This window comes from Pseudarthrobacter sp. 01T43, from assembly GCF_056398665.1.
This window is the reverse complement of record NZ_JBFTPV010000001.1, coordinates 225792-283320: the sequence shown is the minus strand read 5'-3', so window position 1 is coordinate 283320 and position 57529 is coordinate 225792. Positions and strand designations below refer to the sequence as shown.

The following is a 57529-nucleotide window of genomic DNA, read 5'->3' as shown; positions in this document are numbered from 1 at the left end:
TGAAAGACCTCCCGCCGTTTCCCGATGCCGACCTTATGTACATAGTGGACCTCCTGCCGGCCGCGGAACGCGAGCGGTACCTGGATACCAGGGCGTTTCTCCAGTCCACGGTACGGCCTGCGTCCATCGATTACTGGAACCGCGAGGAATTTCCCTTCGGGCTGGTGGCTGAATTGGGCAAGCGCGGGCTGGGGCAACTGCAGACGGACGGCACCTCGAAGCTCTTCAAGGGCCTCATGTACGTCGAAGTGGCACGGGCGGACGTTTCACTCTCCGCCCTGGTAGGAATCCACAACGAGCTGATCGTGGGCATGATCGACGCACTGGGCTCCGACGAGCAGAAGCAGCGGTGGCTGCCCGGCCTGGCAGCGTTCACCCAGCTGGGTGGGTTCGCCCTGACCGAGCCGGAGCATGGCTCAGACATTGCCGGCGGGCTCGAAACGTCCGCGCGGTTGGAGGGCGACGAATGGGTCATTAACGGCGCCAAACGCTGGATCGGCTCGGGCACCATCGCGGACTTTGCGCTGGTCTGGGCCCGGGATCAGGCGGACGGCCAGATCAAGGGCTTCATTGTGGAGACTGACCGTCCCGGCTACCGGGCCACCAAGATTGCCAACAAGATCGGCCTGCGGATCATGCAGAATGCCGACATCGTGCTGGACAACGTCAGGATTCCCGAGTCCAACATGCTGCCGGGCGCCACGGACTTCGCCAAAGCCAACGATCTCCTGCGGGACTCCCGGGCGTGGGTGGGGTGGCAAGGTGCGGGTATTCAGCTGGCAGCGTTCGACATCGCCCGCGCGTACGCCCTGGAACGCCGGCAATTCGGCAAGGAGTTGGCGGGCTTCCAGCTGGTCCAGCAGCAGTTGGCGGAAATCCTGGGCAACGCGTCCGCCTCACTGGCCCTAATGGCCCAGCTCGCCCGGATCCAAACGGACGGAAAACTGGAGATGGCGCAGGCGGCGATGGCGAAATCCACCTGCACCCGGCTGGCCCGCTCCTCAGTTGCCATGGGAAGGTCGCTCCTGGGCGGCAACGGCATTAGCACCGACTATGAAATGGGCAAGCTTTTTGGTGACGCCGAAATCCTTTATACCTATGAAGGCAGCTACGAAATCAATTCGCTGATCGTGGGCCGGGCCGTCACGGGGAAATCCGCGTTCGTTTAGCATGAATCGCTAAAGCGCCCACTTTAGTAAGCAGTATTCGCTTAACAAAAAACTGCCCTGAGCATGCTTCGCAGCACGGTCAGGGCAGTTAATCAGAACCTTACAGCGGGCGAATGTTCTCTGCCTGCGGGCCCTTGGGACCTTGGGTCACATCGAATTCGACTTTCTGGTTCTCGTCCAGGGAGCGGTAGCCGCTGCTGGCGATTGCGGAGTAGTGCGCGAAAACATCGGCGGATCCGTCGTCCGGAGCGATGAAGCCAAAGCCCTTTTCAGCGTTGAACCATTTAACTGTGCCTGTTGCCATTGCTAACTTCCTTTGTAACCCTTTTCTGGTCCTGCTCGGACGGCAGGCAGACGCGGAAACTGTGGTCCGCACTCTCAAACCTAGGGGGTGTACGGTGGCCGTGCAATAGCTGCGGTCATCAACTGTCACTCCTGTTATTGAAATGGTGCCTGGATTACGAGCCATTCCCTGACCCTGCAGGGGCAGCCCGCGAAGCGAGGGTGCCGGTGGTGACCAACCCATCGATTGCTCCGTAACGGCCCTTTTGACGACTCTAAACGGCCGTTACGGAGCAATCGATAGGGGGTTTAGGCGGCCTCGAGGACGCTGACGTAGTTGGCGATGCCTACCCCGCCCATGTTCTGCACCGCGGCACGGCGCGGGTTGGCGAGCTGCATCTCCCCGGCTGTGCCGGTGAGCTGCATGGCGGCGATGACGTGCTGGGACACGCCGGTGGCGCCCACCGGGTGGCCCTTGGCCTTGAGCCCGCCGGAGACGTTGATGGGCAACTTGCCGTCCTTGAACACCCAGCCCTCGGTCACGGCACGCGCGCCCTGACCGGGTTCGGTTAGTCCCATGGCCTCGTACATCAGCAGCTCGGCGATGGTGAAGCAGTCGTGCACTTCGGCGAAATCCAGGTCTTCAAGCCCGACGCCGGCCATCGCCAGCGCGCGCTGCCAGGACATGCGCGTAGCCGCGAAAGCGGTGGGGTCCCGGCGTTCGGCGGGGAAGAAGTCGTTGGCGTGCCCGAAGCCCGCGAGCCGCACCGGTGCAGTTGCCCCGCCTGTTGGCGAGGTGGAGAGCACAACGGCGGCGGCGCCGTCGGACACGGGGGAGCAGTCGGTGCGCCGCAGCGGATCGGCAACCATGGGGTTCTTGTCCGAGACGGTGCGGCAGAACTCCTCACCGAGGTCCTTGCGGAGCTGGGCATACGGGTTGTCCACACCATTGCGGTGGTTCTTCGCCGCGATGGTGCCGAGGACATCCGATACCGCGCCGTAGCGCTTTTGGTAATGCTTGGCGACGTCGGCGAACAGGCCCGTGAAGCCGGTGGTGGAGGTCTGGCCGGCCATATCGTAATCAGCGCCCAGCAGGGCGGCGCCCACCACATCGGCGCCGGCATGGGTCATCTTCTCGGCGCCGATCACCAGGACGGTCTTCGCCGTGCCGGCCAGCAGCGATTTGGTGCCCTGCTGGAACGCGGCCGAACCCGAGGCGCAGGCGTTCTCCACACGGGTGGCGGCCACGTTGGCCAGGTCAGGCGAGACTTGCAGCGCCAGGGATGACGGGAACGCCAGCGGCATCATGCCGGAGTTGAACTGGCCCAGGTAGATCTCGTCGATCTGGCCGGCCTCGACGCCGGCGTTGCTGATGGCCTCGGTGGCCACCTGGACGATCAGGGACTCGAGGGTCTCGTCCGTCAGTTTGCCGAAGCGGCTATGGCCCCACCCCGTGAGCAGCACATCCTTGCCGAACTGTTCCTGCAGGCTCATGCCGTGACTCCTTCCAGGGCGGATTCATCGATGCCCGGCTCGTCCGGGTCAGAGTCCAGGGCCACCGTGAAGGCGGCCTCGGTTTTCTCTCGGATCTCGTCCACGGTGACGCCGGGTGCGAGGCGGGTCAGCGTGAGGCGCCGCCCGGCTGTTTTCCGTTCGGCGTCCACCTCACCCTGTACCAGGTCAAAGACCGCGAGGTCGCTGATGATCCGGTCCACGCAGCTCAGGCCGGTGAGCGGCAGGGTGCACTTGGTGACAATCTTGGCCGTGCCGTCCTTGGCGTTGTGTTCGGTCAGGACCACCACGCGCGGGGTGCCGGCCACGAGGTCCATGGCGCCGCCCATGCCCTTGACCATTTTGCCGGGAATGGTCCAGTTGGCGAGGTCGCCGTTGCCGGAGACCTGCATGGCGCCCAGGATGGCGACCTTCACGTGGCCGCCGCGGATCATCCCGAAGGACGTGGCGGAGTCGAAGATGCTGCCGCCGTCGAGCACGGTGACGGTCTGCTTGCCGGCGTTGATGAGGTCGGCATCTTCCTCGCCTTCATACGGGAACGGGCCCATGCCCAGCAGGCCGTTTTCGCTCTGCAGGACCACGCGGACGCCGTCGGGCAGGTTGTTGGCCACCAGCGTGGGAATGCCGATGCCCAGGTTCACGTAGTCGCCGTCGTTCAGTTCCTCGGCCGCGATGGCAGCCATTTCATCCCTGGTCCAGGCCATGGGGTTCTCCTTGGGTCTAAAGTTTGCGTGCTTGGTGGTGGTTCGCGGGGGGTGTGCGGCGCGCGGTCAGGACGCTCAGGCCGGGACCGGGGCTGCTGTCCGGGTGCGGACAGTGCGCTGCTCAATGTCCTTGACCCTGTCGCTGGCCTGGACGAGGTGCTGGACGTAGACGCCCGGGGTGACGATGTGGTTGGGGTCCAGCGCCCCGGGCTCCAGGATGACTTCGGCCTCAGCGATGGTGACAGCCCCGGCCGTGGCAACCACCGGGTTGAAGTTGCGGGCCGTGTAGCGGTAGATCAGGTTCCCGTCCGTGTCTGCGGTGTGCGCGTGGACCAGTGCGACGTCGGCGCGGATGGCGCGCTCCTGGACGTACGTTTCGCCGTCGAACTCTGCCAGCGGCTTGCCTTCGGCCACAAGGGTGCCCACACCGGTCTTGGTGAAGAACGCAGGGATGCCGGCGCCGCCGGCGCGGAGGCGTTCGGCCAGCGTGCCCTGTGGAGTGAACTCCACTTCGAGCTGTCCCGCGAGGTACTGCTCGGCGAAGAGCTTGTTCTCCCCCACATAGGAGGCGATGACCTTGCGAACCTGGCCGGACTCAATCAGGATGCCCAAGCCTTTTCCGTCCACGCCCATGTTGTTGGACACGACCGTCAGCTCGCGGACCCCGGAATCTCGGACAGCCTCGATCAGGTCTGCCGGGATGCCGCTCAGGCCGAAACCGCCGACGGCCAGCGTCATGCCGTCCTGGAGCAGATCCTGCAGGACAGCGGCGGCGTTGGATTTGAGTTTGGACATTCCATCTCCTCATCATTGAGCGGTCAGAGCTTGTAGGTAATCCACGTTGTGGACAGTTGGCCTGATGAAGGAGCCTAGGGGTGGCCCGGAGGCAGGTCAATCACTCAAACGGCCCGTTCCAGCGGATAGTTCATAGCGTGGACGGTAGGCTGGGGGGTGTCCACATTGTGGAGGATTTTTTGTAGCGGAGGGTTACGTGACAGGTTCAGTCCAGGGAACGCAGGTGGTGGGGCGGGTGGCGTCGCTGCTTCGCCTGGTCGGCAAAAAGCCTGAGGGCAGCTCCCTCACCGGCCTGGTCCGCGAATCCGGCCTGACCCGCCCCACCGTCCACCGGCTCCTTACTTCCCTTGCCGCCGAGGGGCTCCTGGACCACGATGCCCGGAGCGGCAATTGGATTTTGGGCCCGGAAATGTTCCTGCTCGGATCCGTGGCCGCCGCCCGCTTCCCTTTTGAAGACATCGCCCGCCCCAGCCTGCGCCGGCTGGCCGAGGAGACCGGGGAGAGCGCCTTTTACTCCATCCGCCGGGGCCAGGAAGCGGTCTGCGTCCTGCGCGAGGAGGGCAGCTTTCCGGTGCGCTCCTTCGTCCTGCATGAGGGGGTCCGGTTTCCCCTGGGCGTTGCCTCAGCCGGGACCGCCATCATGGCTTTCCTGCCCGGGGAGGAACAGGCGGCGATCCTGTCGGACTGGGATCAGCACGCCGGAACCTTTGCCACGGGCCACCGACAGGACATAGTAGCCAGCAACCTCGAGCGGACCCGGTTGCACGGCTATGCCGTTAATCCCGGATTGATCCTTGAGGGCAGCTGGGGGATGGGGGCCGCCGTGTTCGACCAGCAGGGGCGCCCCGTCGGAGCGCTGTCGCTGACCGGTATTGAGCCACGGTTCCGCCCGGAGCGGCAGGAGTTCCTGGGCAAACTGCTGATGGAGGAAGCCCATCGAATGAGCGCCAAGCTACCCGTCGGGAGGCCGGCAGCTTCCGTCTGAGGCCCGGTCCGCCGGCCGGAACGCCCCCTAGAAATTAGTAGGAAGTCCGAGTAGATTCGGGTTCAAAGATGACCACATGCGAAGGAGCATTCGATGGTGCACGAACTTTCACACTACGTGGGCGGCCAGCGGGTCGACGGCACGTCCGGGCGGTTCAGCGATGTCTTTGACCCCTGCACCGGCCAGGTGCAGGCGAGGCTGCCGCTGGCCAGCAAGGAAGAGGTGGCCAACGCCATCGCGAACGCCGAGAAGGGCCAGGTTGAATGGGCGGCCATGAACCCGCAGCGCCGCGGCCGGATTCTGCTCAAGTTCGTGGACCTCGTCAACGAGAACATGGACGAACTGGCCACGCTGCTGTCCTCCGAGCATGGCAAGACCTTTCCGGACGCCAAGGGCGATATCCAGCGCGGCATCGAAGTGGTGGAGTTCGCCGCCAACGCCCCGCACCTGCTCAAGGGCGAGTTCTCGGACAGCGCCGGGACCGGCGTCGACGTCCACTCACTACGGCAGCCGCTCGGCGTCGTCGCCGGCATCACGCCGTTCAACTTCCCCGCCATGATTCCGCTGTGGAAGTCAGGTCCGGCGCTCGCCGCCGGCAACGCCTTCATCCTCAAACCCTCCGAGCGCGATCCCTCCGTACCGCTTCGCCTGGCCGAGCTGTTCAGCGAGGCCGGGCTGCCGGACGGGGTGTTCAACGTGGTCAACGGGGACAAGGAAGCCGTTGATGCGCTGCTTGAGGACCCGCGGGTGAAGGCGATCGGCTTCGTGGGCTCCACGCCGATCGCCCAGTACATCTACGCCACTGCGGCGGCGCACGGCAAGCGCGCACAGTGCTTCGGCGGGGCGAAGAACCACATGGTGATCATGCCCGACGCCGACCTGGAGATGGCTGCCGACGCCCTGATAGGTGCCGGGTACGGGTCTGCCGGCGAACGCTGCATGGCCATCTCCGTAGCGGTGCCCGTGGGCCAGAAAACAGCCGATGCTCTGGTGGCCAAGCTCACCGACCGGATCAAGGGGCTCAAGGTGGGGCACAGCCTGGACAAGGACTCGGACTTCGGCCCGGTGGTGGCGGCATCTGCGAAGGACAGGATCGAAGGCTACATCCAGTCCGGCATCGATGAAGGCGCAACGCTGGTGGCTGAYGGCCGCGGGCTCACCGTGGCAGGCTACGAAGACGGCTTCTGGGTGGGCCCCACGCTCTTCGACAACGTCACCAAGGACATGAAGATCTATAAGGAAGAGATCTTCGGCCCGGTCCTGAGCGTCCTCCGCGCGGCCGACTACGACGAGGCGCTGCGGCTCTGCTCCGAGCACGAGTTCGGCAACGGCGTCGCGATTTTCACCCGGGACGGCGACGCCGCCCGCGACTTCGCCAGCCGCGTGGAGGTGGGAATGGTGGGCATCAACGTCCCCATCCCGGTGCCCATCGCCTATTACACCTTTGGCGGCTGGAAGGCTTCCGGTTTCGGGGACCTCAACCAGCACGGCGCAGACGCATTCCGCTTCTACACCAAGACCAAAACGGTCACCACCCGGTGGCCCTCCGGCATCCGCCAGGGTGCCAGCTTCGTGATGCCGGCTGGCAGCTGATGACGGGTTCCCCCGGATTGGAGCAAACCGCCGAAACGGTCGCCGAAGTCCTGTTCGAGCGCCGCGGCCGGCTCGGCGTCGTCACCCTCAACCGCCCCAAGGCCGTTAACGCGCTGAACGCCGGCATGGTGGAAGCCATGCTGGAGCAGCTCACCGCCTGGGCTGGCGACGATGCTGTGGCCACGGTCCTCGTCCACGGCGCCGGGGACCGCGGACTGTGTGCCGGCGGGGACATTGTGGCCATTTATCGGGACATGCTGGCGGGAGGAAGCGCCACCGCCGGTTTCTGGGCGGCGGAATACCGGCTGAACCTGCTCATCGCCGAATACCCCAAGCCCTACGTGGCTTTTATGGACGGGCTGGTGCTCGGCGGTGGCGTGGGGATCTCGGCGCACGGCTCGGTCCGCATTGTCACGGAGCGCACCCGCACCGGCATGCCGGAAACCACCATCGGATTTGTGCCCGACGTCGGCGGCACACTCCTGCTGTCCCGCTCGCCGGGGGAATCGGGCACGCACGCCGCCCTCACGGGCGCCCACCTCAGCGGGGCTGACGCCCTCTTCCTGGGCCTCGCAGACCACTTTGTGCCGTCCGAAAACCTTCCCGCGCTGGCCGAAGCGCTGGAAAGCTCGACAGCGGCAGCCGCCGTCGCGCGCTTTGTCCGGGAATCGCCGGCCTCGTCGCTGGAGGAACAGCGCGAGTGGATCGATGCTGCCTATGCCACCGACGACGCCGAGGAGATTGTCCACCAACTTCGCGCCTTCGGAGGGGAAGCGGCGGACGCCGCCGCCACCATCGAAGCGAAGTCACCCACGGCCGTAAAGCTCACGCTCGAATCGCTGCGGCGCGTGCGCGGGCTCTCGCTCGAGGAAGCGCTGGCACAGGAATACCGTGTGGGTGTGCGCTCCCTCGCCGGGCCGGACTTCCGCGAAGGCATCCGCGCCCAGGTAGTGGACAAGGACCGCAATCCGAAGTGGAAGCCGGCGTCGCTCGCTGAAGTGACCGCGGCCGACGTCGACCGCTACTTCGCGCCGCTCGGCGACCGTGAGCTCAACCTGCACTCAAAGGAGTCCGACCATGTCTGAGCTTGCACCTTCTGACAGCGCAGCTACGGGGACCATCGCCTTCCTCGGCTTGGGCCACATGGGCGGCCCCATGGCAGCCAACCTGATCAAGGCCGGGCACAGCGTGGTGGGCTACGATCCCGTGCCGGCGGCCGTCGAGGCAGCCAAAGCTCACGGCGTGCCCATGACCGCTTCCGCGGCGGAAGCGGTGGCCGCCGCCGCCGTCGTGCTCACTATGCTGCCCAGCGGGCAGCATGTCCTGGACCTCTACCGCGGCGTGGACGGCGCGCCAGGCCTGCTGTCAGTTGCGGCACCGGACACCATGTTTTTGGACTGCTCCACCATCAATGTTGACGAGGCCCGCGAGGCCGCAGCGATCGCGCTGGAGGCCGGGCACCGCTCCGTGGATGCACCGGTTTCCGGCGGAGTGGTGGGTGCCGAAGCCGGCACGCTGACGTTCATGGTGGGTGCGCTGCCTGAAGACTTCGCGACCGTGAAGCCCATCCTGGAGTTGATGGGAAAGCGCATTGTGCACTGCGGGGACCACGGTGCGGGGCAGGCCGCGAAGGTCTGCAACAACATGATTCTGGGTGTGTCCATGATCGCCGTCAGCGAGGCGTTCGTCCTCGGCGAAAAGCTGGGCCTGACGCACCAGGCGCTGTTCGACGTCGCTGCCAACGCTTCCGGCCAATGCTGGGCGCTGACCACCAACTGTCCCGTTCCCGGCCCCGTGCCCACCAGCCCGGCGAACCGCGACTACCAGCCCGGATTCGCCGGCGCGCTGATGGCCAAGGACCTGCGGCTCGCCCTCAATGCGCTGGAAAGCACCGGCGTCGCCGCCCAGTTGGGGCCGCTGGCCTCCAAGATCTACGACGAGTTCGCGGCCGGGGCCGGCGCGGGACGCGACTTCTCGGGCATCATCACCGACATCCGGGACAAGTCCGCCACGTAGCGTTGGCACTGGTCCATCCATTACACACAAAAGGGGCACGGCTTGGCGCAGCAGTACGAAAACATCCTGGTGGAACAACGTGGCCGGGTGGGTCTGGTGACCCTCAACCGGCCACAGGCACTCAACGCCCTCAACAAGGCCACCATGGAGGAGGTCGTAACAGCCGTCACCGCCATGGACGCAGACCCCGGCGTGGGTGCGGTGGTGATCACCGGATCGGAAAAGGCCTTCGCCGCGGGCGCGGACATCAAGGAGATGTCCTCAAAGGGCTATATGGAGATGTACGCGGCGGACTGGTTCCGCAGCTGGGAAAGCCTGACCCGGCTCCGCATCCCGGTAGTGGCGGCGGTATCCGGCTTCGCCCTCGGCGGCGGCTGCGAGCTGGCGATGATGTGCGATGTCATCATCGCGGGCGACAACGCCAAGTTCGGCCAGCCGGAGATTAACCTTGGTGTCATCCCCGGCATGGGCGGCTCCCAGCGCCTCACCCACGCCGTCGGCAAGGCCAAGGCCATGGACATGGTCCTCACCGGACGCATGATGGACGCCGCAGAAGCCGAACGCGCGGGACTTGTCTCACGCGTGGTGCCCGCCGCGTCCGTGGTGGAGGAAGCCCTGAAGGCCGCCGAAGTGATCGCGTCCAAGTCCAAGCCTGCCGCCATGCTGGCCAAGGAAGCCGTCAACGCGGCTTTTGAGCTTGGGCTCGCGCAGGGAGTGCTGTTCGAACGCCGGGTGTTCCACTCGCTGTTTGCCACGGACGACCAGAAGGAAGGCATGGCCGCGTTCAGCGAAAAGCGGCAGCCGGATTTCAAGCACCGCTGAACCCCCATCCATTGATCCCCACCGGCACCCTCACCTCGCAAGCTCGGTCAGGGAACCCTGCCGGCGTGGGCCCTAGGCCTTTTTGAGCCGCCAGAACGGCAGTTACGGAGCACTCGATGGTGCGTGGCCCGGCGTCACGCCTTGAGGACCCGGGGCCGATCGATGAATTCGATGACGATGCCGTCCGGGTCGGTCACCGAGCCGATGCTGCCGACCCCGCCGGCGGCGGGCTTTGCCGGGCCGTCCGGTTTGCCTCCGATCGAGACCACATACGCAAGGGTGGCCTCGACGTTGTCAACGGCCAGGGCGATGTGATGCAGGCGTGGTCCGCCATGGAAATCAGGCAGGATCTCCACCACATCCTCGTTGTGGTGGAGATAGGTGAGCGTCGTGCCCAGGGCGGGGATGGGGATTTGCTTCGCCACTGCCATCCCAAGTTCGCGGGTGTAAAAGCTGAACGTGCGGTCGTGGTCTGACGCTTGAAGCGCGAAGTGATCAATGGCTTGAATGTGAGGGTGCGGCACCGTGCCACTGCGGAGCGGGAGGTCCCGCTGGAGCAGCTCGATCGAGACGCCATCGGGGTCGCGCACAATTGCCTGGCGTCCCGCGCCGGAACCTGCGAGCCGGGGTTCCACCACCGGCTCGGCACCCTGCTTCACGATCCGTGCGAAGTCTTCGTCCAGGTTGTCAGTGTAGAAACCGAGATGATTCGCGCCGACCGGCAATGCGTTATCGGCAAAGTACAACAGCTCCACAAGGCCTTGAGCAAGCTGCAGGTAGGCGATTTCCATTCCGGACGCCTCGACCTTGGTCCCCCAGACTTTTTTGGCTCCGAGCAGGTCCGTGTAGAAGTCCACCGACTTTTCGAGGTCCGAGACGACGATACCTATGTGGTTCAGTTCGTGGATCATGGCGTTTTCCTTTTCGATTGCTCAGCGCTGAACGCCGGACGCAGCGGTCCCGACGCGGTAAGGGGCCGAGGTGGGGGAGTCGATGACCTCAGCCAGTTCAACGGCAAGGCCGGTTGTGGCGGCGCGGTAGATCGCATGAATAGTGGTCAGCGTGCCCGCGGCATCCGCGATGGTGGTCAGCGCGCGCTCGCCGGTGCGAATGGCGTTCACGAGGTCGGCATACTGCCGCGCATGGCCGGAGGGGCTCGCCGTCGCGTCGCGGTTGCACGCGTGGTGGGGAGCGATCACCTGATTGCCGGCTCCGTGGAGTCCCATGTCGTCAACCTGGGTGCCATCGGCGAGGTGAAGGTAGCTGAGGCCTTCGTGCTCGATGATGGCGCTGCCGCGCGTGCCCATGATCTGGAGCCTGGTTGCGAGACCTGGGTATGCCGCTGTGGTGGCGTGGACGGTGGCCAAGGCGCCGGAGGCAAATTCAATGACGGCCGCCAGGGTGTCTTCAACCTCAATTCGCTCGTGGGCGAGTCGGCGGCTGCTGGCGTTAACACGTACTGGTTGGCCGAGGAACCAGAGGAGCAAGTCCAGTGTGTGGATTCCTTGGTTCATCAGCGCCCCGCCGCCGTCCTGGGCCCATGTTCCCCGCCACTCAGCGCGGTCATAATACGCCTGGCTGCGCCACCAGCCCACAGAAGCAACTCCGGATGTGAGCTGCCCCAGGCGACCCGCATCAAAGGCGTTTCGCAAGCTCGTAGCGGCCGGACTGAACCGATGCTGGCTTACGGACGCCGAGACAAGGCCTCGCTCTTCCGCTCTTGCAGCCACCTGTGCGAACTCCAGCGTGCGCGCGAGGTCCACATCGAGCGGCTTTTCGAGAAAGAGGTGACGCCCGGCGTCGACTACGCGGGTTCCAATGTCAATGTGGGTGCCCGTAGGGGTAACGACGGAGACGAGCTGCACCCGTTCGTCACGCAGCACCTCATCCAGGGTGCAGGCCCTAACGGCAGGAGCACTCCAGGAGTTTCGATGCTTGTCGATGAACGCCTCGGCGCTGGCGACCGATCGTGAGCCGATGGCAACAAGTTCAAGGCCATCAGTGCGTTCAATGGCTTCGGCGTGTGTCTTCGCGATGGCGCCGGTGCCGATGATCGCAGTCCCGATGGGCGCACTCATGCTCCATCGCCGCCAGGCCGGCTATCTGTTTCCGGGGTCGAATTTGGTCGCACAGCATGCCTCCTCAGGCAGTCGGTTGCACAGAAGGCCTGTTCAAGATTAAAGGGGTTCGATTAAGCAATTTAGCGCCTTCTCAGGACTTTTGGCAATCGGTTGCCACAAATCGTCATTGTCTGGCAAGACTGTTCACTCGCTCCGGTTCGATCGGCACCGCACGCGAAGGTGCTGCGCTTCCGGCGCGAGGCGAATCAGTCCGTGAAGTCGCCGGCGGCCTTGCGGAAATCGCCCAGGACCCGGAGCAGGTGCTCCACGTCGTCGTCCGCGAAACCCGACTTGCCGAAGACCTCGGTGTTGAGCGCCGCCGTCGCGCGTTTGGCCAGCCTGCGGCCCCCGTCCGTGAGTTCGATCAGGGTTGTCCGTCCGTCCGTTGGATGCGGGGAGCGGGCCACCAGCCCGGCCTGCTCCAAACGGTCGACGGCGTTGGTCACCGAGGTGGGATGCACCTGCAGGAGCGCGCTGGCTTTGTTCATGGGCAGCGCGCCGCTGCGGGCGAAGCTCAGCAAAGCGAGCAGCTCATAGCGTGCGAAGGTCAGCCCGAAGGGCTTGAGGACGGCCTCGATCCGGCCCAGCAGGATCTGCTGGGTGCGCATGATGGCGGTGATGGCGGCCATCGGCGCGGCGACGTCGCCCCAGCCGTGTCGTTCCCAGTTCTGCCTTGCCTCGGCGATCGGGTCGCGGGGGAGCGGGCTTCCCACGGTTCCTCCTGACATTGCCGGGGTCTGTGAGGCGGCCGCGCGACTCACCTCACCAGCAATATACTAGGACTTCCAAGGGTATGGAAGGTGCCGCGAAGGGTCCCTTACTTCCACCAGGTGTCGAAGATGGTCACCGGCACGGTGCGCTTGTGCCGGGTTCGCAGGTACTTCTGTTCGATCAGTTCGGCCGCCGCCTCCGGGATGTCCCGGCCCTCAAGGTAGTCGTCAATCTGGTCGTAGGTGATGCCCAGTTCGTCCTCGTCGGTGCGGCCCGGCCTGTCATCGAGAAGGTCTGCGGTGGGCACCTTCTCCCAGACGCGGGCCGGTGCACCCAACTCCGCCAGGAGTTCGCGGTTCTGGCGCTTGTTCAGCCCGAACAGGGGCAGGATGTCCGCTCCGCCGTCGCCGAATTTGGTGAAGAATCCGGTGACGGACTCCGCGCCGTGGTCGGTGCCGATCACCAGGTAGTTGTGTTCGCCGGCGAGGGCGTACTGGGCGATCATCCGGGTGCGGGCCTTGGTGTTTCCCTTGTGGAAATCGGAAATCCCGTTTCCAACAGTCTTCTCGAATTCGTCCTCGAAGCCATCCACAGCGGCGGAGATATTGAAAGTCCACTCCGTTTTCGGCTGGATGAAGTCGAGGGCGGCCTGCGCGTCGTCTTCGTCGTGCTGGACGCCGTACGGCAGACGGACGGCAACGAAATTTGCTTCCACGCCCTCGGCTTCAAGCTCCTCCACGGCCAGTTGGGCCAGGCGTCCGGCGAGGGAGGAATCCAACCCGCCCGAGATGCCCAGCACAAAGCCTTTCGTGTGGGTAGCCCGGAGGTACTCCTTCAGGAAGCTCACGCGCTTGCGCACCTCCCCGACAGGATCGATCCGGGGCTGCACGCCCATTTCTTCAATGATGGTGGCCTGGAGTTCGCGCATGTGATCCAGCCTAGTCAGAAGTGTCAACAACGCTCAATTATGTCCCCCGGAGATGCGCGGCGTGTCCCCAGGCGCCGGCCTCGCAGTCCGCCGGCCTCACGCAGACCGCTGGCTCCCACAGTCCGGCGGCTTGACGAAGCCTGCGGCTTTACAAGGACTGCGGCGCCGGCCCGGTGGAACCGCGCACCGTAAGGTGCGTGGGCATCAGGGACCGGCTGCGGCTGCCGCCGCCGGCCAACGGGTTTAGCTGGGCCAGCAGCATGGACACGGAGACTCGGCCCGCCTGCTCGATGGGGGATGCCATGGTGGTCAGCGGGGGATTGCAGAAGTCCGCTCCGAAGATGTCGTCGCAGCCCACCACGCTCATGTCCTCGGGTACCCGGATGCCGCGTTCGCGCAGCCGCTGGAGCATGCCGATGGCGATGAGGTCGTTGAAGGCGATGCACGCCGTCACGCCCGAGTGGACCGCGGCATCGGCGGCCGCAGCGCCCGATTGCGTCTTGGGGGCAAAGGGGCCAAGCCGGCGCACTTCCACCCCGCGGTCCTCGGCGGCGGCGGCCAGCGCATTCCAACGCAGGGTACTCGACTGCGACGTAAGGGGACCGGCCATGTAGGCGATGCGGGTGTGGCCGAGGGAGATGAGGTGGTCCAGCGCCTGGCTGGTGGCAGAGGGCGTGTCTATGACCACCGCCGGCACCCCGGCCACGTCCCGGTTGATGGTGACAATAGGAATCTTCGCTGCCGCGGCCAGCAACGCCTCGTCACTGAGCCTGGACGCCGTAACAATGATGCCGTCAGCGCTCTTGCGCAATTGCTCCATGCTGCTGGCCTCCACCTCGTCCGACTCCTCCGTGTCCACGAGCAGCTGGGTGTAACCGGCCGCCTTGAGCTGCAGCTGGGTGCCCCTGATCAGGTCGAAGTAGAAGGGGTTGGTGATATCCGGGACCAGGACGCCAACGGCGCCCGTGCGTCCCGAGCTCAGGGCTTTCGCCTGGCTGTTCGGAGTGTAGTTCAGCTCCGCGGCTGCCGCCTCGATGCGTGCGCGGGTGCGGATGTTGACCCTGTCAGGGGTGGAAAGTGCGCGTGAAACGGTGGATGCGGCCACCCCGCACATGGCGGCGATGTCGTGGATGGTGGCAGGACGCTCTGATCCGGCTGTTTGCATCGCCATGGCGTTCCTCTCTGAACGGGACAATACGGGCACTGTGACGATAACCACAGCCCTGATGCTCCTAGATTGCCATACGATGTCAACATTTGGCAATCGGTTGTCATGATTAGTGCGGGTGTCTAGACTTAGTCCAGAACTTTGTGAAGCAAGTCACCCCCGACGCCGGAGCGGCATTCAGGCTGACCCGCCGCGGGCAAACCCTAAGGAGATCCCTGTGACCGCAACATCCAGTGCAGCATCAACCACCACCTGGCAGCTCTCCGGATTTGGCGACGAGGTAGATCCGGATCCGGCCGTCCAGGCCGCTGTCATGCTTGCCCTCGGCGCCAGCTACATCGAGGTCCGCAGCGCCTGGGGCGTGAATGTCTCCGAACTGACGCCCGAGCAGGTGGCTGAGCTCAAGGAAATCCTCGACGCCAAGGGCCTGAAGGTCTCCGCGGTGGCAAGCCCCATCGGCAAGGTGGACATCGGCCTGCCCGTTGAGCACGAGGTGGAGCGCCTGCGCCAAATCATCTCCGTGGCCAAGGGCTTGGACACGAACTACATCCGCATCTTCTCTTTCTACCGGAGTGAAGCCCAGACGCCGGAAGAAATCCGCGACGACGTCATCACCCGCATGCGGGCACTCGCCGACGAAGCCGAAAGCGCCGGCGTCGTACTTCTGCACGAAAACGAAAAGGATATCTACGGCGATACGCCGCAGCGCGTCCTGGACATCATGGAATCGGTCAATTCCCCGGCACTGCGGGTTGCGTGGGACAACGCCAACTTCGTCCAGGTGGGGGTCCGGCCGTACACCGACGGCTACGCCATGCTCCGCCCGCACCTTGAGTACCTTCAGGTTAAGGACGCCGTCATGGCTACGGGTGAGGTGGTGCCCGCCGGCGAAGGTGACGGCGAACTGGACGCCACCGTCGCAGCCCTCAAAGCAGACGGCTACGCGGGCTTCGCCTCGCTGGAGCCGCACCTGGCCATCCAGCATGAGCTGGGCGGCTTCTCCGGGCCGGTTGCCTTCGGTGTCGCGGCGCGAGCCTTCGCCACGCTTGCAGCCAAGAATGGAATCGAGCTTTCGTGACGGGGCTCAAGGCCGCAGTCATCGGCTGCGGGGACGTTTCGGCGGTTCACTTCGAAGCCATCGCAAAGCTCGACGGCGCCCGGCTGGCCGGGGTGTGCGACACGGACCCCGGCCGCCTCGCCGCCGCAGTGGCTGCTTACGGCGTTCCGGGATTCTCGGACCACGCCAGCCTCATCGAGGCCGTCGGCCCGGACGTTGTGCACGTCACCACGCCGCACAACACCCATGCCGCGATTGCCGCTGCCTGCCTCGGCCGGGGCGTCAATGTCATTGTGGAGAAGCCGCTGGCGCACACGCTTGAGGAGGGCCGCCGGCTGGTGGAGGCGGCCAAGGCAAGCACCGCCAAGATTGCCGTGTGCTTCCAGAACCGCTACAACTCCACCGCCCAGGCCATGCACTCACTTCTGGCTTCCGGTGACCTGGGCGCGGTGGTGGGTGCCTCGGCCACCGTCATGTGGCACCGCGACGCGGCCTATTACCGCAGCCGGCCCTGGCGCGGCACCTGGGAAGGCGGTGGAGGCGGGCTCATGATGAACCAGGCCATCCACACGGTTGACCTGCTGCAATGGCTGGTTGGCGAGGTGGTATCTCTCTCCGGCAATGCGGCCACCAGGTTCCTGGGCGAAACCATTGAGGTGGAGGACACCGCGGAGTTCGTGGCGGAGCACGCCAACGGGGTGCGGAGCGCTTTCTACGCCACCCTGGCCAATGCCGTGAACGCGCCTGTCACCTTGGACATCGTCACGGAGAAGGCCACGCTCAGCCTGCGCGGGGACCTGACCGTCACGTATGCGGACGGCCGGGTGGAGGTGGTGCCCGAGCGTGTGGTGGAATCCGGCGGACGCGCCTACTGGGGTGTCTCGCACGAGTTGCTCATCAGTGACTTCTACGCCCGGCTCGGTGACGCCGACGCCTTCTGGATAGACGCGGCCGAAGCGGAAAAGTCCTTGCGAATCGTCAAGGAAATCTACCGCCAGGGCTATCCGGATTCAGTGGAAAAGGTCTCCTGAGCCAGCTCCCCGCTGTCCAGTGCAAACCGTTGGGCAACCGATTGTGGACTGTTAGAACGTTTCAGTTAAGCCCCTTGAAGGGAGATGCTGCAACATTCTTGACAATCGGTTGCCAAACTTGGCAATCATGCGTACTCTGAATCTCGCAAGGTCGGTGTGGCACACGCCACATCGGCCGGATTCGTCTCTCTCACGTTCCACAGATTCAGGAGCCAACAATGAAGTTAGGTCCCAAGGCGGCAGCAGCCGCCCTCACCGTCAGCGCAGCTTTGGCGCTAACCGCCTGCGGAGGCGGCGCCACCGGTGCCAACAACCCGGCCGCAGCCAAGACGACCACCCTGACGTTGGGCACCGTTCAGGAAATTCGTTCCTGGGACCCGGCACAGGCCCACGTCGGCCACATCCTCCAGCCCTACCAGGCCGCCTATGACTCCCTGCTCCTGCGGGAACCGGACGGCAAGCTCAGCCCCATGCTGGCCACCCAGTGGAAGTACAACGACACCAACACTAAGCTCACCGTGGACCTCCGCACGGACGTGACGTTCAGCGATGGCGCCAAGTTCGACGCCGAAGCAGCCAAGGCAAACCTGGACCACTTCAAGACGGCCAACGGCCCGCAGATGGCCCAACTGACGGCGGTCACCGACGTTGCAGTGGTTGATGCCGACACCATCGAGCTCAACCTCTCCACCCCGGATCCTTCGCTGGAGTTCTACCTCAGCCAGGCCGCCGGCCTCATGGGCAGCCCCAAGGCCCTGGGCACCGAAGCAATCAAGACCGAACCTGTTGGTTCCGGCCCCTACGTGATGGACAAGGCCGCCACGGTCAAGGACTCACAGTCCGTGTTCACCGCGCGCAAGGACTACTGGAACAAGGACCTCCAGAAGTTCCAGAAGGTCACCTTTAAAACCCTGACCGATTTGACCGCCCGGACCAACGCTTTGGTTTCCGGCCAGGTGGACGGCGCGCCGCTGGACCCGAAGACCGGCAAGCAGGCAGAGGGCGCCAAGATGACGCTGGTTACCAACCAGGTGGACTGGCAGGGACTGCTGCTCATGGACCGCGATGGCGCCACGAACACGCCGCTGGGCAACCTCAAGGTTCGCCAGGCCATCAACTACGCCTTTGACCGCAAGACCATCCTGGACCAGGTCCTGCTGGGCCAGGGCACCCCGACCTCGCAGCCTTTTGGCAAGGCGAGCGGCGCCTGGACTGAAGAGCTCGAAAGCTACTACTCCTACGATCCGGCCAAGGCCAAGCAGCTCCTGAAGGAGGCCGGCTACGAGACCGGAGTCACCCTTGATGTCCCCTCGGTTCCAGGCTTCGAAACCCAGCTCGCCGTCGTCAAGCAGCAGCTGGCTGACGTTGGGATCACGCTGAACGTCGGTTCCGCGATCACCAACACCTACACTTCGGATGTCGCAGCGAAGAAGTTCAGCAGCATCTACTTCACCCTGTTCCAGGGTGAGCCGTGGGTCGCCATCAACCAGATCGTTTCCACCAAGGCGCTCTACAACCCCTTCAAGAACACCAGCCCCGAACTCCAGGCCAAGATCGACGCCGTGCAGAACGGCGCCAAGGACGCCCCCAAGCTGGCCCAGGAAGTCAACAAGTATGTGGTTGAGCAGGCCTGGTTCGCGCCCCTGTTCCGGGTGAACCAGATGTACTACCACAACTCCAAGATCACCGTGACGCCGCAGATCCAGCAGGCCGTCCCGTCGATCTACAACTACGCGCCCGCCACGTAGGCCGGGTTAACAGCCACAAACCGGCGCAGGTCCGGCGGTCCGCTTCAGGCGGGCCGCCGGACCGGGCACTCAATACCATGCCAGTTCAATGGAGCCAGCAATGATCCCTTTCATCCTCAAACGCCTCGGCAGCGGAATAGTAGTCCTGCTCGCTGTCTCGATCCTCACCTTTTCCCTGCTCTACGTATCGAGTGGCAGCATCGCCCGGAACATCCTGGGCGACCAGGCAACACCGGCACAGTTGGCCGTCAAGGAAGCCGAGTTGGGGCTCGACCAGCCCATCATCACCCGCTACTTCAGCTGGCTCACGAGCGCGCTGGGTGGAGATTTGGGCGCCTCGTGGTTCACGTCCGAACCCGTTGCCAACGCCCTGGCCACCCGCATTCCCGTCACCATGACCATGGTGGTGGTGGCCATGATCCTCATTTCCCTCATCGCCACCCTCATTGGTGTGGCAGCAGCCGTGAAGCGCGGCTGGGTGGACCGCGTTGTCCAGATTGGTGCAATTATTGGGGACTCCATTCCCGGATTCGTCATCGGCATCATCCTGGTGACCATCCTGGCTATCCAGATGGGCCTGTTCCCCGCCACGAGCACCATTGCACCCGGCGTGGACGCTTCCGCCTGGGTGCTGTCGCTGACCCTTCCGGTGATCGCCCTGCTGATCAACGGTGTCACCGGCGGTGCGCAGCAGATCCGCAGCGCCGTCATCAAGCAGCTCGAACGCGACTACGTCCGCACCCTCCGCAGCCGCGGAATCGGTGAACGGGAAGTCCTTTTCAAGCACGTCCTCCGCAGCGCCGCACCGGCAGGCCTGACCGTGCTGAGCCTCCAGCTGATTGGCATGCTCGGCGGCGTGGTCATCCTTGAGTCGATCTTTGCCCTGCCCGGCATGGGCCCCATGGCTGTCACCGCTACCATCCAGAGCGACCAGCCGGTGGTCATGGGCGTTGTTATGTACACCGTCGCCGTTGTGATTGTGGTCAACCTGATTGTTGACCTGCTCAACGGCTGGCTTAACCCGAAGGTGCGTGTCTCGTGACCGAGTCCGTCGAAACCTCAGCCCTGACGCCGGCCGCAGGCCATCCCGTTCCGGGAAAATCCGGCCAGACCGGCACCGTTGTCCGGTCCTCAGCCTTCAAGCGGATCCTGAAGAACCCGTTGGGCGTTGTTGCCCTCGTCATCCTGCTGGGCGTGGTCCTGCTCGCTGCATTTGCGAGTGTCCTGGCACCGTTCGACCAGAACTTCGCCAACATCTCCAAGACCCTGGCCGCACCCGACTCCGTCAACATCCTCGGAACGGACAGCTCCGGGCGTGACGTGTGGAGCCGGTTGCTGTTCGGTGCGCAGCTGACGCTGCTCTCAGCGCTGCTTTGCGCCGCCGTCGCGATCGTGATCGGCCTTCCCGCCGGCCTGGTGGCCGGCTACTACGCCGGAAAGTTCGAAGCCGTGGCCAACTGGATTGTTGGCATCCTGATGAGCCTCCCAGGCTTGATCGTGCTCATGACCATCCGTTCCGCCTTCGGCCCGTCGGTCTGGATTGCCATGATCGCTTTCGGCGTCCTGATCAGCCCGTCCTACTTCCGTCTGGTGCGCTCTGCCGTGCAGTCGGTCCGCAACGAGCTCTACGTGGATGCGGCCCGTGTCTCCGGCCTGTCCGACCTGAGGATCATCACCCGCCACATCTTCTCCGTGGTCCGCGCTCCGATCATCATCCAGACCGCAGCCATCACCGGCGTTGCCATCGCCATCCAGTCCGCCCTGGAGTTCCTGGGGCTGGGGGATCCGGCCAAGGCAACCTGGGGCGTGATGCTGAGCGAAGGCTTCAAGAACGTCTACCTCACGCCGTCCCTGCTCTTCTGGCCCGCCTTCGCTATGGCATTGACCATCGGGGCCCTGGTCCTGCTTGGAAACGCTGTCCGCGATGCCCTCGAAGACGGCGAAAAGATCAAGAACCGCAGGAAAAAAGCATCTGAGGCAAAGGACGCGGCTGCCGCCAGCGCCGCCAAGGCAGCACGCAAAACCATTGCCGTCGTCGAAGCCGGAACCGAACACCACCTGGTCAAGGTGACCAACCTCGGTGTCGGTTACCCGCAGGCCGACGGTTCCATCAAAAAAGTTGTCGACGACGTTTCCTTCCACGTGGACCGTGGCGAGATCCTCGGAATTGTGGGCGAGTCAGGGTCGGGCAAGTCCCAGACGGCGTTCTCGATCCTGGGCCTGCTGCCGGACACTGCCCGCATCGTGGCCGGCGCCATCCAGTTCGACGGCAACTACACCGTGGCGCCCGGCGAAGACAAAGTGAACCAGGGCCGGCTGTCCAAACTGCGCGGCAAGCGGATTTCCTACATCCCGCAGGAACCCATGAGCAACCTGGATCCGGCCTTCACCATCGGCTACCAACTGGTCACCCCCATGGTGCGGGTTCTCGGAATCTCCAAGGCAGAAGCCACCACCCGGGCCATGAAGCTGCTCACCGACGTCGGAATCGTCAACCCCGAGAGGACCTTCAAGGCCTACCCCCACGAGGTCTCCGGCGGCATGGCCCAGCGTGTGCTCATCGCCGGCGCCATCAGCTGCGAACCGGACCTCATCATTGCGGACGAGCCCACCACCGCCCTGGACGTCACCGTGCAGGCCGACGTGCTGGACCTCATCCGCGACCTCCAGCGCCGCCTCGGCGTAGGCGTCATCCTGGTAACCCACAACTTCGGTGTCGTGGCTGACCTCTGCGACCGCGTTGTGGTCATGCAGAACGGACGGCTCGTGGAGGAAGGCCCCGTGCGGGAAATCCTGCGCGAACCGAAGGAACGCTATACCCAGACCCTGCTGGCTTCCATGCTCGAAGGCAAGGAACCCATGACCATGCTGGTGTCAGCCGGTTCGCCTGCAACCGCGTCGTCAACCGCGAAGGAGAACGCACTGTGACCGAAACTGTAGCCCTGGATGCCGCGGAATCAGCCCCGGCCCGCGACGGACTCCTGCGCGTGGAGAACCTCGTGGTGGACTATGCAGGCAAAGGCTTCCGGGCCAAAAAGTTCCGCGCCCTGACGGACATCAACATCCATATCGGCCAGGGCGAGACCCTGGGCCTGGTGGGGGAGTCCGGCTCGGGCAAGACCACGCTGGGCCGCGCGGTCCTGGGCCTGGCCCCGGTAAGCGGCGGCAAGATCAGCTTCGAAGGCCAGGACATCAGCCATGCCAGCCGGAAGCAGCGCCGCGTCCTGAGCCGCGACATGCAGGTGGTCTTCCAGGATCCCTACACGTCGCTAAACCCGGCCCTGGAGATCGGCGAGATCCTCGCCGAACCCCTGGGTGTGCAGGGCATGGAAGCCACGGCGGCCAAGAAGCGCGTGAAGGAACTCCTGGACCAGGTTGGCCTGCCTTCGGACGCCATCCACCGCCTGCCGCGCGAGTTCAGCGGCGGACAGCGTCAGCGCGTGGCGATCGCCCGGGCCCTGGCACTGTCTCCCAAGCTCATCGTCTGCGACGAACCGGTCAGTGCCCTGGACCTGTCCACGCAGGCCCGGGTCCTGGATCTCTTCCTGCAGATCCAGAAGGACACCGGCGTTTCCTACCTGTTTGTCTCCCACGACCTTGACGTGGTCCGCCACATCAGCCACCGTGTGGCTGTGATGTACCGTGGAGAAATCGTGGAACAGGGGCCGGCAGAGGTTGTCACCCGCGACCCCGAACACCCCTACACCCAGCGTTTGCTCCTCGCTTCCCCGGTGCCGGACCCGGACCGGCAGGAGAAGCGCCGCGCAGACCGTCACCGCCTGCTCGAAGAGCAGCGGCAGCAGGCCGAACAGGCTGGCGTCCCCGCCTAGGGCACGTGCCGAAAACCAACAAACCGTAACAACGATGGAGGGCTAACATGGCCAAATCAGCCAAAATTGGCGTACAGGCAATGATGCTGAGGGACAGCTTCGCCGAAGCCGGGGCATTCGAAACGCTCCGCAAGGTCAGCGAAATCGGGTACCACGCCGTCGAGATCTCCCAGATCCCGATGACGCCGGAGAACGTGGCGGAACTGGACCGATCCCGCGCTGAACTGGGCATGGACATCGCAGCACTTTCCGTGGCCATGGAGACCCCCAAGGGACGCCCGGGCGATTCGCTGGCGGAGCACTTCGACAAAATCGTCGATGATGCCAAACGCCTGGACTCGAAGCTGCTGCGGATTGGCATGCTGCCCTTTGCGGCGATGACCTCGATTGGGGCAGTGGTTGACTTCGCCAAGCAGGCCAATGACTATGCCGAACGCCTCCAGGAGCAGGGCCTCAGCCTGTATTACCACAACCACCACATCGAATTCGCGAAATTCGACGGCAAGTACATGCTGGACATCATCGCGGAAAACTCCCCGGCCATGGGGATGGAAATCGACGTGCACTGGGTACAACGCGGCGGCCTGGACCCGGTCCGCACGCTGGAAAAGTACGCCGGCCGCACGGCCATGGTCCACCTCAAGGATTACCGGATCGGCATGATGCCGGAGTCCTCCCTGGGGCTGCTGGACTCCGGGGACTTCGCCGGCTTCATGACCGAATTCAAGAACGTTGTCCAGTTCGCCGAAGTGGGCGAGGGCAACCTGGACTTCGCGTCCATCATCCCGGCCGCGCAGGCTGCCGGTGCCGAGTACCTGCTGGTGGAACAGGACGAGCTCTACGGCCGCACCGTCTGGGAAGCGCTGCAGACCTCCTACGACAACCTCGTTGCGCTGGGCCAGTCCCACCTCTTCTAACCTGTTCCCCGACGAAGCACCACAGAAAACGGAGATTCATTCCATGAGCAAGAAAGTACGCCTCGGCATCATCGGCCTGGGCCAGCAGGGCGGCGCCTACGCCAAGTTCATCACGGACGGACTGGTCCCCAACATGGAGATCGGCGCCATCTGCGACTTCGATCCGGCCAAGAAGGAACTGGCCGCTGCCACGTACCCGGACGCGCCGTTCTACGAGGACTACATCGCCATGCTGGAAAGCGGCGACGTTGACGCCGTCGTAACCTGCGTACCGCACTTCCTGCACCCTGAGATGGGCATCGAGACACTCAAGCGCAACATTCACGCGCTCGTGGAGAAGCCCGCCGGCGTTTACACCAAGCAGGTCAAGGAACTGAACGAGTTCGCTGCCACCAAGCCGGAACTGACCTTCGGCATCATGTTCAACCAGCGCAACAACCCCCTGTACCAGAAGCTCAAAGAGATTGTTGAGGGCGGCGAGATCGGCAAGATCCGCCGGACCAACTGGATCATCACCACCTGGTGGCGGCCGCAGGGCTACTACAACTCCAGCGAATGGCGTGCCACGTGGGGCGGCGAGGGCGGCGGCGTCCTGGTCAACCAGGCGCCGCACCAGCTGGACCTGTGGCAGTGGATCTGCGGCGTCCCGAAGTCGGTTTACGCGAAGGTGGCGTTCGGCTTCCGGCGCGATATCGCCGTCGAGGACGAAGTGACGGCAGTAGTGGATTACGGCGACGGCGCCACCGGCGTCTTTGTCACGGCCACGCACGACCTGACCGGCACCGACCGCTTCGAAATCCTGGGCGACCAGGGCAAGATCGTGGTCGAAAACAGCAAGACCGCCACCGTGACCCGCCTGCACAAGCCCGAGCGCGAGCTCAGTGAAGGCATGGACATGGACGATGTCCGCAAGCTCTTTATGGGCGAGCTGAACCCGGAACAGTATTACACCACCGAGGTCATCGAGTTCGAGTCCGCCTGGGGTGCCCAGCACTCCGGCGTCCTGGAAAACTTTGCCGCCAACATCCTGGACGGCACCCCGCTCCTGGCCCCGGGCTCGGACGGCATTAACGGCGTCCGCCTGGCCAACGCCATCCACCTTTCTGCCTGGACCGGCAAGGAAGTTGGCCTGGACTTCGACGAGAACGAGTTCCTGGCCGAGCTCAACAAGCGCATCGCCGAAGAGGGCAAGTTCCCGCAGCGCAGCTAACCAAGCGGCACCCCCAACCCAACTGAGTCGCAGTTAATGCTGTTATGAGCGTTCATAACGGCATTAACTGCGACCTACTTGGGCAGTTTGCTCGCTAGGATGGGGCGGTGACTGAACCCAAGATGCCGGATGCCACCACACCTGCGGGCGCGGCCAAAAAGCACGGCCGGGACGGCAAATCCAATGCAACGATTTACGACATCGCGAGGATTGCCGGCGTCAACGCTTCCACGGTTTCACGGGCGCTCAGCAAGCCCGGACGGGTCAGTCCCAAAACGCAGAAGCTGATCGAGGACGCGGCCGCCGAGCTGAACTACCATGTGAACCCGTTCGCCCGCGCCCTTCCCACCGGCAAGACGAACACCTTCGGCCTGATCGTCGCGGACATCACCAACCCCACCTTCTTCGACATTATCCGCGGCGCCGAGACCACCGCGACGGACCGTGACTACACCCTGGTCCTCGCCGAATCGGCCGAGTCCCCGGCAACGGAACTGACTGCGGCCCGCCGCCTGATGGCCACAGTGGACGGCCTCATCCTGGCGAGCCCCCGCATGGACGATGACAACATCCGCGCCTTGGCCCGGGACAAACCCGTGGTGGTGATCAACCGCGAAGTGGAGGGTGTGCCGTGCGTGGTGCCGGACGTGCACAAGGGGCTCAGTGAGGCGGTCCGCAGCCTGGCCGGGAATGGCCACCAGAAGATCGCCTACGTGGCGGGCCCGCCCGAATCCTGGATGTCCGAACGCCGCTGGGAGGGCGTGCAGGCGGCCTGCGAGTGGTCCCGGCTGGAGGCAGTCCGGCTTGAGTCCACCAAACCAACGGTCGACGGCGGCCGGCAGACGGCGCGTGATGTCCGCGCCAGCGGCGCCACTGCGGTGTTGACCTACAACGATCTGCTCGCCATCGGCCTGATGCAGGAGCTCCAGGCCGCCGGCATCACGGTGCCGGACCAGATCAGCATCGTGGGCTTCGATGACATCTTCGGTGCGGACTTCACGACGCCGCCACTCACCACCGTGCGTTCGCCACTGGGGGAGTGCGGGGAGGGTGCTGCCACGCGCCTCCTGGACCTCCTGCACGGAAGCGGTGAGCCCGCCGGCACCCTCAGTGTCGAGACGGAGCTGGTACTCCGCGGTTCCAGCGGACGGATTCTGTCCGCCTGACCAGCCGGGGGACGGCCCGCCCACCGCTTGACCACTGCTTGGCAATTTTTGGCAACCGGTTGACAAACGCAGGGGCCAAGCCGGATTATTGACCTATGTCACAGTCGATTGCTGCCAACCCAGACAGGCTCCTGCCCGCCGACCCAGGAACGCGCAGCATCGCGCGCGACCTGCTCCAGCGCGTCCAGGACCTCCCCATTATCTCCCCGCATGGCCACGTTGACGCTGCTGTCATCGAGAACGACACGCCCTTTCCTGATCCGGCGGCGCTGCTGGTCAGCCCGGACCACTACGTCACCCGCCTCATCCACGCCAGCGGCGTCTCACTGGACAAGCTGCGCGCAGGCGGAGCCACCACACCCGAATCGCGGGACATCTGGCGCACCTTCGTGGACGCCTGGCCCCTCTTTGAGGGCACGGCGTCCGGCTACTGGCTGCGCACCCAGTTCGACAGTGTCTTCAAGCTGGGCGCAGACCTCGGCGAGATGTCCGCTGACGCCAGCTATGACGCCATTGCGGCCAAGCTCGTTGAGCCCGGCTTCCGCCCGCGCCAGCTCTTCAAGGACTTCAACATCGAGGTCCTGGCCACCACGGACGACCCCCTGGACAACCTCGCCAGCCACAAAGCGATCGCCGAGGATCCCACGTTCGACGGCCGCGTCCTGCCGACCTTCCGCCCGGACCAGTACCTGAACATCGCGCACCCCACATGGAGTGCCAATGTGGACCGCCTTATCGACGCTGCCGGCGACGGAGCCACCGGCTACGCCGCTTACATCAGGGCGCTGGAGAACCGCCGCCRCTACTTCGTCGAACACGGCGCAGTCTCCGCCGACCATGGCGTGGCCACCCCCGCGACGCTGAAGCTGGACCGTGCCGAGGCGGAGCGGATCTTTGAACTCGCCCGGGCCGGCAAAGCCACGGCAGAGGACCGCAACACCTTCGAAGCCCACATGATGTACCAGATGGGCCGCATGTCGGTCGAGGACGGGTTGGTCATGACCATCCACCCGGGCTCCTTCCGCAACCACCACACGCCCACGTTCGAGGGCTTCGGCGCCGACACCGGCCACGACATTCCGTTCGCCGTGAACTACACCGAGGGCGTCCGTGACCTGCTGCAGGACTTCGGCACGGCCAAGGACTTCCACCTGGTGCTCTTCACCATGGACGAGACCGTGTTCTCCCGCGAACTGGCCCCGCTGGCCGGGTTCTACCCGTCCGTCTACCTTGGCGCCCCCTGGTGGTTCCTGGACGCCCCGGATGCGATGCTGCGGTTCCGCTCGGCAGTGACCGAAACCACCGGATTCTCCCGTTCCTCGGGCTTCATCGACGACACCCGCGCCTTCTGCTCCATCCCGGCCCGGCACGACGCGTCCCGCCGGATTGAAGCCGCTTTCCTGGCCCGCCTCGTGGCCGAGCACCGTGTCAGTGAGGAACGCGCCCACGAAATCATCGTGGACATCGTCGATTCGTCCCCGCGAAGGGTATTCAAACTGTGACCACCGAACAGTCAAGCCCCGAACAGTCAAGCCCCGAACAGACCGGCGAAACTTCCGGCCCCGGCGCGCTTCCCCAGCTGAACCGGACTCTGCACGCTGCGGCCAAGCCACCAGTCCGGATCGTCCACCTCGGGCTCGGCGCCTTCCACCGCTCGCACCAGGCCTGGTACACCAGCCAGGCCGGCGACGCCGCGGACTGGGGCATCGCGGCCTTCACCGGACGCCGCCCCGACGCCGCCGTGGCACTCGCCGAGCAGGACGGCCTCTTCACGCTCGTGGAGCGCGCTGACAGCGGCGACACGTTCGCCGTCGTCGGCAGCATTGTTGAAGCCGCGGACGGCGCGGACGTGCAGCGGCTCGCGGAACTGGTTGCCGCACCCGCCACCGCCATGGTCACACTGACCGTCACCGAAGCGGCGTACCGGCTGGGTGCCGACGGGCAGCTCGACACCACCGCGTCCGACGTCGCCTCGGACCTCGCGCTGCTGGCTTCAGGCAGCGGGAAACCGTCGACGCCGCTGGGCCGCCTGGTCTTCGCCCTCGGCGCCCGCCGGGCTGCCGGAGCCGGGCCAATCGCCGTCGTCTGCTGCGACAACCTCGCCAACAACGGCACCGTTGCGCACAACGCTGTGACCGGCCTGGCCGCTGCCTGGGATGCGGACCTCGCCGCCTGGGTTGAGGCGAACGTCAGCTTTGTCGGCACGTCCGTGGACCGCATCACGCCGCGCACCACGGAAGCCGACATCGCCGCCGTCGAGGCCGCCTGCGGGTACCACGACAACTCCCCGGTTGTTGCTGAACCCTTTACGAACTGGGTGCTTAGCGGCGAATTCCCTGCCGGACGTCCGCGCTGGGAAGATGCCGGGGCGGTCTTCGTTGACCACATCGAACCTTTCGAGAACCGCAAGCTGTGGCTCCTGAACGGGGCGCATTCCCTGCTGGCGTACGCCGGCCAGCTCCGTGGCCACACCACCGTGGCCGAAGCCCTGGCGGACCCGCAGTGCCGCAAGGCTGTGGAAAGCTTCTGGGACGAGGCCGAGGCCAACCTGTCCGGTGCGGCCGCCGGCGGCGCTGACCTCCAGATCCCCGCGTACCGTGACGCCCTGCTGGACCGCTTCAGCAACGCACGGATCGCCCATCACCTGGCCCAGATCGCCATGGACGGCAGTACCAAGCTGCGCATGCGCGCCGTGCCTGTCCTCCAGGCCGAACGGGCCCAGGGCAGGTCCGGAGCTGCTGCGGCACTGATGATTGCGGCCTGGATGGATTTCAGCGCAGCAGCCGAGACGTTCCACGATCCGCTCGCGGCAGAGGTGGCCGAGGCCAACAAGCTCGAAGGCGCAGAGCGTGTGCAGGCGTTGCTCGCGCTGGTTGATCCGGCCGTGGCTGCCGACGACGCCGTGGTGGCACTCGTTGCCGGCCTGCTCGGAACTTTCGCGGCGGCGTCCTAACCGGCCGTCCCGGCACCACAGTTGTAAAGCAGCACTGCCTGGTCCAGGTTCCTGGACCGGGCAGTGCTGTTTTCGCTGACCTGCAGTTTCATGAAGTTTCAACAGAAATTTATGGCAACCGCTTGCCATTTGATTGCCAAGTGACTAGGATTACATACAACGAGTTACAGGCGGCGGCACTCCCGTCCCATGTGGATTTTCCGGTTGAGGCCTGGCCAAAGATTCACCGCTTCATAGCATTTCAATATTTAGCCGGCCCCCACGGCGGCAAGGGTAAAGGAGCCCAATCATGAAAAAGCTAAACAAGCTCAGCATCGTCGGCTATGGGGCCGGCGATGCCGCAAACAATCTCGCTTTCACCACCGCCACCATGTTTTTGCTGGTGTATTACACGGACGTCGCCGGTATCTCCGCAGCGGCCGCCGGAACCCTGCTGCTTGTAGTCCGCTTGTTCGACGCCTTCGCGGATGTTTTCGCCGGCCGGATCGTTGACAGGACCTACAGCAAGCGCTTCGGCAAGTTCCGTCCCTTCATTATGTTCGGCTCCATCCCGCTGCTCCTGCTGAGCGTGGCAGTGTTCTCCGTCCCCCAGTTGGGCGAGTCCGGCGCGCTGCTGTACGCCTATGTCACCTACGCCGCCCTTGGCCTGGCCTACAGCCTCGTGAACATTCCGTTCGGTTCGCTGGCCGGCGCCATGACGCAGGATCCGGGTGAGCGGGCCAAACTTGGCTCGGCCCGCATGATCGGCGCCTTGCTGGTTAGTTCGGCCCTGGGCATTTTCGTGGCACCGATGATCAAGCCCGGCGCTGACCTCCAGTCGACGTTCACCACCATTACGCTCATCTTCGTGGTGATCGGAACGGCGCTGTACTTCTTCACGGCTTTGACCGCCAAGGAACGCGTGCACCGCGCAGTCCCCAACGTGTCTTTGAAGCAGAGCCTGGAAACCCTCAAAACCAATAAGCCCCTGCTGATGCTGTGTCTGAGCTCCTTCTTCTTCCTCACCGGCTACCTGGCACTGACTTCCGTGCAGCTGTACTACCTGCGCGATGTCCTGGGCCGCCTGGACCTTTACCCTGTCCTGTCCATCATCCAGCTGGCGCTGACTTTCGTGCTGGCCGGGTTCATGCCCCGCCTGGTCCGCAACGTCGGCAAGAAGCGCGTCTATATCTACTCCTCGCTGATCAGCGTCGCCGGCGGGGCGGTCATCTTCCTCACCCCGGCCAGCCAGGTCTGGATCGGCTTCAGCGGCCTCGTGATCAGCGTGGTGGGCGTCCTCGCCGTCAACATCGTGGTGTGGGCCCTGGAATCTGACACCGTGGAGTACGGCGAATGGAAGACCGGTGTCCGCACCGAAGGCATCACCTACGCGCTGTTCTCCTTCACTCGAAAGTCCGGCCAGGCCGTGGGCGGCGCCCTTGCCGCGTATGCGCTCGCCCTGGGCGGTTACAAGTCCGGCGGAGTGGCGCAGACCCCGGATGCCGTGTTCGGTATCCAGATCGCTGCGGGTGCACTTCCGGCCGTACTGACTATCCTTGCGGTATTGGTTATGACCAAATACTCGCTAACGGATGCCAAGCACGCGGCAATCCTCAAGGAAATCCAGGAACGCCGGACCAAAACGGTGCAGCCCGGAACCCCGGCTGATGCCAGCCAGGCGGCCGGTGCTGCCGCCCCGATTCACGCCAGCACGCCTGCTGGCCGATAACTCCAAACACGACTAACTACCTGTTGTTCCCGAAAGGACCTGCCGTGAAAATCATTGCCGCTGAGGTGTTCGTGACAAGCCCGTCCCGTAACTTCGTGACCCTGCGCATCACAACGGACGATGGAGTCACCGGCATCGGTGACGCCACGCTGAATGGCCGCGAACTGGCTGTCGCCGCATACCTCAAAGAGCATGTTGCACAGCTGCTGATCGGCAAGGATCCGCACAAGATCGAGGACACCTGGCAGTTCCTGTACCGCAGCTCATACTGGCGCCGCGGCCCGGTCACCATGGCGGCCATCGCCGCCGTGGACATGGCCCTGTGGGACATCAAGGGCAAGATGGCTAACATGCCGGTCTACCAGCTGCTGGGCGGCGCGTCACGCAACGGCCTGCGCGCTTACGGCCACGCTTCCGGGGCGGACATCGAGTCACTGTTCGACTCCGTCCGCGAGCACCTGGAACTGGGCTACAAGTCGGTCCGCATCCAGACCGCGGTTCCCGGCATCAAGGCCGTTTACGGTGTCGCCGCCCAGGCCCAGGCCTCTGGCGAGCGTTACGACTACGAGCCCGCCGGCCGCGGCGCGTTCCCCGTGGAAGAGGACTGGGACACCCGCGCCTACCTCCGCCACCTGCCCACCGTCTTTGAAGCCGTGCGCAACGAGTTCGGCCCGGAACTGCCGCTGCTGCACGACGGCCACCACCGCATGACCCCCATCCAGGCGGCCAAGCTCGGCAAGGCCCTGGAACCGTACGACCTGTTCTGGCTGGAGGACTGCACGCCGGCCGAAAACCAGGAGGCCCTGCGCCTGGTCCGCCAGCACACCACCACCCCGCTGGCCATCGGTGAAATCTTCAACACCGTGTACGACTACCAGACCATCATCAAGGAACAGCTGATCGACTACGTCCGCGCTGCCTCCACCCACTTCGGCGGCATCTCCCCGCTGAAGAAGGTCATGGACTTCGCCGCCCAGTACCAGATCAAGTCCGGCTTCCACGGACCCACCGACATTTCCCCGGTGGGCTTCGCCGCCCAGCTGCACGTGGGCCTGGCCATCCACAACTACGGCATCCAGGAATACATGCAGCACTCGGACAAGACCAACGAGGTCTTCGAGCAGTCCATGACCTTCGTGGACGGCTACCTGCACCCGGGCGACAAGCCCGGCATCGGCGTCGAGTTCAACGAGGAAGCCGCAGCTGCCTACCCGTACCAGCAGGCCTACCTGCCGTACAACCGCCTCGTAGACGGCACTGTCCATGACTGGTGAGGCACGACTGGTGATCAGCAACCAAACTGCCTCCTCGACCTCTGGCCCGCGCGTTATTGTCATGGGCGTGTCCGGCTGCGGCAAAACTACCATCGGTGACCTGGTGGCCCGGGAACTGAATATTCCCTTCCTCGACGCAGACTCCCTCCACCCGGTGGAGAACGTCGCCAAGATGGCAGCCGGCATCCCGCTGACCGACGAGGACCGCTGGCCGTGGCTCGCCACGGTGGGCTCGAAACTGGCGGCAGCCGGCACGGGGGGCCTGGTCCTGGCCTGCTCGGCACTGCGCCGGAGCTACCGCGACGCCATCCGGGCCCAGGCGCCGGATACGGTGTTCCTGCACCTGCACGGCAGCAAAGAAGTTCTGAGGGCACGGACTGAAGGGCGTTCCGGGCACTTCATGCCGCCCGCGCTGCTGGACTCCCAACTGGCCACCCTCGAACCGTTGGAAGCGGACGAGGCAGGCATCGTGGTGGACATCGCCGGCCCTGTGGCCCAGGTGGTGACCGACGCACTGGCGGGAATCGCTGCGGCCGGAATCGCCGCCGTCGGAACCTCAGCAGCTGACGCCGCAGGTGCTGCCGGCACCCAGGGCCGCCAGTTCAACGTCGACCTTAAGGCCGCGCCGTTTAACCTCGATGACGCGGCGGTTGACTGGGTGAACTCCACCCTGGAATCGATGACGCTTGAGGAGAAGATCGGCCAGCTCTTCATCAACCACAACAACGACTACTCCCCGGAGTACCTCGACGGTGTGCTGGAGAACTTCCACGTGGGTGGCATGCGCTACCGGCCGGGGCCCTCGGGCGCTGTCCAGGAGCACATCCGTTACGCGCAGTCCAAGTCCAAGGTGCCGCTGCTGGTGGCGTCCAACCCCGAAATGGGCGGGGGCGGAAGCTGCGACGACGGCACGTTTGTGTCCACGCACCTGCAGGCCGGATCGCACCCGGACAAGTCCATCGCACGCCAGATGGGCCAGGTGGCGGGCGTCGAGACTGCGGCACTGGGCTGCAACTGGGCTTTCGCTCCGATCGTGGACATCCACTACAACTGGCGCAACACGGTCATCTCCACCCGGTCCTTCGGCAACACCCCGGACATCGTGGTGGAGCGCGCCAAGGAGTACTTCGACGGCATCAGCGAGTCACCCACCGCCTGCGCCATGAAGCACTTCCCCGGTGACGGGGTGGACGAGCGCGACCAGCACGTGGTCACGTCTTACAACACCTTCGGCTACGAGGAGTGGAACAAAACCTACGGCCACGTGTACCGGGAAATGATCGGGCACGGGGTGCAGTCCATCATGATCGGGCACATCGGTGCGCCGGAGCTGTCCCGGCACTTCCGCCCGGGCCTGGCGGACGCGGACATCAAACCCGCCACGCTGGCGCCGGAACTGCTCCAGGACCTGCTCCGCGGCGAACTCGGCTTCAACGGGCTGATCCTCACGGATGCCTCGCAGATGATCGGGCTCACCCAGGCCATGAAGCGCAAGGACCTCGTTCCTGCCACTATCGCCGCCGGTTGCGATATGTTCCTGTTCTTCCGCAACCCGGCCGAGGATTTCGGCTACATGCTGGATGGCTACAAGTCCGGCGTCATCAGCGAGCAGCGCCTGCACGACGCCCTGCGCCGCATCCTGGCGCTCAAGGCGTCGCTGGGCCTGCATGTGAAGGCCCGGGAAGAGCTGGTTCCGCCGGCCGAAGCGCTGGCCAAGATCGGCAGTGCCGAGCACCGTGCCGTTGCCGCCGAAATAGCGGACAAGACCGTCACCCTGGTCAAGGACACCGCGAACAACCTGCCCATCACGCCGGATACGCACAAACGGATCCGACTGTACGGAATCTCCGGCGACTCGGACTTCACCCGGGCAGACCCGCTGGCCTACCTGGACAAGGTCAAGGACGAGCTGGAGAAAGCCGGCTTCGAGGTGCACCTGTTCAAGACCGCTGCCCAGCGTGAAGCTGCAGGGGAGACGGGCATCAACTTCATGTCCGTCATCTCCGAGGAAGCCACCGGGGACTACGCGGACAAGTACGACGCCGCGTTCGTCTTCGCCAACGTCAAGGGCTTTGCCCAGGAAGCGGCCATCCGCATCAAGTGGTCCACTCCCATGGCGGCGGAGATCCCCTGGTACGTCACCGAGGTACCCACCGTGCTGGTGTCGCTGAACCAGCCCAACCACCTTATTGACGTGCCGATGGTCAAGACCGCCATCCACACTCACGCCGATTCCGTGGAGGCTATCCGGGCCACGATCGGGAAGATCATGGGCAAGTCCGGGTTCCAGGGGACGTTCAATGAGAACGTCTTCTGCGACTCCTTCGACACCCGGCTCTAACCCGGTAACTGCACCGCACAAAGGCCGCACGCAATGTTATGCGTGCGGCCTTTGTGCGTCCGGCGTAGCGTTAGGGCATGGAGCGAACGGGATGCGCTGTTGTGGGCGGAGGCCCGGCGGGCATGATGCTGGGGCTGCTGCTGGCCCGGGCAGGCGTGAACGTCACTGTCCTTGAAAAGCACGGCGACTTCCTGCGGGATTTCCGCGGCGACACCGTGCATGCCTCGACTATCCGGCTGATTGACGAGCTCGGGCTCGGCCCCGGATTCCGCAAACTTCCGCAAAGCCGGCTAAGTACCGTTGCCTTACCCGTCCCGGGCGCCGGGCTCGTCACCTTCGGTGATTTAGCGTCTTTGAAGCCCCCGTACGACTACATCGCCATGATGCCGCAGTGGGATTTCCTGAACTTCCTAGCCACCGAGGCTGCGCGCGAACCCACCTTCACGCTCTTGATGGAACATGAAGCCACGTCGTTAACGCTCGACGGCGGTCGCGTCACCGGCGTCCGCTACCGGACCCGTGATGGCAGGGAAGGTGTGCTCCGTGCAGACCTGGTGGTGGGCGCCGACGGGCGGAGTTCCGTGCTGCGTCGTGGCGCCGGATTGCAGCCGAAGGAGTACCCGGTACCCTTCGACACATGGTGGTTCAGGCTTCCGCGTCTTGATTCGGAAAGGGGTGCGGTGGCAGGGATCGTCCCCGCATTCCGGGACGGTGAAGCCATGATTGCCCTGTTCCGTGACGACTATTACCAGATGGGGTATCTCGGTCCGAAGGGAATGGACGCGCGGATCCGGGCCGAGGGAGTCGAAAGGTTCAGGGAACGGGTTGCCGGGCTGCGTCCCGACCTGGCTGACCGCGTTGACTCGATCCGTTCGGTCGAGGATCTTCATTGGCTGGATGTGCGGCTGGACAGGCTGAAGCGGTGGTACGTGGACGGGCTGCTGTGCATCGGCGACGCCGCCCACGCCATGTCCCCGGCCGGAGGCGTGGGCATCAATCTTGCCATCCAGGATGCCGTCGCGGCAGCGGCCCGGCTGGCTCCGGCTCTGCTCCGCGGGCAGGTGAGTGTGAGGGACCTCGCCGCTGTGCAACGGCGGCGCAGGATGCCCACCATTGTTATCCAGACCGTCCAACGCGTTATGCACCGGACAGTGTTCGTTCCGTTGTTCGCCGGGAAGCGGACCGGCGTCCCTCCGTTCCTGGTCTTTGTGGTCCGGCACGTTCCGGTGGCGCGGCGGCTCCTGCCCCGGATGATTGCCTTCGGACCGAGGCCCGAACACGCACCGGCCTTCGCTCGCCGCGTTCAGCAGCGGGAGCCATGAGGGCGCGCCGTCACAAACCCGGAAACCACTAAACTGGAGACCATGACTTCCCCACTTGATGCCGCTGCTGCACGTGCCCGCCTGCTGGAACTGATCAAGGAACTCGCCGTTGTCCGCGGCAAGGTGATCCTGTCCAGCGGCGCCGAGGCCGATTACTACATTGACCTGCGCCGCATCACGCTGCACCACGAGGCTTCCAAGCTGGTGGGTCAGATCATGCTGGCGTTGGCCGACGACGCCGGGATCGACTTTGAGTGCGCTGGCGGCCTGACCATGGGTGCTGACCCCGTGGGCACCGCGGTGATGCACGCTGCGGTTGATGCGGGCCGGCCCGTGGACGCTTTTGTGGTCCGCAAGGCCCAGAAGTCCTACGGCATGGGCCGCCAGGTTGAAGGGCCGTCCGTCGAGGGGCGCAAAGTCCTGGTGCTCGAGGATACCTCCACTACGGGCGGGTCCGCGCTGACCGCCGTCGAGGGTGTCCGGAAAGCCGGTGGCAACGTGGTGGCCGTGGCTGTCATCGTTGACCGGGACACCGGGGCCAAGGAAAAAATCGAGGCCGAGACCGGGGTGCCTTACCTGTTCGCCTTCGGCAAGGATGAGTTGGGAATTTCCTAGCAGCCAGGGCTAAGGAAGCAGGGCGCGGCGGCCAGGGAACCGGTATAATTCTCTCAGCCCTTTTCGCACCAATTGGAGAACGCGCACCATGCTCCCATCCGAATCACCGTTGAACACCACCGAACAGGTCCAGAACCTCATCTTGGAGAGTGCGGATTTTGAGGAGTTCCTCAATGAGCTGGCCCGGTTTTCGGCGCACCAGATGGCAGGCGACGGCGATGACGCGCTGTGCGGAATCACCCTCCTCCGTGCCCGCAAGGCTGCCACCATCGGCTGGAGCAGCGACGACGCCCGCGCCGTGGACGAAATCCAATACTCGCTGGCGCAGGGCCCGTGCCTGACGGCGGCCGAGGAACAGCGCGAAGTCAACGTGCCGGACCTGTTCGAGGAGGACCGGTGGGGGCCCGTTTACGCAGATGCCGTGGCATCCCACGGCCTGCGTTCCGTACTTTCGCTGCCCTTTGACCTTCAGGGCGACGCGCGGGCTGCCTTGAACCTTTACTCGGATGTGCCGCATAAATTCGACGAACGTGCCGCGGCCAAGGCCCGGGGATTTACGAGGGAGATCTCCCAGGCGCTGCGGTTGGCGGTCAGGTTCGCCCTTCACAGCGACAGTGCCACTAATCTGCGTGCCACCCTGGAGTCCCGCACCGTCATCGACATCGCGATTGGCGTGGTGATGGCACAAAACCGCTGCAGCCAGGACGCCGCGGTGCAGATCCTGACTGACGCCTCAAGCAACAGCAACACCAAACTGCGCGATATCGCCAAGGCCCTCGTGGACTCCGTGGGCGGAACCGGCACCCGCACCCACTACCAGCAGCCGGGAGATGCGAAGGCGGGCTCACGCCCACCAAGTGCGCTTGTGCCGGACTCCTCCGACGGCTACGCTTACGGAGGTTGAGCCGTCGGCCATAGACACCCCCTTTATTTGGAGTACCTATGGACCACCCCTCACATGGCACCGCCGGCTTAAACGCCACCACCAGCCGTGACGATCTCACAGACACCGTCCGGATTGGCGTGCTCGGGAGCCTCGACCAGGCATCGCGCCCGTCCCTCGTCCAGATGATTCAGCGGCTCCGCAGCATGGGAATCCATTCCCACGTCAGCGTGGACCTGTCCCGCGCCGCCCGGGTGGAATCAACTGCGCTGGCGGGCCTTCGCAGCGACTTGAACGCCATGGAAGGCGCCCCCGGCACCCTCGGCGGCGGAGTCTCCCTGACACTGACCGGCGTCGATGCGGAACAGCCGCAGGACAACACTGTGGTCCCGCTACGGGAAATCACTGATGTGCTTGAGGCCGAATTTGCCGCTGCTTTTGACGCAGGCAGCCGACGGAACAGCGAGCCGTCTCCGATGTCGCTGGCATTCCGCTCACTGGAAGAATACTCAGACGAGGAGCTCTTCGCCGCCAGCGACGAAGTCTTTTCGCTGCTTGACGAGCCCGAGGCCGTGGGCGGTCCGGACCTGCTTGGCCGGTACAACGACATCGGCCAGGAAATCCTGCGGCGGACCCCGCTCAGCGAACTTTTGAACCCAGCCGGAAACCGGCTAGCCGCAAGCTGACGGCGCTTCGCCCCCGCCCGGCGCCCGGCCAAGGGGAACCCGGGTTGCGGGGGCGGCTTCTCCTGTGGCTACGGTAGAGATGTGCCGTACAGGGAGGACGCAGAACCGCTGGAACAGCCAGGCCAGCCAGGATCCCAACAAGCCCGGCTGCTTGCGGATGCCGCTGCCCTCAAGCGGTTTTCGCGCCGCGGGTTCCTGGCCGGAGCGGGCGCTTCGACTGTGCTTGCGGCGGACATGCTCTTCACCCGCCGGGTCCAGGCGGAGCGGCGGGTCAACCGGATCCTGCAGGTCCCGGACGACTTCGCCGACGTGTACTATCCGAATGCCAGCTGGTTCCTCTTTCCGGGTTTCAAGACCAGCTGGGAAGAGGCGCAATGGATCCTGAACGCCCTGCGCGGGGCGCTCAACAAGCGGGGCCAGCTTGCCGCCGTCGGCTATTCCAACCAGGGGCTGGACATCGACCAGGTGGTGACCGCGGTCATTGATCACGTCCGCGCAAAGAAGCTCACCAAGCTCTACTTCTATGGACACAGCTTCGGCGGCATGGTGGCCACCGAAGTGGCCGCGCGGCTTCGGGAACTCCACGGCGTGGAAGTGGAGTTCATCCTGCTGGACTCCACCCCTTACAGCCGGAGCGACGTGCTGGACGAGAGCTGGTTCGACGGCGTCGTGTTCCTCTATGAAAGCGGCTTCCGGGTGCCCTCAGTGCTGAGGGGCAGCTACGAACTGGGGGAGCGCGTCATCCACAAGGACGAACGGACCTGGCGGCAAATCTTTGACCAGACCATGGAGCAGTTGTCCCCGATCGCGCCGTCCAGCGTGCTGATTCAGTCCGAGTCGGCGTACATCTACCACTTTGACGGCAACCGCTTTGTGGACCAGCTCGGCAGCGCGCGGATGGCGTATATCGGCAACACCAAGGACGGTACGGTCCGCTACCAGACGGCAAGGGCGGCGTGGTCCGCCGCATTCGCGCCCCACATGGTTTCCATGGACCTGCAGACCGAGGGCGCCCTGCCGGCGCATGCGAGCCCGGGTTGGAGTCCGCTCGTCTACCGGCCCATCGTGGAGAAGCTGATGGACGAGTTCTTCCCGCTGCCCAGGGGAGGTTCGAAGGTGAGCGTCTTCTAAATCTGGTTCTTCAGGTCCGCCACGGAGTTCAGCACCTGGTTGGGCCGGAACGGGAACGCAGCAATATCCTCGCGCTGCGTAATGCCTGTGAGCACCAGCACCGTGTGCAGCCCGGCCTCCATGCCTGCAACGATGTCCGTGTCCATCCGGTCGCCGATCATCGCGGTGGTTTCGGAGTGGGCGTCAATCTGGTTCATCGCCGAACGGAACATCATGGGATTCGGCTTGCCAACAATGTACGGTTCCCGCCCGGTGGCCTTGGTAATCAGGGCGGCGATGGCTCCTGTGGCGGGCATCGGTCCATCCTTGGACGGGCCGGTGGCGTCCGGGTTGGTGGCAATAAAGCGGGCACCTGCCAGGATCAGGCGGATGGCCATGGTGATCGCTTCGAAGGAGTAGGTTCGGGTTTCGCCGAGCACCACAAAGTCCGGGTCCTGGTCAGTAAGGATGAAGCCTGCCTCATGCAGCGCCGTCGTCAGCCCTGCTTCCCCGATGGTGTAGGCGCGGTTCCCCGAACCGGAACCCCGTACCTGGTCCTTCAGGAACTGGGCGGTGGCCAGCGCGGATGTCCAGATGTTCTCCTCGGGAATCTCCAGCCCGGAGGCGCGGAGCCGGGCCGCCAGGTCGCGCGGCGTGAAGATGGAGTTGTTGGTCAGCACCAGGAATCGCTTGGACGTGTCCACCCAGCGCTGGATCAGTTCCGCGGCGCCCGGGACGGCGTGGTTTTCGTGGACAAGTACGCCGTCCATGTCCGTTAGCCAGCATTCGATCTCCTGGCCGCTGCGGTATACCGTCGGGTTTCCCGCGGCCTGGTCTGCTTCTTCCACGTTTACCTCCACAAGAAGTGCTGATTCCTGGTCCAGTCTGTCATTCTTTGGACCCGGGACACGCTGGGGACGAAAAACAGCGGGCGGCACCAACTCCCACCGCGCCAACCGCTGGAAGCTGGGAGGCTTACCCCGGCTAGAGTTGGAGGGTGACTGACCACCCCCAAACGCCGCCGCTGCCCGTGCCACCGACTGGGGAGGAATCCGAGCCTAAGCCGGAGGTCGGCGTCGGACCCTGGGAAGGCGAGCTGCCCGAGGGGGAACATTGGGATCCTGAGCTGCTGGCGGACGGGGACCGGCGCAACGTAGTGGACCAGTACCGGTACTGGAAGCACGACGCGATCGTGGCGGACCTCGACTCCAAACGGCACAACTTCCACATCGCCATCGAAAACTGGCAGCACGACCTCAACATCGGCACCGTGGTGCGCACCGCCAACGCGTTCCTCGCCAAGGAAGTCCACATCATCGGACGACGCCGGTGGAACCGCCGCGGGGCCATGGTCACCGACCGCTACCAGCACGTCCGCCACCACCCCACCGTGGCGGATTTCGTGGCATGGGCGCAGGGGGAGGGGCTGGCCATCATCGGCGTCGACATCTTCCCGGACTCCGTGCCGTTGGAGACCTACGAGCTGCCTCGGGACTGCGTGCTGGTGTTCGGGCAGGAGGGCCCGGGGCTGACGCCGGAAGTCCACGATGCTGCGCTGGCCACCCTGTCGATCGAGCAGTTCGGCTCCACCCGCTCCATCAACGCTGCCTCCGCGGCGGCCATCGCCATGCACGCCTGGATCCGCCGGCACGTGTTCAACCAGACGGTGTCCTAGCCCGTCCGCCCCCGCCCTGCGGGAGTGTTACCGGCCCGGGTGACCCGAAACACTGTCCTCTGCAGAGAAATGGCTAGGATGGTGGCTAGCCGTAAGAGGTCTACTCCAGGGTCAGAACCCATAGACGAAAACTCAGCATAGGAGTCAGCATGCCCATTGCAACCCCAGAGATCTACTCCGAGATGATCGACCGTGCCAAGGCCGGCGGCTATGCATTCCCGGCCGTCAACGTCACCTCCTCGCAGACCCTGAACGCCGCATTGCGCGGCTTCGCCGAGGCTGAGTCCGATGGCATCGTCCAGGTTTCCACCGGCGGTGCCGCTTACTGGTCCGGCGCTGTCACCAAGGACATGGTGGCCGGTTCGCTCGGCTTTGCCGCGTTCGCCCGCGAAGTTGCCAAGAAGTACAACGTCAACATCGCCCTCCACACCGACCATTGCCCCAAGGACAAGCTGGACGGCTTTGTCCTGCCGCTGCTGGCAGCCTCGGAGGCTGAGGTCAAGGCCGGCCGCAACCCGATCTTCAACTCGCACATGTGGGACGGCTCGCACGAGCCGCTCAACGAGAACCTGAGCACCGCGCGCGAACTGCTGGAGCGTACCGCCGCCGCGAAGATGATCCTCGAAGTTGAAATCGGCATTGTGGGCGGCGAGGAAGACGGCGTGGAAAACGCCATCAACGACAAGCTGTACACCACGGTCGAGGACGCCCTGGCCACCATCGAAGCCCTCGGCGCCGGCGAGAACGGCCGCTACATCACGGCCCTGACCTTCGGTAACGTGCATGGCGTGTACAAGCCCGGCGGTGTGAAGCTTCGTCCGGAGATCCTTAAGGACATCCAGGCCCAGGTGGGTGCCAAGCTCGGCAAGAACAGCCCGTTCGACCTCGTGTTCCACGGCGGTTCAGGCTCCTCCGACCAGGAAATCGCCGACGCGGTCTCCTACGGTGTGATCAAGATGAACATCGACACCGACACCCAGTACGCCTACACGCGTCCCGTCGTGGACCATATGTTCAAGAACTACGACGGTGTGCTGAAGGTGGACGGCGAGGTGGGCAACAAGAAACTCTACGATCCGCGCGTCTGGGGCGCCTCCGCCGAGGCAGGCCTGTCCGCCCGCGTCGTGGAGGCAACCAAGCAGCTCGGTTCCGCCGGAAAGACGTTCTAGTATGTCCGACGAGTTCCGCAAGAACCTGATGGGCCCGGAGCCCACGCTCCTGCCTGCCGAGACGGACGTCTACCAGCAGCTGGACGCGGGCGCAGAAGCCCTGGACCTGGTGGAGAAGCACCCCACGTCGTCGCTGTTGTGGGCCGTCCTGGCGGAGGAGGCGTGGGCCGAGGGCCGCACCATCGATTCCTACGCCTACTCCCGCGTGGGGTACCACCGCGGCCTGGACTCGCTGCGCCGCAACGGCTGGCGCGGCGTTGGCCCCATCCCCTGGGAGCACGAACCCAACCGCGGGTTCCTGCGGGCGCTTTACTCACTGGGCCGCGCTTCTGCCGCCATCGGTGAGGCCGAGGAGCCTGAGCGCATCGAGAAGTTCCTGAACGACTCGGACCCGGCCGCGAAGGCAGCCATCGAAGCCGGCGCCTAGAACAAAGCGTTGTTGGTTAAAGTGCGACGGCGGGCGGTTACCTTTCAGAAAAAGGTAACCGCCCGCCGTCGTACGTCTTGCAGCGGTACTAGCTGGAAGCCTTCGCCAAGCCGGTGCGGGCCATGGCGTCAGCGTAGGCGACGCGCATGTCCTCGAGGTACTGCTCCTGGCGGGCGGGGGTTCCGGCGAACGCGCGGCCGCTGAGGGAACGGACCTTGTAGGTCTTCAGGCCGCGGCGCCAGATCATGGGCACCTCGGTCTTCAGCAGCAGGTTGGCGAGGCGGTTGGCTTCGGTGCCGTGTGCCACGATCACCGAGGCGCGGGGGACCAGGGCCAGGAACTTGAGCAGGGGCTTCAGGCCGGAGGAAATCTGGTCCGGGGTGAACTTGCCGTTGACCTCGCCGGGTGTGTGCCACGGGTGGACGTTCCACGGCATCACGAACTCCGGGCGCAGTCCCAGCTTCCACTGGATGCCGAGCATCCGGGTAGCGGCGTCATCGTCGCCTGCCGTGATGAAACCGGACGGGTCGGCCTCACCGATGTTGGAGTAGAGGCTGATGATGCGGCATTCGTCAACGTCGTGCATGGGGTCGACGTAGGGAACTTCGGTGTGGGGCTTGACGCTCTGCAGGGAATCGCACAACTCGTTCACCGCGGCAACGTTGGGCTCGTAACGGCGGCTCATGAGCTGTTCACGGAAAGATTCGGGGGCCAGGGCTGTCATATAGTGCAAAGTCTCCTGCGGGGCTCGGTGCTGCGCCACCCCGGAAATGGGCGCAGTAGGGCGCAGCAAATCCGGGATGGTTTGAAATGTGGTGTGGACCGATTCCTAGTCGATCTATATCAGTCTATCAAGCTCCGCAAAACGAAACGCCGGGCCGTCGCCGGCAAACATTTGGCGACGGTCCGGCAAAGTCTCAACCGTTCAGGACGCTGCTTTCGGCCAGGGCACCTCTGGCCTGCCGGGCTTCAGGGGTGGACAAAGGCTGTGATCGGCTAAACTTGGGTGGTAAGGGCCCCGGAACTCTTGCGTTATCTTCGCCTACCGGCGGACAGCACCTGAACATTCGGGGCATTCTCATGTACGGCGCTGAGCCATCGCGGCCTGGCCCGAAAGAATGGGGGAGGATCCCATGCCAGCAATCGTGATCGTAGGAGCCCAGTGGGGCGACGAAGGAAAAGGCAAGGCAACCGACCTTCTGGGCGGCCGTGTTGATTATGTGGTCAAGCCGAACGGCGGCAACAACGCCGGGCACACCGTCGTCGTAGGCGGTGAGAAGTATGAGCTCAAGCTCCTTCCTGCCGGCATCCTGAGCCCCAACGCGGTTCCTGTCATCGGCAACGGCTGCGTGGTGAACCTTGAGGCGCTCTTCCAGGAAATTGACGGCCTGGAGGCCCGGGGCGCGGACACGTCCAAGCTCCGTGTGTCCGCCAACGCCCACCTGGTTGCGCCCTACCACCAGGTGCTTGACAAGGTGACCGAGCGCTTCCTCGGCAGCCGGGCCATCGGTACCACCGGCCGCGGCATCGGACCGGCCTACATGGACAAGGTGGCCCGCCTGGGCATCCGCGTCCAGGACGTCTTCGACGAATCCATCCTCCGCCAGAAGGTGGAAGGCTCACTGCGCCAGAAGAACGAACTCCTGGTCAAGGTCTACAACCGCCGCAGCGTTGTGGTGGAGGAGATCGTCAGCTATTTCCTCTCCTTCGCCGACCGCCTGCGCCCGCTGATGATCGACAGCACGCTGGTCCTCAACAACGCCCTGGACGAGGGCAAGGTGGTTCTCATGGAAGGCGGCCAGGCAACATTCCTGGACGTGGACCACGGCACCTACCCCTTCGTCACGTCCTCCAATCCGACGGCCGGCGGCGCTTCAGTTGGCTCGGGCATCGGCCCCACCCGCATCTCGCGCTCCATCGGCATCATCAAGGCCTACACCACCCGCGTAGGCGCCGGCCCGTTCCCCACGGAACTCTTCGACGAGATGGGGCTGTACCTGCAGAAGACCGGCGGCGAGTTCGGCGTGAACACCGGCCGGCCGCGCCGCTGCGGCTGGTATGACGCCGTGTTGGCTCGCCATGCTTCCCGCGTCAATGGCTTCACTGACTACTTCGTCACCAAGCTGGATGTGCTCACGGGCATCGAGCAGATCCCGGTCTGCGTCGCCTACGACGTGGACGGTGTTCGCCACGACGAAATGCCCATGACGCAGACCGAGTTCCACCACGCTGTGCCCATCTTCGAGTACTTCGACGGCTGGACCGAGGACATCACCGGTGCCCGCACCCTGGAGGACCTCCCGGAGAATGCCCGCAACTACGTGCTGGCCCTCGAGAAGCTCTCCGGTACCCGTTTCTCCGCCATCGGAGTTGGCCCGGACCGGGACCAGACAATCGTGGTCCACGACCTCATCAACGACTAACATGTGGGCCCAAGCTACCGAGGGGCCCCAATCGAGCTTGCGAGATTGGGGAGGTAGCGGGGAGGAACTTTCGACGGCGGCGGGTCACCCTTGGGGGTGGCCCGCCGCCGTTTTGCGCGGGTAGGCCGTGGTTGGGCGGAGTGGATGGACGCAATTTACACAGGGTTAACGCCGCTGGCCTTGTGAGGCAGCAGGGGCGGCCGGGAGACTTTTAACATAAGGTGAACTGATCAACAGATCGTTCGACCAGACCCGCGGAGTGATGGCGCAAAGACGCGTCCGGGCATGCCTTGTGACAACGAAGCCACTTGGGGTGACCTCCGCCGACCCGGAAGGAATTTGTTATGGCTGGGATTTTTGAGGTATTTCTCGACTCGGATTCGCTCTTCAGGTTCAGGCTCAAGTCGCCCGACGGCACCGTGATGGCCGTCTCCGGGGCTTTCGCGGACAAGCCCGCAGTCGCAGCAGGAATCGCCGCGGTCCGCGAATGCGCCGGAACCGGGCTGGTTACCGATCTTTCCGCCGCTGCCCATCATGACCAGCGCACCGCCGCATCTGCACCTGCTCCGGCCCGGTCCGTGACGGTACCCTCTGCGGCAGCAAAGTCTGCATGTGACAGGCAGCAGGTGCCTGTCAGCCGGGTCCGCGCTTTTGCCCACTTCAATGCGGTGCGCAGCAGTGTCTAGCCAGCTTTCCAAAGTTTTTTGTGACAGCGCGTAACCCTTTGCAGTCCCGGAACGATTACCCCTATGAAGCGCCGGTCTGAAACTTGTCCCCCATCAGGTTTCAGACTGGCTCTTTTGTTCCTCACCGAGGCGCGCACTGCTCCGGGGCCGCGTGATTACCGGAGGGTAGAGTTAGCGGGTCACCCTCCCCCAACGAAGGCACTACGTCCGTGATCGATGCGCTGACAGACGATGCTTTGCGTGCGCGCGCCCGGGAACCGGAGCTTTTCAGCATCGTGTACCGAAACTACGCAGCACAGGTCCTGGGCTACCTCACAGCCCGCGGGGTAGAAGATCCGGAGGCCGTTATGCAGGAAGTGTTCCTCGCCGTCCTGCCGCGGCTGGAAACGGTCACCGGTGGCGTGGCCGGGCTGCGGACCTTTGTCTTCTCGGTGGCCCACGCACGGATGGTGGACGACCACCGGCGCCGGCGCCGCACACCCGTTGAGCTGCCGTTCGAACCTGACCTGGACGGGCGCGAGGAATCATCAGCCGAAGATGAAGTCATGGAGCGTATCTCCCCTGACGAAGTACAGGACCTCCTCATGGTCCTCCCCGACGAGCAGCGTGAGGTCCTCACACTGCGCCTGGTGGCAGGCCTGACCATCGAACAGTCCGCGGAGGTCATGGGAAAGAGCAGCGGCGCCGTGAAACAACTGCAGCGGCGCGCCTTGATCCGGCTGCGCGAACAGTCCGCAGTGAAGGAGTATGTGGCACAATGACGGCCAACACCAGCCAGCTGCGGAGCACCGTGGACGGCATGCTGCTCGACGCCGGCGAAACCGACCCGGCGCTTCGCACCGCTTTGCTCTCGCTGGGCGCCTTCGCGTTCCTGCCGGTCCCTGAGCCCCGCCCGGAGCTGGCGGCTCTCCTCTCAGCGCATACCACCCAGCTTGGCCGGCACCGGTTGCGCCGCAGGCACCGGGCTGCTGCGGTGGGCGTTGCCGTCATTGCTGGAATGGGGCTGGGGGTCTCTGGTGTGGCAGCCACCGCCTCTTCGCCGAAACTTCATGTCAGCCCTTCCATCCAGCACATGTTGCAGGACTGGGTTCCTTCCTGGACCATCGCGGGGACCCAAGCCGCCAGCGCTGCCGCAGCCCACCTGCCCGGGGAACCCGCCCTGCAGCCTGTCGCCGGGGACGAGCCGGCGCCTGCTGATCCGGGAAGGACGGATGTGGAACCTGCCGGTCGCGGCTCTGCCGGGCACGGACCGGCGGCGCCTGAGTCCGAGGTGCCAGGGAGCCCTGAACCGGGCTCTGCCGGGAGGAACAACAGCCAAGGATTGGCGAACCGGGGTGCAGGCAACCCCGGGGCCGGCAACGCTGCCACAGGAAACCCAGGTGCCGGTAATGCTGCGGCCGGCGGCGGCGAATCACGGAACGCGGCAGGCGCCACCGGTGCTGGTACCCCGCAGGACAAGACCGCCCGGGAAGCTCCCCAACGTGGCGCAGGCGGGGCCGCGGTTGATGTGCTCGAAGGAACCGGGAAGCTCGTGACCGAAGCACCCGCCGTCGTAGGGAATCTGGCCTCAGCCCTCCTCGACCCGTCACCGAACGAAAAAACCGGGGCCAGCGATGCCGGCCCCGGTTCCATCTGGCTGAAGAAGTTCAACCGCTAACGGCAACTCCGCTTAGGACAGGAGCTGCCGGCGGGAGGAGATCACGCCGGTGTCGAAGCCGGCGAGGTGCAGGCCGCCGTGGAACCGGGCGTGTTCGATCTTCACGCAGCGATCCATCACCACGGTGAGCCCGGCGGCTTCGGCGTCTGCGGCCACGGCTTCATGCCAGGAGCCCAGCTGCAGCCAGAGGGTCCTGGCGCCGGCAGCGATTGCTTCGTCCAGGACGCCGGGGAGGTCATCGTGCTTCCGGAAGACGTCCACGATGTCCGGGCTTTCGGGAAGATCGGCAAGCGAGGCATACGTGGGCTCACCCAGGATCTCCTTGACCACGGGATTCACGAAGTACACCTTGTACCGCGTGGACGACTGCAGGTACGTGGCCACGAAGTAGCTGGCGCGTGACGGCTTATCCGAGGCGCCGACGATCGCAATCGACTTGGCTGAGCGCAGCAGGTTCAGGCGTTCAGGTGCGGACGGGCCTTCCCAGGTGCGGGTTTCGATGCTCATGCGCGTGCTCCGATCGTGCAGGAATCGGCTTCGAGGGTGAAGTCTTCAGTGGTTGCGTCAACCGAACCCACGGCTGCCGAGGCCTCAGTCAAGGCCTGGTCAAGGTCCCACAGGATATCGTCGATGTCCTCCAGGCCAACGGAGATACGGACCAGGTCCTCGGGAACACCCGCGGACTCCAGCTGGGCCGGATTCAGCTGCTGGTGCGTGGTGGAACCCGGGTGGATCACCAGGGTGCGGGAATCTCCCACGTTGGCCAGGTGCGAGGCCAGCTGCAGGGATTCGATGAACTTCTGCCCGGCCGCGCGGCCGCCCTTCACGCCGAAGGAGAACACCGAGCCGGGGCCCAGCGGCAGGTACTTCTTCGCGCGTTCGAAATGCGGGTGCGAGGGAAGCCCGGAGAAGTTGACGTACGCCACGCGGGGATCGGCCTCGAGCCATTCGGCCACGGCCTGCGCGTTCTTGAGGTGCTCGTCCAGTCGCTGCGGCAGGGTTTCCACGCCCTGCAGCAGCTGGAAGGCCGAGAGCGGCGACAGTGCCGGGCCGATGTCGCGCAGCTGCTCGCAGCGCAGCTTGGTCAGGAAGCCGTACTCGCCGAAGTTGCCCCACCAGGAGACGTTGCCGTACGAGGCCACGGGCTCGGTCATCGTGGGGAACTTGCCGTTGCCCCAGTTGAACCGGCCGCTCTCGACGATGACACCGCCCAAGGTGGTGCCGTGCCCGCCGAGGAACTTGGTGGCGGAGTGGATCACGATGTCGGCGCCGTGCTCGATGGGCCGCACAAGGTACGGCGTGCTCAAGGTGGCGTCGACGACGAGGGGGATGCCGGCGTCGTGCGCTACCTTTGCCAGCCCCTCCAGGTCCTGGACTTCCGACGACGGGTTGGCCACCACCTCGACGAAGATCGCCTTGGTGTTTTCCTGGACCGCCGCGGCGTAGTCCGCGGGGTCGGTGCCGGGGACGAACGTGGTGTCCACGCCGAAGCGGCGCAGCGTCACATCAAGCTGGGTGACGGTTCCGCCGTACAGCTGGGACGCGGCCACAATGTGATCACCGGACTGGGTCAGCGCGGCGAAGGTGATGAACTCCGCGGCCATGCCGGAGGACGTTGCCACCGCGCCGATGCCGCCTTCGAGAGAGGCGATGCGCTCTTCGAACGCGGCCACGGTGGGGTTGCCGATGCGGGAGTAGATGTTGCCGTACTTCTGCAGCGCGAACAGGTTGGCAGCGTCCTGGGTGTCCTTGAACACGAAGGACGTGGTCTGGTAGATGGGCACCGCGCGGGCGCCGTGCTCGGCGTCGGGCGTGCCGCCGGCGTGCAGAGCGCGGGTGCGGAAACCGAAGGTGCGGTCAGACATTACGCGTTCACCAGCCCGGACGTTGCGGCAGCCGAAGCCGCCGGGGTACCGGAGAGGTCAAGTTCGGTGCCGTTCTTGCGGGCAAGGTCGGCCTCGAGTTCGCGGACGATCGGCAGGATGTCCTGGCCGAACGCCGCCACCTCCTCCTGGAAGTGCAGGTAACCGGTGAGGAACAGGTTCACGCCGATCTTCTTGTATTCAACGATCCGCTCGGCAATCTGTTCCGGGGTGCCGATCAGCTGGGTCTTGAAGCCGTCGTTGTACTGGACCAGGTCCTCGAAGGAGGAGTCGGCCCACATGCCCTTGCCGTCCTTGGTGGACGCGCCGGCTTCCTGCACGGCGTCGCGGAAGCCCTGGACTGCGGGCTTGTGCGCCTTCTCCACGATCTCGCGGAGGGTGTCGCGGGCTTCCTTCTCGGAATCGCGGGCGATGACGAAGCCGTTCAGGCCGAAGCGGGGTGCCGCGAGCCGGCCCTCGGTGCCGCGCTTGGTCTCATCCGAAGCGGCAACCACACCGGCGATGTTCTCCTTGAAGCCCTCCAGGTCCTTGCCGTTGGAGAAGTACCAGTCAGCCACCCGGCCGGCAGTGGCCTGGGCTGCAGTGGAGTTGCCGCCGAAAAAGATCTCCGGGTGTGCGCGGCCCGGAACGTCAACCGGGGCCGGGTTCAGCGTGAAGTCGGTGATGTTGTAGTACTTGCCGGACTGGCTGTACTCCTGCTCGGTCCACAGCCCGCGCAGGACCTTGATGAACTCCTCGGTGCGGACGTAGCGTTCGTCGTGCTCCAGCCACTCAAGGCCGAAGTTGGTGAACTCGTTCTTGAGCCAGCCGGAGACGATGTTGACGGCGGCACGGCCGTTGGAGATGTGGTCCGCGGTGATGATGTATTTGGCCAAAACGCCGGGGTGCCACATGCCGGGGTGGACGGCGGCGATGACTTTGAGCCGCTCGGTGGCTCCCAGCAGGGCCAGGCTGAACGAGGTTGCCTCGTGCTGCTTGTCCGCACCATAGGAGGCGGCGTAGCGGGTCTGCGTCAAGGCGTACTCGAAACCGGAGTTCTCGGCGATCTGCGCCAGCTTTTTGTTGTAGGCGAAGTCCCAGCTGGTCCGCTGTTCGATGGTGGAAACCACCAGGCCGCCGGAAACGTTCGGCACCCAGTATGCGAACTTGAGCGGCTCGGAAAGACGGGCAACGTTGCTGATGTCATTCATGAATTTTCCTTTGCTAGGGTCCGCTCGCGCAGGACATCCTGGATTCCGGATATCGCCGGCTCGTTCTGGAGTGAGGTGGTGTCGCCCAGGGCGGTCCCCTCAAAGAGTTGGGTCAGCAGCCGGCGCATGATCTTGCCGCTGCGGGTTTTGGGGACATCGGGAACCACAACGACGTCGCGCGGCTTGGCGATCGGGCCGATCGCCTTCGCGACGTGGTTGCGGAGCTCCTCGGCGGTTGACCCCGACGTCACCGTCGAAGACTTAAGGACAACAAACGCCACAATTGCGTGCCCGGTTTTGGCGTCAGCGACCGGACAGACACCGGCCTCCACCACGTCCGGGTGGGACACGAGCGCGGACTCGATCTCGATGGTGGACAGCAGGTGGCCCGACACATTCAGGGTGTCGTCCACGCGCCCCAAAATCCAAATGTCGCCGTCGGCGTCGTATTTGGCGCCGTCGCCGGCCAGGAACCAGCCCTGTTCGGCGTACTGCCGCCAGTAGGAGTCCAGGTAGCGCTGGGGGTTGCCCCAGACGGTCCGCGCGATGGACGGCCCAAAAGCGTCAACCACAATGAATCCCTGGACGCCCGGCGGAACTGTATTGCCGGCGTCGTCCACGATCCTGGTACTGACCCCCGGCAGCGGACGGGCCGCGCAGCCGGGCTTGAACTCGGTATCCGTGGGGGCGGGGGAGAGGATGGTGGCCCCGGTCTCGGACTGCCACCAGGTGTCCACCACGGGGGCGGTGCCGGCGCCCACGTTCTGCCGCAGCCAGCGCCACGCTTCGGGGTTGACGGCCTCGCCCACGGTGCCGAGCATGCGGATGGAGGAGAGGTTGTAGGTGTCCGGCACGCCGTCCGGGAACCAGCCCATGAGGGAGCGGACCAGGGTGGGCGCCGTGTAGTACTGCGTGACGCCGTAGCGTTCGATGATCTCGAAGTGCCGGCCCGGGTGCGGGGTGTTCGGGGTACCTTCGAAGATCACCTGGGTGACGCCGTTGGAGAGCGGCCCGTAGATCTCGTAGGTGTGCGCGGTGACCCAGGCCAGGTCCGCGGTGCACCAGTGCACATCCGCATCGCGCAGGGCCGGATCCGGGTTGCTGAACAGGTGCTCGTAGCTCCAGGACGCCTGGGTCAGGTACCCGCCGGACGTGTGGACCAGGCCCTTGGGCTTACCGGTGGTCCCGGAGGTGTACATGATGAACAGGGGCGTCTCAGCGTCGAACGCTTCAGGTGCATGGACGTCCGGGGCGCTCCCGACGGCGTCATGCCACCAGACGTCGCGGCCTTCAGTCATGGGGACGCTGCCCAGGTCCTCGGCGGCGGTGGTGCGGTTGACCACCAGGACGTGCTCGATGGCGTTGTCTCCGGCGACGGCGGCGTCAGCGTTGTCCTTGACGGGCACGGCGACGCCGCGGCGGAACTGGCCGTCGGTGGTCACGAGCAGCTTGGCCTGGGTATCCTCCACGCGGAATTTCAGCGCCTCGGCGGAGAAGCCGCCGAACACCAGGGAGTGGACGGCACCGATCCGTGCCACGGCAAGGGTGATGATGATGGTTTCGGGAATGACCGGCAGGTAGATGACCACTCGGTCACCCTTGGTGATGCCAAGGTCCAGGAGTGCGTTGGCTGCCTTGGACACTTCCCGCTGCAGTTCGGCGTACGTGATGGCGCGGCGATCGCCCGGCTCGCCCTCAAAGTAGAGGGCCACCTTGTCGCCGCGGCCGGCCTTCACATGGCGGTCCACGCAGTTGTAGGCCACGTTCAGGTGGCCGCCGGCGAACCACTCGATGCGCGGCACGGAGTACTCCGCGTCCTCGGCGGGAACGTCCGGGCCGCTGAGGCGCACTGCCTTCTCGAAGGTGTGGGCTGTGTGCCACGGCTCGGCCCATTCGAGGCGCCGGGCAGCGTCCTCCCAGAACGCGATGCGCTCGGCCTCGGTGCCGGGGTGCGTGGCCTTCGTGGTTTGTGTTGCTTCAAGGGTGCTCAGGCCCATCGTTTTACCGCCCATTTCTCTGCCAGGCCCAGGAGGGCGTCCGTCAGTTTTCCGATCACGGCCAGCAGCACAATGGCCAGGAAGAGCCTGTCCGTGCGGCCGTTGTTTTGTGAGTCAGTCAGCAGGAAGCCGAGCCCCATGGACGAGGCAATCAGTTCCGCGGCCACCAGGAACAGCCAGGCCTGTGCCAATGCCAGGCGCAGGCCGGAGAACACCGCCGGAACCACGGCCGGCAACTGCACGGTGGTCAGGAGCCGGACCCCTTTGAGCCCGAATGCCCGGGCTGCTTCCACCAGGTTGCGGTCCACGTGGCGCAGGGCCAGGGACACCGTGGTGAACACCGGGAAAAAGGCGCCGATGATGATCAGGGTGACCTTGGAGTCCTCGCCGATCTTCAGCCAGAGGATCAGCAGCGGCACCCAAGCCAGCGAGGGCACGGCCCGCAGGGCGCCGATGGTCGGCGCGAGCAGGGCGTCGGCAATCTTCGACAGGCCCACGGTGGCGCCCAGAATCAGGCCCAGGGCTGCGCCGATCAGGAACCCGATCACCACCCGCTGCGTGGAAATGGCGATGTGGGTGCCCAGCTCGCCGCGGGCCAGCAGCTCGCCCGCCGCGCCCAGCACCAACGCCGGGGGAGGGAGCTGCACCACGCTGAACAGGCCGGTGGAGGAGGCTACCTGCCAGGCTGCCAGCAGGAGTGCCGGGATGATCAGGCCAAGGGGCAGACGCGCCCAGTTCCGTGACCGGACTCCGGCGGGAGACCATCCCGTTGCCGGAGCGGGCGCCGGAACGGCCCCCGTCTGGGCGGCGTCTGCCGTTGCTGCGGTAGCGGCTGCAGCGCGCTCATCCGCAACACTGTTGCCGGTCAGATAGGGGCTTCCGAGATTGCTCATCAGGAGCCCCTAATGGCTGACGGATCAGCCTTCTTCACCAGCGAGTCGTCGAGAAGGGTGGCCACGGCGTCGTTGATCTGCTGCTGGGTCTTGACGTCGCCGGTTTCCACGAAGGTGGGACCGATCTTCTCCAATACTTTGCGCTGCGCCTCACCGGGCGCGGCGTCTACGTTCAGGTTGCTGCGTTCCAGCACCACTGTCTTGGCCACGGCCAGGTCCAGGCCGGCAACATTGGCCAGGATCTGGGCTGTCTGGTCCGGGTTGGCGGCGGCCCAGGGGCGGGCCTTTTCGTAGGCATTCACAACGGCCTGGGCCAGCTCCGGCTTTTCCTTCAGGAAGGATTCCGTGGCGTTGAGGAAACCGTAAGTGTTGAAATCCAGGTTCCGGTAGAACAGCTTGGCGCCCTTCTGCTCAGCGCCGGCCATGATCGGGTCCAGCCCCGACCATGCCTGTACGGAGCCGTTCTCCAGAGCGGTGCGGCCATCGGCGTGCTGCAGGTTCTGGACCGTGACGTCGCCAGGCTTCAGTCCGGCCTGTTCGAGGGCCTGCAGGAGGAAGAAGTAGGGGTCGGTGCCCTTGGTAGCGGCCACGGATTTGCCCTTGAGGTCTGCCACGGACGTGATGGCCGAACCGGCGGGCGCAACCAGCGCGGCCCATTCCGGCTGGGAGAAGATGCTGATGGTCTTGATGGGCGAACCGTTGGAGCGGGCCAGGAGGGCCGCGGAACCTGCAGTTGACCCGACGTCGATGGCGCCGGCGCGCAGTGCTTCGTTGGCCTTGTTCGAACCGGCGGACTGGACCCATTTGACGCTGACGCCCTGGTCCTTAAGGGACGCTTCCAGCCAGCCCTGGTCCTTGATGACCAGGCTGAGCGGGTTGTAGGTGGCGAAGTCGATGTTCAGCGTGCCGCCGGAGGTGCTGCCCGCGGCCGCCGCCTGGCCGGAGGAGCCCTCACCGGCAACGCAGCCGGTCAGCGCCAAGGCAGAGACCGCTGCCACGGCGGCCGCCCCGAGGAGGGAACGGCGGGTGAGGGGGCGTGCGTGCTGCATTATTTTCCTTTGCGCTGGTGATGCGGAGCAACGAAAGTCCGGCCGTATTGGGTGGGCGCCCGACGGCGGAGCTTGCGTGAGTGGATGAGAGGGGAGGTGGTTCGTTGCTGGCCTTGCCGTGGCGGGCGTCAGTGCCCGTCCACGCCCAGGCTGGCGAGGAGGGAAATGCGCAAGGCGGCGAGTTCTGCCGAAGCGCGGGCGCGGGGCCGTTCGCCGGGGACTCTGACGGTCCGGAGGATCGTGGCACCCTGGCCGGCGTCGGCTGCGCCCAGGACGATGATCCGGTCTGCCAGTTGCAGGGCCTCATCAACGTCATGGGTGACCAGGAGCACTGTGGTGGGCTCGGCCTCATGGACGTTAAGGAGCAGGTCCTGCATCCTGATGCGGGTCAGTGCGTCCAGTGCGCCGAAGGGTTCGTCGAGCAGCAGGACACCGGGGTTTCGTGCCAGGGCCCGCGCCAGGGAGGCCCGCTGGGCCATCCCGCCGGACACTTCGCGGGGGCGGTGCTTGGCGAAGCTGTCCAGTCCTACCAGCTCAAGCAGCCTGGAGACCTTGGCTTTGCCTTCCTTGGCGCTGCAGCCCGTGGGAAGGCCGATGGCCACGTTGGCCTGCAGCGTGTGCCAAGGCAGCAGCCTTGGCTCCTGGAAGGCAAAGGCGCACCGGGGATCGATGCCTTGGACGGGGGTGTCCTGGATGACGACGGAACCGGCGCTGGGAGAATCCAGCCCGGCAGCAGCGCGCAACAGCGTCGATTTGCCGCAGCCGGACGGGCCCAGGATGGCCAGCACCTCTCCTGCTGCAACGTCGAAAGTGACGTCCTGCAGCACGGTATGGGCGGCATCGCCGGTTCCGAAGGTTCGGCGCAGGCCCCGGAAGGACACGGGAAGAGCGGAGGAAGTGCCGGTATGGTCGCCGGCACGCTCGGGAGACAGGACTGCAGTCATAGGATCACTCCATCGGTCCTGGCAGTAGCACCCTACGGAGTCCAGCCTCTTAGCGGAGTGGTCAGCTCCGGGTACCCAAGGCTTTTTCCTTGCTATCAGCGTGCGCGATGGGGGCCCACACTGACCAGGGTTGCTGCGGCTTCAACGATCCAGGTCTCTCGGCCGCTCGGGATGGTCACTCCCACTACACCCGATGCGAATCAAACAATCCAAATCAGCGGCTGTCCACGCGTAATGTTCGTTCACATGTTACGGAATGGCATTTCGTCGCCCGAAAATTCGGCATTCGGTACTTTGGGAAAGCGGCGTAGGCTGGGGGCATGGGCCACACCAACGATCCTGCAGTCATAGAGCGCCTTATGCGAACCAAAGGGCGGTGGGCCATCGTGGGCCTGACCACCAACGAGTGGCGCGCCGCCTACGATACGTCTCTCTTTATCCGGGACAGGCTGGGGATGGAGATCATTCCGGTGAACCTGCCCGGGGACCCGGTGCACGGCGAAACCGGGTACCGCACCCTCCACGACATTCCGGCGGATAAGCAACCCGTCGACGTCGTCGACTGCTTTGTGAATTCGCAGAAAGTCGGCGCGGTGGTTGACCAGGCGATCGCGGCCGGCGCAAAAGCTGTGTGGCTTCAGTTGGGCGTCATTGACGAGGCAGCCGCCGATCGGGCCAAAGCCGCTGGCCTGGACGTGGTGATGAACGTCTGCCCCGCGCAGCAGGCATGGAAATATAACCTCTGACTAGACCTGCGGGGGCCGCGCCTCGGCCAGCGGTCAGCGCTGCATCAGCTCCGGGTAGTGGCGTTCCGTGACATCAGGGTGCGCGCGCATCCTGCCCTTGAGCATGTTCAGTCCGAAAGATGCCAGCATCGGGTTGGCCGGGTCGTCAGAGAGCCCCCGTGCCTGCGCCTTCAGCTCCGGCGGCAGCGGCACCGGATCGATGACGGCGTCCAGCCGCGGGGACCAGAAAAACGGTACGGAGTAGCGGTCCACGCCGGGCGGCGGGGCCTTGACTCTGTGGATGGTGGCAGCCAGGTACCCTTCGGTGGCCACCTCCAGCATCTCGCCAAGGTTCACCACGAGCGCACCGGGAATCGGCTCAACAGTTGCCCACTCGGTGGTCCCCGGCGGCAGGACTTCCAGCCCGCCGACCTCGTCCTGGAGCAGGAGGGTGACAAAACCATAGTCGGCGTGGGAACCCACACCCTGATCGCCGGCTGCTTCCACCACGCCGCCAACGTAGTGCACCAGCTTGCCCATCCAGGCGGGTTCATCACCAAAAGGCTCATCAAAGTGGTCCTCGGGCAGTCCGAGGGAGACCGCGATGCCGCGGAGCAGCTCCATGCCGACGCTGGACATCAGGTCAGCCCAGGCCATGGCGGCCGTCTTCAGCTCCGGCAACGCTTCATCCGGCCACATGTTGTGCCCCTGCAGCAGCCAGTAGGGCTGGTCTGCCGGGTAGTCCGGGACGGGCTCGCGTTCCGGTGAGTAGTCGATCTGCTCGCGCGCATCGGCCCTGCCCTGGGTGACTTCGGTACCCATCCGGGTATAGCCGCGGAAATGTGGTGAGAGCCTGTTGTCCAGCTTCATCCGCTCGTCGATGGGCAGGTTGAAGAAGCGCTTGATGAGGGCCAGGAGTTCCTCGGCCTGGCCGGGGGCGGCCCCGTAGCCGGTGATCTGGAAGAAACCCACGTTGTGTGCGGCATCCCGCAGTTGGTCAATGAATTCCGGACTGAACGAACCGTACGGTTGGCGGGCGGCGCTCATATCGAGAACTGGAATGGTTGCCGGATCGGGTGACATCTTCGCAGACTAGCACCGCCGGGTTGGGCTTTGTAGGCTCGCTCCATGGACGCAGCACAACTGAAGGCCTTCTGCCTGTCGTTTCCGGGCACCTTCGAGGATTTTCCCTTTGGTCCGGAGACGTCGGTCTTCAAGGTCCGCGCCGCCGTTTCCGGGGGAGTCCGGCACGAAGCGAAGATGTTCGCATTGTCCGCCCTGGACCAGGCGGACTGGTCGGTGAGCCTGAAGTGTGAGCCCGCGTTGGCCGAGCAGCTGCGTACGGCCCACCCGGAAATTACCGGTGCCTGGCACATGAACAAAACACACTGGAATGGCGTGCGGCTGGACGGGGACCTCCCGGACGCCATGGTCCGCGACATGGTGGAGGACTCCTACGACCTGGTGGTGGCCACCCTGAGCAGGAAGCAACAGGAGCAGCTGGGCTGGGCCAGGTTGACCGCCTCCCCGGAGGGCCCCGTTGGCTGAAAAGCGCCTGGCCGGAGGCCGGCTCGATTACCCCGGTGTCGGCGCCACCGAGAATGGCCGGCCGCCGGCGGGGTACCCGTCCCTGGTGTCCCAGGTCTACCTTGGTGACGGGCTGGGGCTCTACCGCCGGGTGGCGCATGGAATCCTGACGTGGGAGCTTCAGCGCAGGTCGGGGCTGCGGGTCCGGGCGGAGTCCGACGTCGTCCGGCCGGGAACACGCGTGGTGAGCGGATTCGGCGTCGGGCCTTTCCGCATCAACGCACCGTGTGAAGTGGTGTGGGTCCGGCGGCCGGTACCGGGCGAGGGGCCGCAGTCGGCTGGGTTCGGGTACGGAACGCTTCCCGGCCATCCGGCGCGTGGCGAAGAGGCCTTTGAGGTGGAGATCGACGACACCGGGCGGGTGTTTTTGAAGATCACTGCATTCAGCAGGCCGGCCAACTGGTTCTACCGCAGTGGTGGCCTGGTGACCAGGGCGGCGCAGCGGCACGTCACTTCGCGATACGTTGAAGGGGCACGCCAACTCGCCGCAGGTGAAAGCTGATCAGGAGAAGGTACATGCTGGACCAAGAGACCCTTGACCGCCTATGGAATTTTGAGGATCCCGGAC

54 protein-coding genes (1 of these 54 running past the window's edge) are annotated in these 57529 nt (G+C 64.9%); 35 read left to right on the top strand and 19 right to left on the bottom strand.

Translation table 11 applies throughout. The annotated features are described in order from the left end of the window. Window positions 1-1169 carry the 3' portion of an acyl-CoA dehydrogenase family protein gene (locus tag AC1DIM_RS01300; protein WP_477708683.1) on the top strand. The gene continues 28 nt to the left of window position 1, outside the view, so the window shows 1169 of its 1197 coding nt (coding positions 29-1197); its start codon lies off the left edge, out of view; the stop codon is at window positions 1167-1169. Window positions 1170-1269: 100 nt separating this feature from the next. On the opposite strand, the gene AC1DIM_RS01295 is transcribed toward AC1DIM_RS01300, so the two are convergent. The 4 genes from AC1DIM_RS01295 to AC1DIM_RS01280 all read right to left on the bottom strand — a co-directional run bounded on the left by AC1DIM_RS01295 (window position 1270) and on the right by AC1DIM_RS01280 (window position 4462). Then, window positions 1270-1473 carry a cold-shock protein gene (locus tag AC1DIM_RS01295; RefSeq protein WP_013599688.1) on the bottom strand — a complete coding sequence of 68 codons (204 nt, stop codon included), beginning with the start codon at window positions 1471-1473 and terminating at the stop codon, window positions 1270-1272. Between the two features lie 287 nt (window positions 1474-1760). Next, window positions 1761-2945: an acetyl-CoA acetyltransferase gene (locus tag AC1DIM_RS01290; RefSeq protein ID WP_477708682.1), complete on the bottom strand. Its 1185-nt coding sequence runs from the start codon at window positions 2943-2945 to the stop codon at window positions 1761-1763. Continuing rightward, window positions 2942-3667 carry a CoA transferase subunit B gene (locus tag AC1DIM_RS01285; protein WP_477708681.1) on the bottom strand — a complete coding sequence of 242 codons (726 nt, stop codon included), beginning with the start codon at window positions 3665-3667 and terminating at the stop codon, window positions 2942-2944. Before AC1DIM_RS01285 ends, AC1DIM_RS01290 begins: the two co-directional genes overlap by 4 nt. Window positions 3668-3742: 75 nt before the next feature. Next, entirely contained in the window at window positions 3743-4462 is a 720-nt protein-coding gene (locus tag AC1DIM_RS01280) for a CoA transferase subunit A (RefSeq protein ID WP_477708680.1), read from the bottom strand. Window positions 4463-4658: 196 nt separating this feature from the next. On the opposite strand from AC1DIM_RS01280, the gene AC1DIM_RS01275 reads away from it, so the two are divergent. The 5 genes from AC1DIM_RS01275 (at window position 4659) to AC1DIM_RS01255 (ending at window position 9878) form a co-directional block, all read left to right on the top strand. Further along, window positions 4659-5447 (top strand): IclR family transcriptional regulator, encoded by a 789-nt coding sequence (locus tag AC1DIM_RS01275; RefSeq protein WP_477708679.1) that lies wholly within the window; start codon window positions 4659-4661, stop codon window positions 5445-5447. Window positions 5448-5540: 93 nt separating this feature from the next. Then, window positions 5541-7040, top strand: coding sequence for a CoA-acylating methylmalonate-semialdehyde dehydrogenase (locus AC1DIM_RS01270; RefSeq protein ID WP_477708678.1), 1500 nt, complete (start codon window positions 5541-5543; stop codon window positions 7038-7040). After that, on the top strand, window positions 7040-8125 hold the full coding sequence (locus AC1DIM_RS01265) for an enoyl-CoA hydratase/isomerase family protein (RefSeq protein ID WP_477708677.1): 1086 nt from the start codon (window positions 7040-7042) through the stop codon (window positions 8123-8125). Before AC1DIM_RS01270 ends, AC1DIM_RS01265 begins: the two co-directional genes overlap by 1 nt. Next, window positions 8118-9056, top strand: a complete 939-nt coding sequence (gene mmsB / locus AC1DIM_RS01260) for a 3-hydroxyisobutyrate dehydrogenase (RefSeq protein ID WP_477708676.1) — start codon at window positions 8118-8120, stop codon at window positions 9054-9056. The genes AC1DIM_RS01265 and mmsB overlap by 8 nt, the downstream gene beginning before the upstream one ends. A 42-nt stretch (window positions 9057-9098) precedes the next feature. Further along, complete coding sequence (locus AC1DIM_RS01255; RefSeq protein WP_477708675.1) at window positions 9099-9878, top strand: enoyl-CoA hydratase; 780 nt, start codon at window positions 9099-9101, stop codon at window positions 9876-9878. A gap of 134 nt (window positions 9879-10012) precedes the next feature. On the opposite strand, the gene AC1DIM_RS01250 is transcribed toward AC1DIM_RS01255, so the two are convergent. The 5 genes from AC1DIM_RS01250 to AC1DIM_RS01230 all read right to left on the bottom strand — a co-directional run bounded on the left by AC1DIM_RS01250 (window position 10013) and on the right by AC1DIM_RS01230 (window position 14802). After that, on the bottom strand, window positions 10013-10789 hold the full coding sequence (locus AC1DIM_RS01250; RefSeq protein WP_477708674.1) for a VOC family protein: 777 nt from the start codon (window positions 10787-10789) through the stop codon (window positions 10013-10015). 21 nt (window positions 10790-10810) lie between these two features. Further along, a complete protein-coding gene (locus tag AC1DIM_RS01245) occupies window positions 10811-11956 on the bottom strand; it encodes a Gfo/Idh/MocA family protein (protein ID WP_477708673.1) in 1146 nt (381 codons plus the stop codon). Window positions 11957-12204: 248 nt separating this feature from the next. Continuing rightward, complete coding sequence (locus AC1DIM_RS01240) at window positions 12205-12711, bottom strand: MarR family winged helix-turn-helix transcriptional regulator (protein WP_477708672.1); 507 nt, start codon at window positions 12709-12711, stop codon at window positions 12205-12207. Window positions 12712-12815: 104 nt separating this feature from the next. Further along, the gene (gene nadE / locus AC1DIM_RS01235) at window positions 12816-13637 is read right to left on the bottom strand and encodes an ammonia-dependent NAD(+) synthetase (RefSeq protein WP_477708671.1); all 822 of its coding nucleotides are present in this window, start codon (window positions 13635-13637) and stop codon (window positions 12816-12818) included. A 148-nt stretch (window positions 13638-13785) separates the two neighbouring features. Further along, entirely contained in the window at window positions 13786-14802 is a 1017-nt protein-coding gene (locus AC1DIM_RS01230) for a LacI family DNA-binding transcriptional regulator (RefSeq protein ID WP_477708744.1), read from the bottom strand. 220 nt (window positions 14803-15022) lie between these two features. Here AC1DIM_RS01230 and AC1DIM_RS01225 point away from each other — a divergent pair, with 220 nt between their 5' ends. The 19 genes from AC1DIM_RS01225 to AC1DIM_RS01135 all read left to right on the top strand — a co-directional run bounded on the left by AC1DIM_RS01225 (window position 15023) and on the right by AC1DIM_RS01135 (window position 38677). Beyond that, complete coding sequence (locus AC1DIM_RS01225) at window positions 15023-15883, top strand: sugar phosphate isomerase/epimerase family protein (RefSeq protein WP_477708670.1); 861 nt, start codon at window positions 15023-15025, stop codon at window positions 15881-15883. Beyond that, entirely contained in the window at window positions 15880-16893 is a 1014-nt protein-coding gene (locus tag AC1DIM_RS01220; RefSeq protein ID WP_477708669.1) for a Gfo/Idh/MocA family protein, read from the top strand. The genes AC1DIM_RS01225 and AC1DIM_RS01220 overlap by 4 nt, the downstream gene beginning before the upstream one ends. Before the next feature lie 218 nt (window positions 16894-17111). Next, window positions 17112-18641, top strand: a complete 1530-nt coding sequence (locus AC1DIM_RS01215; RefSeq protein ID WP_477708668.1) for an ABC transporter substrate-binding protein — start codon at window positions 17112-17114, stop codon at window positions 18639-18641. Window positions 18642-18741: 100 nt separating this feature from the next. After that, window positions 18742-19683: an ABC transporter permease gene (locus AC1DIM_RS01210; protein ID WP_477708667.1), complete on the top strand. Its 942-nt coding sequence runs from the start codon at window positions 18742-18744 to the stop codon at window positions 19681-19683. Beyond that, a complete protein-coding gene (locus tag AC1DIM_RS01205) occupies window positions 19680-21569 on the top strand; it encodes a dipeptide/oligopeptide/nickel ABC transporter permease/ATP-binding protein (protein WP_477708666.1) in 1890 nt (629 codons plus the stop codon). The genes AC1DIM_RS01210 and AC1DIM_RS01205 overlap by 4 nt, the downstream gene beginning before the upstream one ends. Further along, complete coding sequence (locus AC1DIM_RS01200; RefSeq protein WP_477708665.1) at window positions 21566-22471, top strand: ATP-binding cassette domain-containing protein; 906 nt, start codon at window positions 21566-21568, stop codon at window positions 22469-22471. Before AC1DIM_RS01205 ends, AC1DIM_RS01200 begins: the two co-directional genes overlap by 4 nt. Before the next feature lie 47 nt (window positions 22472-22518). Continuing rightward, window positions 22519-23388, top strand: coding sequence for a sugar phosphate isomerase/epimerase family protein (locus tag AC1DIM_RS01195; protein ID WP_477708664.1), 870 nt, complete (start codon window positions 22519-22521; stop codon window positions 23386-23388). Between the two features lie 43 nt (window positions 23389-23431). Next, window positions 23432-24598, top strand: coding sequence for a Gfo/Idh/MocA family protein (locus tag AC1DIM_RS01190; RefSeq protein WP_477708663.1), 1167 nt, complete (start codon window positions 23432-23434; stop codon window positions 24596-24598). Between the two features lie 107 nt (window positions 24599-24705). After that, a complete protein-coding gene (locus AC1DIM_RS01185) occupies window positions 24706-25764 on the top strand; it encodes a LacI family DNA-binding transcriptional regulator (RefSeq protein ID WP_477708662.1) in 1059 nt (352 codons plus the stop codon). A gap of 95 nt (window positions 25765-25859) precedes the next feature. Next, window positions 25860-27266: a glucuronate isomerase gene (gene uxaC / locus AC1DIM_RS01180; protein ID WP_477708661.1), complete on the top strand. Its 1407-nt coding sequence runs from the start codon at window positions 25860-25862 to the stop codon at window positions 27264-27266. A gap of 77 nt (window positions 27267-27343) precedes the next feature. After that, the gene (locus AC1DIM_RS01175) at window positions 27344-28717 is read left to right on the top strand and encodes a mannitol dehydrogenase family protein (RefSeq protein ID WP_477708743.1); all 1374 of its coding nucleotides are present in this window, start codon (window positions 27344-27346) and stop codon (window positions 28715-28717) included. Window positions 28718-29006: 289 nt separating this feature from the next. Continuing rightward, window positions 29007-30425 (top strand): glucuronide transporter, encoded by a 1419-nt coding sequence (gene uidB / locus AC1DIM_RS01170; protein WP_477708660.1) that lies wholly within the window; start codon window positions 29007-29009, stop codon window positions 30423-30425. A 44-nt stretch (window positions 30426-30469) separates the two neighbouring features. Next, entirely contained in the window at window positions 30470-31699 is a 1230-nt protein-coding gene (gene manD / locus AC1DIM_RS01165) for a D-mannonate dehydratase ManD (RefSeq protein WP_108600586.1), read from the top strand. Between the two features lie 61 nt (window positions 31700-31760). Continuing rightward, window positions 31761-34040 (top strand): gluconokinase, GntK/IdnK-type, encoded by a 2280-nt coding sequence (locus AC1DIM_RS01160; protein ID WP_477708742.1) that lies wholly within the window; start codon window positions 31761-31763, stop codon window positions 34038-34040. Window positions 34041-34117: 77 nt separating this feature from the next. After that, a complete protein-coding gene (locus AC1DIM_RS01155) occupies window positions 34118-35362 on the top strand; it encodes an FAD-dependent oxidoreductase (protein WP_477708659.1) in 1245 nt (414 codons plus the stop codon). Between the two features lie 42 nt (window positions 35363-35404). Then, window positions 35405-35977 carry an orotate phosphoribosyltransferase gene (pyrE, locus tag AC1DIM_RS01150; protein ID WP_477708658.1) on the top strand — a complete coding sequence of 191 codons (573 nt, stop codon included), beginning with the start codon at window positions 35405-35407 and terminating at the stop codon, window positions 35975-35977. Window positions 35978-36065: 88 nt separating this feature from the next. Next, complete coding sequence (locus tag AC1DIM_RS01145; RefSeq protein WP_477708657.1) at window positions 36066-36881, top strand: GAF and ANTAR domain-containing protein; 816 nt, start codon at window positions 36066-36068, stop codon at window positions 36879-36881. Window positions 36882-36919: 38 nt separating this feature from the next. Further along, on the top strand, window positions 36920-37546 hold the full coding sequence (locus AC1DIM_RS01140; protein ID WP_477708656.1) for a hypothetical protein: 627 nt from the start codon (window positions 36920-36922) through the stop codon (window positions 37544-37546). Between the two features lie 81 nt (window positions 37547-37627). Further along, entirely contained in the window at window positions 37628-38677 is a 1050-nt protein-coding gene (locus tag AC1DIM_RS01135; RefSeq protein ID WP_477708655.1) for an alpha/beta fold hydrolase, read from the top strand. Here the strand turns inward: AC1DIM_RS01135 and AC1DIM_RS01130 are convergent. Next, entirely contained in the window at window positions 38674-39516 is an 843-nt protein-coding gene (locus tag AC1DIM_RS01130) for an HAD-IIA family hydrolase (RefSeq protein WP_477708654.1), read from the bottom strand. The genes AC1DIM_RS01135 and AC1DIM_RS01130 overlap by 4 nt on opposite strands. A gap of 137 nt (window positions 39517-39653) precedes the next feature. Here AC1DIM_RS01130 and AC1DIM_RS01125 point away from each other — a divergent pair, with 137 nt between their 5' ends. The 3 genes from AC1DIM_RS01125 (at window position 39654) to AC1DIM_RS01115 (ending at window position 41927) form a co-directional block, all read left to right on the top strand. Then, window positions 39654-40331, top strand: coding sequence for a TrmH family RNA methyltransferase (locus AC1DIM_RS01125; protein ID WP_477708653.1), 678 nt, complete (start codon window positions 39654-39656; stop codon window positions 40329-40331). A gap of 149 nt (window positions 40332-40480) precedes the next feature. Continuing rightward, on the top strand, window positions 40481-41500 hold the full coding sequence (gene fbaA / locus AC1DIM_RS01120) for a class II fructose-bisphosphate aldolase (protein ID WP_477708652.1): 1020 nt from the start codon (window positions 40481-40483) through the stop codon (window positions 41498-41500). A 1-nt stretch (window position 41501) separates the two neighbouring features. Beyond that, the gene (locus tag AC1DIM_RS01115) at window positions 41502-41927 is read left to right on the top strand and encodes a DUF3151 domain-containing protein (RefSeq protein ID WP_477708651.1); all 426 of its coding nucleotides are present in this window, start codon (window positions 41502-41504) and stop codon (window positions 41925-41927) included. Between the two features lie 88 nt (window positions 41928-42015). On the opposite strand, the gene AC1DIM_RS01110 is transcribed toward AC1DIM_RS01115, so the two are convergent. After that, window positions 42016-42651 carry a uracil-DNA glycosylase family protein gene (locus AC1DIM_RS01110; protein WP_477708650.1) on the bottom strand — a complete coding sequence of 212 codons (636 nt, stop codon included), beginning with the start codon at window positions 42649-42651 and terminating at the stop codon, window positions 42016-42018. A gap of 409 nt (window positions 42652-43060) precedes the next feature. On the opposite strand from AC1DIM_RS01110, the gene AC1DIM_RS01105 reads away from it, so the two are divergent. The 4 genes from AC1DIM_RS01105 (at window position 43061) to AC1DIM_RS01090 (ending at window position 46693) form a co-directional block, all read left to right on the top strand. After that, window positions 43061-44350, top strand: a complete 1290-nt coding sequence (locus AC1DIM_RS01105; protein ID WP_477708649.1) for an adenylosuccinate synthase — start codon at window positions 43061-43063, stop codon at window positions 44348-44350. 344 nt (window positions 44351-44694) lie between these two features. Further along, complete coding sequence (locus tag AC1DIM_RS01100) at window positions 44695-45036, top strand: YegP family protein (RefSeq protein ID WP_477708648.1); 342 nt, start codon at window positions 44695-44697, stop codon at window positions 45034-45036. A gap of 209 nt (window positions 45037-45245) precedes the next feature. Continuing rightward, window positions 45246-45797: an RNA polymerase sigma factor gene (locus AC1DIM_RS01095; protein ID WP_477708647.1), complete on the top strand. Its 552-nt coding sequence runs from the start codon at window positions 45246-45248 to the stop codon at window positions 45795-45797. After that, complete coding sequence (locus tag AC1DIM_RS01090; RefSeq protein ID WP_477708646.1) at window positions 45794-46693, top strand: hypothetical protein; 900 nt, start codon at window positions 45794-45796, stop codon at window positions 46691-46693. Before AC1DIM_RS01095 ends, AC1DIM_RS01090 begins: the two co-directional genes overlap by 4 nt. Window positions 46694-46705: 12 nt before the next feature. Here the strand turns inward: AC1DIM_RS01090 and AC1DIM_RS01085 are convergent, their stop codons facing one another. From AC1DIM_RS01085 to AC1DIM_RS01055, 7 genes are all read right to left on the bottom strand, one after another. Beyond that, entirely contained in the window at window positions 46706-47200 is a 495-nt protein-coding gene (locus AC1DIM_RS01085; RefSeq protein WP_477708645.1) for a CoA-binding protein, read from the bottom strand. Next, a complete protein-coding gene (locus AC1DIM_RS01080) occupies window positions 47197-48558 on the bottom strand; it encodes an O-acetylhomoserine aminocarboxypropyltransferase/cysteine synthase family protein (RefSeq protein ID WP_477708644.1) in 1362 nt (453 codons plus the stop codon). Before AC1DIM_RS01080 ends, AC1DIM_RS01085 begins: the two co-directional genes overlap by 4 nt. Beyond that, on the bottom strand, window positions 48558-49766 hold the full coding sequence (sfnG, locus tag AC1DIM_RS01075) for a dimethylsulfone monooxygenase SfnG (RefSeq protein WP_477708643.1): 1209 nt from the start codon (window positions 49764-49766) through the stop codon (window positions 48558-48560). Before sfnG ends, AC1DIM_RS01080 begins: the two co-directional genes overlap by 1 nt. Further along, on the bottom strand, window positions 49763-51763 hold the full coding sequence (acs, locus tag AC1DIM_RS01070; protein WP_477708741.1) for an acetate--CoA ligase: 2001 nt from the start codon (window positions 51761-51763) through the stop codon (window positions 49763-49765). Before acs ends, sfnG begins: the two co-directional genes overlap by 4 nt. After that, complete coding sequence (locus AC1DIM_RS01065) at window positions 51754-52656, bottom strand: ABC transporter permease (RefSeq protein WP_477708642.1); 903 nt, start codon at window positions 52654-52656, stop codon at window positions 51754-51756. The genes acs and AC1DIM_RS01065 overlap by 10 nt, the downstream gene beginning before the upstream one ends. After that, the gene (locus AC1DIM_RS01060; protein ID WP_477708641.1) at window positions 52656-53705 is read right to left on the bottom strand and encodes an aliphatic sulfonate ABC transporter substrate-binding protein; all 1050 of its coding nucleotides are present in this window, start codon (window positions 53703-53705) and stop codon (window positions 52656-52658) included. The genes AC1DIM_RS01065 and AC1DIM_RS01060 overlap by 1 nt, the downstream gene beginning before the upstream one ends. Before the next feature lie 128 nt (window positions 53706-53833). Then, on the bottom strand, window positions 53834-54649 hold the full coding sequence (locus AC1DIM_RS01055; protein WP_477708640.1) for an ABC transporter ATP-binding protein: 816 nt from the start codon (window positions 54647-54649) through the stop codon (window positions 53834-53836). 320 nt (window positions 54650-54969) lie between these two features. On the opposite strand from AC1DIM_RS01055, the gene AC1DIM_RS01050 reads away from it, so the two are divergent. After that, a complete protein-coding gene (locus AC1DIM_RS01050; RefSeq protein WP_477708639.1) occupies window positions 54970-55395 on the top strand; it encodes a CoA-binding protein in 426 nt (141 codons plus the stop codon). Between the two features lie 33 nt (window positions 55396-55428). Here AC1DIM_RS01050 and AC1DIM_RS01045 read toward each other — a convergent pair whose 3' ends face one another. After that, on the bottom strand, window positions 55429-56457 hold the full coding sequence (locus tag AC1DIM_RS01045) for an isopenicillin N synthase family dioxygenase (RefSeq protein WP_477708638.1): 1029 nt from the start codon (window positions 56455-56457) through the stop codon (window positions 55429-55431). A gap of 45 nt (window positions 56458-56502) precedes the next feature. Here AC1DIM_RS01045 and AC1DIM_RS01040 point away from each other — a divergent pair, with 45 nt between their 5' ends. Then, complete coding sequence (locus AC1DIM_RS01040; protein ID WP_477708637.1) at window positions 56503-56922, top strand: MmcQ/YjbR family DNA-binding protein; 420 nt, start codon at window positions 56503-56505, stop codon at window positions 56920-56922. Continuing rightward, window positions 56915-57463, top strand: a complete 549-nt coding sequence (locus tag AC1DIM_RS01035) for a DUF1990 family protein (RefSeq protein ID WP_477708636.1) — start codon at window positions 56915-56917, stop codon at window positions 57461-57463. Before AC1DIM_RS01040 ends, AC1DIM_RS01035 begins: the two co-directional genes overlap by 8 nt. Window positions 57464-57529: the final 66 nt, after the last annotated feature.

Bases quoted from the DNA above. Each gene is read 5' to 3' on its own strand.
- AC1DIM_RS01215 (WP_477708668.1), top strand. From the start codon at position 17,112: ATGAAGTTAGGTCCCAAGGCGGCAGCAGCCGCCCTCACCGTCAGCGCA.
- uidB (WP_477708660.1), top strand. From the start codon at position 29,007: ATGAAAAAGCTAAACAAGCTCAGCATCGTCGGCTATGGGGCCGGCGAT.
- AC1DIM_RS01160 (WP_477708742.1), top strand. From the start codon at position 31,761: ATGGGCGTGTCCGGCTGCGGCAAAACTACCATCGGTGACCTGGTGGCC.
- fbaA (WP_477708652.1), top strand. From the start codon at position 40,481: ATGCCCATTGCAACCCCAGAGATCTACTCCGAGATGATCGACCGTGCC.
- AC1DIM_RS01285 (WP_477708681.1), bottom strand. From the start codon at position 3,667: ATGGCCTGGACCAGGGATGAAATGGCTGCCATCGCGGCCGAGGAACTG.
- AC1DIM_RS01085 (WP_477708645.1), bottom strand. From the start codon at position 47,200: ATGAGCATCGAAACCCGCACCTGGGAAGGCCCGTCCGCACCTGAACGC.
- AC1DIM_RS01090 (WP_477708646.1), top strand. From the start codon at position 45,794: ATGACGGCCAACACCAGCCAGCTGCGGAGCACCGTGGACGGCATGCTG.
- AC1DIM_RS01210 (WP_477708667.1), top strand. From the start codon at position 18,742: ATGATCCCTTTCATCCTCAAACGCCTCGGCAGCGGAATAGTAGTCCTG.
- AC1DIM_RS01065 (WP_477708642.1), bottom strand. From the start codon at position 52,656: ATGAGCAATCTCGGAAGCCCCTATCTGACCGGCAACAGTGTTGCGGAT.
- AC1DIM_RS01245 (WP_477708673.1), bottom strand. From the start codon at position 11,956: ATGAGTGCGCCCATCGGGACTGCGATCATCGGCACCGGCGCCATCGCG.
- AC1DIM_RS01045 (WP_477708638.1), bottom strand. From the start codon at position 56,457: ATGTCACCCGATCCGGCAACCATTCCAGTTCTCGATATGAGCGCCGCC.
- AC1DIM_RS01155 (WP_477708659.1), top strand. From the start codon at position 34,118: ATGGAGCGAACGGGATGCGCTGTTGTGGGCGGAGGCCCGGCGGGCATG.
- AC1DIM_RS01110 (WP_477708650.1), bottom strand. From the start codon at position 42,651: ATGACAGCCCTGGCCCCCGAATCTTTCCGTGAACAGCTCATGAGCCGC.
- AC1DIM_RS01265 (WP_477708677.1), top strand. From the start codon at position 7,040: ATGACGGGTTCCCCCGGATTGGAGCAAACCGCCGAAACGGTCGCCGAA.
- AC1DIM_RS01050 (WP_477708639.1), top strand. From the start codon at position 54,970: ATGGGCCACACCAACGATCCTGCAGTCATAGAGCGCCTTATGCGAACC.
- AC1DIM_RS01190 (WP_477708663.1), top strand. From the start codon at position 23,432: ATGAGCAAGAAAGTACGCCTCGGCATCATCGGCCTGGGCCAGCAGGGC.
- sfnG (WP_477708643.1), bottom strand. From the start codon at position 49,766: ATGAATGACATCAGCAACGTTGCCCGTCTTTCCGAGCCGCTCAAGTTC.
- AC1DIM_RS01105 (WP_477708649.1), top strand. From the start codon at position 43,061: ATGCCAGCAATCGTGATCGTAGGAGCCCAGTGGGGCGACGAAGGAAAA.
- AC1DIM_RS01295 (WP_013599688.1), bottom strand. From the start codon at position 1,473: ATGGCAACAGGCACAGTTAAATGGTTCAACGCTGAAAAGGGCTTTGGC.
- AC1DIM_RS01195 (WP_477708664.1), top strand. From the start codon at position 22,519: ATGGCCAAATCAGCCAAAATTGGCGTACAGGCAATGATGCTGAGGGAC.
- AC1DIM_RS01230 (WP_477708744.1), bottom strand. From the start codon at position 14,802: ATGCAAACAGCCGGATCAGAGCGTCCTGCCACCATCCACGACATCGCC.
- AC1DIM_RS01100 (WP_477708648.1), top strand. From the start codon at position 44,695: ATGGCTGGGATTTTTGAGGTATTTCTCGACTCGGATTCGCTCTTCAGG.
- AC1DIM_RS01290 (WP_477708682.1), bottom strand. From the start codon at position 2,945: ATGAGCCTGCAGGAACAGTTCGGCAAGGATGTGCTGCTCACGGGGTGG.
- AC1DIM_RS01080 (WP_477708644.1), bottom strand. From the start codon at position 48,558: ATGTCTGACCGCACCTTCGGTTTCCGCACCCGCGCTCTGCACGCCGGC.
- pyrE (WP_477708658.1), top strand. From the start codon at position 35,405: ATGACTTCCCCACTTGATGCCGCTGCTGCACGTGCCCGCCTGCTGGAA.
- AC1DIM_RS01145 (WP_477708657.1), top strand. From the start codon at position 36,066: ATGCTCCCATCCGAATCACCGTTGAACACCACCGAACAGGTCCAGAAC.
- AC1DIM_RS01040 (WP_477708637.1), top strand. From the start codon at position 56,503: ATGGACGCAGCACAACTGAAGGCCTTCTGCCTGTCGTTTCCGGGCACC.
- AC1DIM_RS01250 (WP_477708674.1), bottom strand. From the start codon at position 10,789: ATGATCCACGAACTGAACCACATAGGTATCGTCGTCTCGGACCTCGAA.
- acs (WP_477708741.1), bottom strand. From the start codon at position 51,763: ATGGGCCTGAGCACCCTTGAAGCAACACAAACCACGAAGGCCACGCAC.
- AC1DIM_RS01060 (WP_477708641.1), bottom strand. From the start codon at position 53,705: ATGCAGCACGCACGCCCCCTCACCCGCCGTTCCCTCCTCGGGGCGGCC.
- AC1DIM_RS01140 (WP_477708656.1), top strand. From the start codon at position 36,920: ATGGACCACCCCTCACATGGCACCGCCGGCTTAAACGCCACCACCAGC.
- AC1DIM_RS01115 (WP_477708651.1), top strand. From the start codon at position 41,502: ATGTCCGACGAGTTCCGCAAGAACCTGATGGGCCCGGAGCCCACGCTC.
- nadE (WP_477708671.1), bottom strand. From the start codon at position 13,637: ATGCGCGAACTCCAGGCCACCATCATTGAAGAAATGGGCGTGCAGCCC.
- AC1DIM_RS01280 (WP_477708680.1), bottom strand. From the start codon at position 4,462: ATGTCCAAACTCAAATCCAACGCCGCCGCTGTCCTGCAGGATCTGCTC.
- AC1DIM_RS01055 (WP_477708640.1), bottom strand. From the start codon at position 54,649: ATGACTGCAGTCCTGTCTCCCGAGCGTGCCGGCGACCATACCGGCACT.
- mmsB (WP_477708676.1), top strand. From the start codon at position 8,118: ATGTCTGAGCTTGCACCTTCTGACAGCGCAGCTACGGGGACCATCGCC.